The organism is Zunongwangia sp. HRR-M8 (assembly GCF_027594405.1).
In the GTDB taxonomy this organism is placed as follows: domain Bacteria; phylum Bacteroidota; class Bacteroidia; order Flavobacteriales; family Flavobacteriaceae; genus Zunongwangia.
Genome location: NZ_CP115161.1, coordinates 1,441,782 through 1,499,452, shown reverse-complemented (window position 1 = coordinate 1,499,452; position 57,671 = coordinate 1,441,782). Strand labels below are relative to the sequence as shown.

Genomic DNA, 57,671 nt, shown 5'->3' with positions numbered 1-57,671 from the left:
ATATACAACCCTTTTTCTTTAAACACCAAAACTTTTTTTAAGTTTTTTTTAAGCTCCTTTTTCAGTATCCTCTCAATGAACATCCGCCCTCGCAGCCAACCACTCCGGCGCTAAGCGGATGCAAATATACTACCCTTTTTTTCGACCAAAACAAACTTTCAAATCAATTTTTTTATCAATTTGAAAAAGTATTTTATAACTACCTGATTTAAATTATGTTGAGACCTACTAAATTAGAGAAAAAAATATTACTGACAAAATTAATTGATCAAATTATAGAACATTCCATTTATCCGTAAGCTCAAGAAAGTCGAAATCGAGTGCTGAGCTTTGAGGTTCTAAGATATTTCTCTGAAAAGATCTTTGTAAAATGTCTTCAATAATATAATCTTCTTCATTATTAACAGGATCATATTCTTCCTTTAAGGAAATTTCAAAAAGACTGGCTGTCGTATTATACCAAAAAGCTCTCCACCCACTTTTCAGTTCTTTAATCAATTCAAATGTAGTAACACCTGTTTGTCGATGGATTAGTTTCACCAAGATTTGACCTTCAGTATGCGTCATTTTCTTTAGCTCTTCCGCAAATTGATCTTCAATATAATTTTGTACAATTTTTGTATACTTCTTTCGATCCCTTTTCGACTTTATACTTTCTAATCTTTCATTAAGAGCAGTAAGACGCTCTGCCGCTAATTTTGCATAAGGATAAACCTTTCTTGTCTTTCTCCTTAATATAAGGTATCGTCTTCTATCGGCATTATTTTTAAAATGAAGACGTTTTAGAATTAAAACTTCATCTAAATCTATACTCTCACGCATTATAGAATCTCCAGAAATAATCATATACTTTTTATCCTGCTCTTCAGAATTCTGTAATGTATCATCCTGCGCACTAACTTCAACTAAAGCGGTAAAGCAAATAAGAATTAATAAATATGTTTTCACCTGCGAATTATTCAGCATAAATCAAACTAAAAATATCCAAAATCATTCCAAAATTAAACATTATACAATTGTCTTCAATTTTATTCTTATTAAATTCGCTACAAATCACAGATAAATATGAGTAAAGAAAGTATTTTAGATAAAGAATCCATAGATTTCTTAGAAAAGTATTTGAATAATGCGGCACCTACGGGTTACGAGTCTGAAGGACAAAAACTTTGGATGGACTATCTTAAACCTTATGTAGATGAGTTTATTACCGACACTTACGGCACTGCTGTTGGCGTTATAAATCCTGAAGCCGACTTTAAAGTAGTTATAGAAGGACATGCCGATGAAATTTCCTGGTATGTAAATTATATTAGTGATGAGGGCTTTATATATGTAATTAGAAATGGTGGTAGTGATCACCAAATTGCAGCTTCTAAACGGGTAAACATTCATACTAAAAAAGGAATTGTAAAAGGAGTTTTTGGATGGCCGGCAATTCACACCAGAAATAAAGATAAAGAACAATCACCAAAATTATCGAATATCTGCATTGATGTTGGCTGTACCACTAAAGAAGAAGTGGAGCAACTTGGGGTGCACGTTGGATGTGTTATTACTTATCCCGATGAATTTTTTATTCTGAATGAAAACAAATTTGTATGTCGCGCTCTTGATAATAGAATCGGCGGATTTATGGTTGCGCAAGTTGCTAAACTCCTAAAAGAAAACGGCAAAAAATTACCTTTCGGTCTTTATATTACTAATTCGGTACAAGAAGAAATTGGTTTAAGAGGTGCTGAAATGATTACGCAACGAATAAAACCCAACGTAGCTATTGTAACCGATGTTACTCACGATACCACTACACCAATGATTGATAAAAAGTCTAATGGTTTAGCGAAAATTGGAGACGGCCCGGTAATTACTTATGCACCTGCAGTACAAAACAATTTAAGAGAACTCTTGATTGACACTGCGGAAGAAAAAAAGATTCCATTTCAGCGAAATGCCTCTTCCCGATTAACCGGAACCGACACCGATGCTTTTGCTTATAGTAACGGCGGTGTTCCTTCAGCTCTAATAAGTTTACCACTTCGATATATGCATACTACGGTAGAAATGGTACATAGAGAAGATGTTGAAAACGTAATAAAATTAATTTACGAGAGTATTTTAAAAATAAAAGACGGTGAAACTTTTAGTTATTTCGACTAAGGTCTAGTAATAATAGTTTCAGAAATTATTGAAAAGCTCCTTTTTTGGGAGCTTTTTTATTTTCCTTAAGTATGGTTTCACAATTATTTATTAATCGTACATCGCTTGCTCCACTATATTTACAAAAAAAGAAGAATGACACTTTCTGGTGAAGATATTAATGTAATTTTAGAGGAACCTAAGGAGGCAGCCAAATTGGCTAATCTAATATACGTTTCTGAACATCACCTTTCTATTTCCCGAAAAAAAGCTGGTAGAGGATTCTCATATCTAAAGGACGACGCAAAAATAAAAGATAAGCGAACTATAAAAAGGATTAAAGAACTGGTAATCCCTCCTGCATGGACCAGCGTGAGAATCTCAAAATTCGATAATGGACATCTACAAGCCGTAGGAAGAGATGAGAAAAATCGCAAACAGTATATTTATCACCAGATGTGGTCCAAGATAAAAAACGAATCTAAGTTTTTTAAAATGACAGCTTTTGGTAAAAAATTACCTAAAATAAGGAAAAAAGTCAATCAGGATCTTGAGCTTCTTGGGATGTGTAAACAGAAAGTTCTTGCTCTTATCATTAGATTGATGGAAGAAACACACATAAGAATTGGTAACGATTACTATGCACAAAAAAATAAAACGTATGGACTTTCAACTTTTAGAACAAAGCATTTAAAGACATATGATGATGAAGTTAAATTTGAATTTGTAGGTAAAAAAGGCAAAGAACATTCTATAAGTGTAGAAAATCCAAAGCTTATCAATCTAATTAATCAATGCGAAGAAATACCGGGCTGGGAGCTTTTTAAATTTATTGATGAAAATAACGAAAAACATACCATCGATAGCGGAATGATTAACGATTATATTCACGAAGTTACTAGTGATTTATTTTCAGCCAAAGACTTTAGAACCTGGTCGGCTTCAAAAATATTTTTCGAAACTATCCACGAATTGGGATACATTGAGGACGAAAAAGAAAATAAAAAAACAATCCTAACTTCTTATGATGCTGCCGCAAGTGGTTTAGGCAACACCAGAGCCGTTTGTAGAAGCTATTATGTACATCCCAAAATTGTAGAATCTTACGAGGACGGTAGTATTGTGCCCTATTTCAAAAAAATAAAAAACGACGATTCGAAAAATTACACCACCTTATCAGAAACCGAAAAAGTTATGCTAAAGCTTATTGAAGATTATGAAATAAGTGTATAATTAACCCAAAAAGGAGTTTTAATACACTTATTATCATGTTAGATTATTCAGTATAAAATTTCAACATTTTCACGACGTCTTCTTCATTTTTAATTTTATTTCTATCAAAATAAGCGTTCATCTTCTCTTTATCAGAAAGAATTTTCTTAAAATCCTTTTCCCTAAGTCGCACTTCTTCAAGTCTACCTCCATTTTTTTGTAAATAATAAACCATATCAACTTTTAGATGTGCTGGTTTATCCTTATCATAACCTGTTCTTGCAGGTTGTGCTGGAACAACATCCGGTTCTGGTCGAGCTAAAAAGCGAACACCTTGATTGGAAAAATAATCTAACATGTATCCATTAACAGTCTCTCCATTAGAGTCTGTAAATTGATCAATAAATATTTCATAATCCTTCAATTTATATTTAATTTTCTTTAATTTAGGTAACGTATAAATTTCACTATTCTGTTCATCTATTTTCACTTCGACAACATCTTCGACAGCATTATATCGTACAAAAGCTGACATTGATCTTTCACCGTCGTTGATTTGAGCACTCAAGAAAGAATCATCAATGTATGGTGATCCGGTGAAACGTTCCGGAGTCTTTTTTTTGGTGAAAATTTTTAAAGGAGCACTGTTCTGCATACCGTTCATAAAACTCTGAGCCGAGAAAATATTATACGATAATGCAAAAATCAAAAGAAATATATATTCTTTTTTCATAATTAGAAGTTTGATTAATAATACTATAAATCTAACAATTTTTATACCAAAAAAATTCAGCCTTAATAAATAAATTAGAATGAAAAATTCCATTGCACATCGAATTGCTGACTTTTTAAAGGACTTCCCTCCTTTTACATTTTTGAATGCTGAAGAACTCCTGGCGATTTCTGAAGAATCTGAAGTGCTTTACATCGATAAAGGGAATATTGTTTTTCATGAAGACGAAAAAGGACATTCTCAATTTTATATTGTTCACAAAGGAGCTATCCAATTACAGAAATTCAAGAATAATCAATATGAAACCTTAGATACTTGTGACGAAGGTGATATTTTTGGTCTAAGACCTTTATTTGCTGAAGAAAACTATATTATGAATGCGATCGCGGAAGAAGAAAGCATCGTATATGGTATTCCGATAAATATCTTTAAACCGCTTAGCGAATCTAATAAAAAGGTTGGTCATTTTTTAATACAAAGTTTTGCTACAAATACCCGTAACCCCTATGCTAGAGAAGATAAAGGGAAACTATTTTCTGGCAATGATATTATAGAACCAATAAATAGCGGTCCACTTTTCGAATTACAACCAGCACCTGTTATTCGAAAAATCGTTACCACTTCTCCAGAAACTACAATTAGAAGCGCTGCTCAATTAATGAGTAAACGAAAAATTGGTTCGGTTATAGTTACTACCGAAGATGATCTACCAGTGGGCATTCTAACCGATGAAGATTTTAGAGATACCATCGCAACAGGACAAATTTCCATAGATACTAAAGTAGAAAAAATAATGAGCTATCCAGTAATTTGTTACCCTAAAAATGTAACTATTGCCCAGGCTCAGATTACCATGATGAAGCATAATATCAATCATATTTGTATTACAGAGGATGGTACTCCAAATACCCGAGTTATAGGAATATTATCAGAACATGATATTATGGTTTCCCGAGGTAACAGTCCTTCGGTATTAATGAAGGCGATTCAGCGTTCTAGAAGTACAAAAGAATTAAAGAAAATTAGAAATAAAATAAATCTTCTACTTAGCGGTTATATCGAAAATAACATTCCACTAACCCATATTTCAAAATTAATATTCGAGCTTAATGATGCTACGATTAAAAGAGTAATCTCAAGATGTGTAGTAAAACTGCTACAGGAGCCACCGGTAAAATTTGCATGGTTAAGTATGGGAAGCCAGGGTAGAAAAGAACAGTTATTGCAAACCGACCAGGATAATGCAATAATTTTTGCAGATCCACCAAACGATAAATTAGAAGAAACAAGACAATACTTTTTACAACTCGCTACCAAAGTGAACAAACGCTTAATGATTGTAGGTTACGAATATTGTCCTGCAGATATGATGGCAAAGACACCCAGGTGGTGTTTAAGTTTAAGTGAATGGAAAGCCCAGGTCTCTAAATGGATTAAAGAACCGGGACCAGACGAAATTTTACTTTCAAATATCTTTTTTGACTACGATATAACTTATGGAGATGTCTATTTATCCAATCAATTATCAGATTACATTCTTAGTTTAATTGAAGGAAATCGTAAATTCTTAACAGTAATGGGAGCGAATGCTCTTCGTAATCCTTCTCCGCTTGGTTTTTTTAGACAATTTCTTGTAGAGCAGGATGGTGAAAAAAAAGACTTTTTTGACATTAAGAAAAGAGGATTACAACCTTTAACAGAAGCGGCCAGACTATTAATTTTATCCTACAAAATTAAAAATATTAGTAATACCGTAGAGCGGTTTGAACGTTTAGCCCAAATAGAACCTAAAAACAAAGAGCTTTTTGAAGGCTGTGCCTATGCATCCAAAGCCTTATTGAAATTTAGGACAAAACAGGGATTACAAAATCGCGATAGTGGACGTTTTATCGATCTTTCTAAATTAAGCAAAGAAGATAGAATGAAATTAAAACGCACCTTTAAGTCTATTAAAGCAGTTCAGGAATTAATTAAAATTAGATTTGAAACTTCAGTGGTATTGCAATGATAAACTGGTTTAAAAAAGATGAATCTGAGCTCCCTGAATTTTGGCAGAAATATTCAGCTAAATTCAGCAAAGATCAAAAAGAACAGCCTATCAACGATACCACATTTGTGGTTTTAGATACCGAAACTACAGGATTTGATCAAGAAAAAGATCGGATATTAAGCATCGGTTGCGTTAAGGTTGTAAACAATAAATTGTTAGTCTCTAATAGTTTTGAAATATATTTAAAGCAAGAGGCGTTTAATCCAGATACGGTAGAAATTCACGGACTTATAAAGCACGAGCGGTTTGAAACTTTTACTGAAGAAAAAGCGCTACGATTATTTTTAAAATATATCGGTAATGCTGTTCTGGTGGCCCATCATGCAGGCTTTGATATTAATATGATTAACGCCGCAATGAAAAGAAATCATTTGCCGAAATTGAAAAACAGGGTTTTAGATACCGGCGTTTTATATCGAAAAACAAGAATTATTTCCAATTTTATCGATCAGCATAAAAACTATAGCTTAGATGAAATTGCGCTGGCTTACAATATCGACCTAAAAGATCGGCATACTGCAATTGGCGATGCCTTTATTACTGCCATTGCTTTCCTAAAAATTCTGGGTAGACTAAAACGAAAAAAGTTAAAGGAGCTTTTTAAGATCTAAGTCATAAAAAAATGAAGTCCGGATAATTACATCCGGACTTTTATTAACTATTATTTCTTCTGAAAGCTATAAAGATTCAGCAATTATAGCTTCTACAACTTCAGGATTTAATAAAGTTGAAGTATCTCCCAAATCTGATGTATCATTAGAAGCGATTTTACGTAAAATTCGACGCATAATTTTACCACTCCTGGTTTTAGGAAGACCTTCTACGAACTGAATTTTATCTGGCTTCGCAATAGGCCCCACTTTCTCTGATATTTGCTGATTGATCTCTTTTCTTAAATTATCTCTTTTACGGCTTTCACCAGATTCTTTAAGAATTACAAAGGCATAAAGAGCATTTCCTTTAACATCGTGAGGGAAACCAACTACCGCACTTTCAGCAACCGCTGGGTGTTCGTTAATCGCATCTTCTATTGGTGCGGTTCCTAGATTATGACCAGAAACAATAATTACATCATCGGTTCTACCAGTAATTCTATAATATCCTACCTCATCTCTTAAGGCACCATCTCCCGTAAAATATTTTCCTTCAAAAGTTGAAAAGTATGTATCCTTATAACGTTCATGATCGCCCCAAACTGTTCTTGCAATCGAGGGCCACGGGAATTTAACGCATAAGCGTCCATTTACCTGATTTCCTTTTATTTCATTCCCATCATCATCCATTAAACTTGGTTGAATACCCGGCATTGGCAAAGTTGCATATGTGGGTTTTGTTGGCGTTACATAAGGCATTGGCGAAATCATAATTCCACCTGTTTCGGTTTGCCACCAGGTATCTACAATAGGACTTTGATTTTTACCAATATTATCATTAAACCAGTGCCATGCCTCCTCGTTGATTGGCTCGCCAACAGAACCTAAAACTTTTAAAGAAGAGAGATCGTGATTTTCTACAAATTCAATATTGCGTTTTGCCAATGATCTAATTGCTGTTGGTGCCGTATAGAATTGCGTCACCTTGTGTTTCTCTACAATTTTCCAAAAACGACCATAATCTGGATAAGATGGTACACCTTCAAACATAACAGTAGTTGCTCCGTTTGCCAGTGGCCCGTAAACGATATAAGAATGCCCGGTGATCCAGCCAATATCGGCAGTACACCAGTATACATCTCCTTCAGTATAATTAAAAATATTTTTAAAAGTAAACGCGGTATAAACCATATATCCTGCTGTGGTATGCAGCATTCCCTTAGGCTTTCCGGTAGAGCCAGAGGTATATAAAATAAATAAAGGATCTTCAGCATCTACAATTTCAGGTGCGCATTCCTCTGAAGCTTTATCCATTAGAGGTTGTAGCCACTCATCGCGACCATCCTTCATCTTAATCTCCTCGCCAGTGCGCTTTACGACTAGTACAGATTTTACATCTGGGCAATCTTCTAAAGCGTCGTCGACAATATTTTTTAGATTCAAGGTTTTGGAGCCTCTATAAGAACCATCAGATGTAATTAACATTTTACAATCGGCGTCCAGAGTTCTTGTTGCTAAGGCTTTGCTCGAGAATCCCGCAAAAACAACCGAATGAATTGCTCCTATTCTCGCACAGGCTAACACAGCATAAGCCAACTCTGGGATCATTGGTAAATAAATACAAACACGATCTCCTTTTTTAATTCCTTTACTCTTTAAAACGTTTGCGAATTTGTTTACTTGTTTATGAAGATCGTTATAAGTAATATGTTTCGCCTCTTCTTTGCTATCATTAGGTTCCCAAATAATCGCTGTTTTATCTCCTCTGGTTAAAAGGTGACGGTCTATACAATTTTCGGTAATATTAAGTTTAGCATTTTCAAACCACTTAATTTCTGGCTTTTTAAAATCCCAGCTAAGAACATTGTCCCATTTTTTTCTCCAGGTAAAGTGCTCTTCAGCAATTTCGGCCCAAAAGTTTTCTGGTTCACGCACCGATTTTCTATACACCTGAAAATATTCTTCAAGATTTTTAATATGGTAATTACTCATAAATAATAGTTGGTTGTAAGGATTCTTTATTTTATGCCTAAAAATATTGATTTTTTACTGATTTTACATGCAAAACTCTATGTTTTTATAAAAAATTTAATCATAAAAAAAGCGATATGTGAAATATAACATACCGCTTTTTTTACTGATTAAATATCAGCTATTTTAAATAAGCCAGAACATTCTCCTCTACTCTTTTTTCGATATTAGAAACCTCAGCTTTCTCAAATTTTTCTCCTGTGATATTTTCGTAAAGTTCAATATATCGCTCACTCACACTTTCTATATATTCGTCGCTCATTACGGGAACTTCCTGACCTTCTTTTCCCTGAAATCCGTTTTGAATTAACCATTGGCGAACAAATTCCTTTGAAAGTTGCTTCTGTGGCTCTCCTTTTTCCTGAAGTTCTTCATATGTATTGGCATAAAAATATCTTGAAGAATCTGGAGTATGAATTTCATCAATCAAAACGATCTTACCATCTTTTGTTTTTCCGAATTCATATTTGGTATCTACCAAAATTAAGCCTCTTTTTGCTGCAATCTCAGTACCACGCTGAAAAAGCTTTTGGGTATAATCCTCTAAAACCGCATAGTCTTCCGCAGAGACAATTCCGCGTTTTAGAATATCTTCTTTAGAAATATCTTCATCATGATCCCCCATTTCAGCTTTGGTAGCCGGAGTAATAATTGGTTCTGGAAAACGGTCATTCTCTTTCATACCTTCTGGCATGGCTACACCACAAAGCATTCTTTTACCAGCTTTATATTCACGTGCAGCGTGTCCCGATAAATAACCACGAATTACCATTTCAACTTTAAAAGGTTCACATGCTTCACCAACCGCTACATTAGGATCTGGAGTTGCTTGTAACCAGTTTGGAACAATATCCTGAGTATCGTTCATCATTTTTGTAGCTATTTGATTAAGGATTTGCCCTTTAAAAGGAATTCCTTTAGGCATCACTACATCAAACGCTGAAAGACGATCTGAAGCGATCATTACCAGCTTATCGTCTTCAAAAGCATAAACGTCACGTACTTTTCCTTTATATACTGATTTTTGTCCCGGAAAATTGTAATCTGTTTTTGTTAGAGTATTACTCATCTCTTTAAAATCGGTTGATTTATTCTTAATTAATCGTTGTGTTCTATTGTTTTATATGCTGCGATGATCTTTTTCACCAATCGGTGACGAATTACATCTTTATCATCTAGATATACCATCCCTACTCCTTTTACATCTTTTAAAACCAGCAAAGCTTCTTTAAGTCCTGAAACTGTTCTTCTTGGTAAATCGATTTGCCCCGGGTCTCCGGTAATCATAAACTTTGCACTTTTCCCCATACGGGTTAAGAACATTTTCATTTGCGCATGGGTGGTATTTTGCGCTTCATCTAAAATTACAAAAGCATTATCTAAAGTTCGACCACGCATAAAGGCCAAAGGTGCAATTTGTATCACGCCTTTTTCGATGAAAGTTTCTAATTTTTCAGCAGGGATCATATCACGCAAACCGTCATATAATGGTTGCATATAAGGATCTAATTTCTCTTTTAAATCTCCCGGTAAAAAGCCAAGGTTCTCCCCTGCTTCAACCGCGGGACGGGTAAGTATTATTCGTTTTACCTGTTTTTCTTTTAAAGCTTTTACGGCTAAAGCTACACCAGTATATGTTTTTCCGGTACCGGCTGGACCAATAGCAAAAATCAAATCATTTCTCTTACTAAGATCCACTAGCTTGCGTTGGTTGGCGGTTTGTGCTTTAATAAGCCTACCGCTTACCCCATGTACTAAAACTTCCCCGCTTTCACTAGAGGAAGAATAGTCTTCTTTACTTTCACTGGTTAAAACTCTTTCTATGACGTTTTCATCCAACTTATTAAACTTTCCGAAGTGATCTATAAGCATCGTAAATCGCTTATCGAATTCTTCCAGCATTTCTTCATCTCCAAAAACTTTTATTTTACTTCCTCTGGCCACTATTTTGAGCTTGGGAAAGTATTTTTTTAAAAGCTCTATATGTTCATTTTGTTGTCCAAAAAAATCTCTTGGACTAATTTCTGAAAGTTCAATTACAAGTTCGTTCAAAAGCGTTTGGTTTTAGTTAATTTGGTAGCTACATGCTAAATTTCTTTACCATTAAATTTGTGTTCCAATAAATCTGTCTTTATTTTTGCAGACTGATTTTTCGCTATATTTTTGGCGCAATTTTAAGGTAGGAAGCTTAAAATAAAATTATCTTCGCTCCCTATACAAACTTAAGGAAAATTTAGCCTCCAAACCCCAAAAAATATTAACAATCGATTATGGCAATCATCACTTTAACCACCGATTTTGGACAGAAAGATTACTTTGCTGCTGCGGTTAAGGGAGCTATCTATAATGAATTAGATGATGTTAGAATTGTTGATATTTCACATTCTATTTCTCCTTTTCATATTAGTGAAGCGAGTTACATCATTAAAAATGCGTACAAAAGTTTTCCAAAAGGAAGTATTCATATTATAGGGATCGATTCTGAATTAACTCCCGAAAATAAGCATTTGGCTGTTTTGCTGGATGATCATTATTTTCTTTGCGCAAATAATGGAATCTTATCTTTATTAGCTTCAGAAATTAAGCCTGAAAAAATTGTCGAAATTAATATTCACGATAAAATAGAAAGCAATTTCCCGGTATTAGATGTTTTTGTAAAAGTAGCCTGTCACATTGCTAGAGGTGGAACTTTAGACGTTATAGGAAAAAATATTGAGGAGATTAAATATCTAAAGCAAATCGAACCGCTAATTAATTCTGATAAAAATCAGATTATTGGTCATGTTATTTATATTGACAACTACGGAAATGTGATTACCAATATTTCCAGAAAGTTATTTGAGATTATCGGTAAAGGCAGAAAATTTACCATTAGCGCAAGAATGGTCACTTTCAATAAGATTTATGAAACCTATAGTGATTGCATTAATTTCAAAATAGAAAAAGAAAATCGTGGCGAAGAAGACGGCAAGAAACTTGCTGTTTTTAATTCTGCTGGATATATCGAACTTGCGATTTACAAAAGTAATCCACTTACCGTTGGGAGTGCCTCCAGCCTATTTGGATTGCAAAATCGTGATACGGTAACCATAAAATTTGAAGCTTATGTTAGTAAGGATCGTCAAGCTGAGCTTTAAACCCGAAAATATTGAAGAGTTTTTAAGCATCTTTGAGTCTACCAAAACCCAAATTAGAGATTTTAAAGGCTGCCAACATTTAGAACTATATCGTGATAAAGACAATACCAACCAATTTTTTACGTATAGTTATTGGGAAGACGAAAATGCATTAGAAAATTACCGAAATTCAGGATTTTTTAAAGTGGTTTGGAGTAATACAAAAACCTTGTTCAACGCAAAACCAGAAGCCTGGAGTGTAGATAAAATTTGGATTTCAAATCAAAAAGAAGAATAATTGTTAGCTATTTTAAATAAAGAAATACAGTCTTTTTTTGCAACTCCTATAGGATATCTTGTGATTGGGATATTTCTTGTAGTTAGCGGACTGTTTCTCTTTGTATTTACGGGAGAATATAATATTTTGGATAGCGGTTTTGCCAATATTAAACCCTTTTTTAATATGGCCCCGTGGATCTTTATATTTCTGATCCCTGCCATTACCATGAAGAGCTTTTCCGAAGAAAAAAAACTCGGTACTATGGAGCTTTTACTCACCAAACCGCTATCGATTAATAAATTAATATTAGGCAAATATCTAGGTGCTTTACTTTTGGTGATTTTAGCGCTAGTACCTTCAATAATCTATGTGATCACTATTTCAGAATTGGGTAGAATTCCGGGGAATTTTGATTTGGGTGCGACGCTAGGAAGTTACTTCGGTCTCATTTTTCTTGGTGGTTGTTATACCGCAATAGGAATATTTTCTTCAAGCTTAACAAACAACCAGATTGTGGCATTTATATTAGCCGTTTTTCTATGTTTTTTGAGCTTCTTTTTGTTTGAAGGAATTTCTGGATTTCAACTTTTTGAAAATTCAGACTACGGAATTGATTACTTCGGAATAAGCTATCATTATCGCAGTATTAGCCGCGGCGTAGTTGATACCCGCGATCTGATTTACTTTATAAGTTTTATTGCATTATTTCTGAAGCTTACGCACTTCAGAATAAAAAATCTAAGAAATAATTAATCTTGAAGCAGTTTTCTAAATACAAATCGGTTGTTTTATTTATCGCTATTCTAATTGCGATAAACTTTGCTGCTTCACAATTTTTTGAACGTTTAGATCTTACACAGGATAAGCGTTACACACTTTCTGAAGCTTCTGAAGAAATTATAAAAGACATCGAAGAACCTATCATTATCGATGTTTTCTTAAAAGGAGATTTCCCTTCAGAATTTAAAAGACTACAAAGCGAAACACGGCAGATACTTGAAGAATATACTGCCAAAAACCACAATATTCATTTCAACTTTATCGATCCTTTAGCTGAAGGTGGTAACGCGCAACAGGTAGCACAGCAATTTTACAAAATGGGAATGTCTCCCGCTCGTGTTAATGTAATGGAAAATGGGCAAAATAGCGAGACTATTATTTTCCCTTGGGCGATGGCCAATCTTGGTAAGAAATCGGTGAAAATTGGTTTATTGAAAAATCAATTGGGCAGTAGCGACGAAGAACGTGTCACCAACTCGGTACAGCAATTAGAATACGCATTTACTGATGCAATTAGTAAGCTTATTTATCCCAGAGAGAAGAAAATTGCCGTAATGCGCGGCAATGGCGAATTACCCAACGCTAATATTGCCGATTTTGTAAAGACACTGCAGCAATATTATTTTATGGCACCATTTACTTTGGATTCGGCTGCTATAAATCCGCAAAAAACGCTTCAGCAATTAAAGGAATATGACCTTATTATTGAAGCTAAACCAACTGAAGCTTTTACCGAAAACGAAAAGTATATATTAGATCAATACACTATGAATGGCGGAAAGTCGCTATGGCTTACCGAAAGTGTAGCGATGGAAAAAGACAGTCTCTTAAACCCGGCGGGAACCGCTTTTGCTTTACCGCGAGATCTGAACCTTGGAGATTTCTTTTTTAGTTATGGAATAAGAATAAATCCCAGCCTGGTAAACGATATGTATTCGGCACCAATTATATTGGCTACAGGTAGTGGAAATGATACGAGATTTAATCCTTATCCCTGGTTCTATAGCCCGCTTACCTCTTCGCCCAATAATCACCCAATTATCAATAATATAGAAGCGGTGAAATTTGATTTTGCAAACCCTATCGATACCTTAAATAACAGCTTAGAAAAAACTGTATTGCTAAGTAGTTCTCCACGATCTAAGGTAGAAGGTACTCCGCGCGAAATTAGTTTAGACATGGTTGGCGAAGAACCCGATATTACTACTTATAACGGCGGCGAACAAGCTTTGGCGGTTTTACTGGAAGGATCATTTACTTCGGTTTATAATAATCGTTTAAAACCGTTTGAAATTCAGGATAATTTAAACAAAAGCAAACCAATAGAAATGTTGGTAATTTCAGATGGTGACGTGATTAAAAATGAGCTTCAGCAGGGAACTCCGCTAGAACTTGGATTCGAAAAATATACCGGTACCACTTATGGCAATAAAGAATTTTTACTGAATGCCGTAAATTATATGCTAGATGATCGCGGATTAATGGATATTCGAACTAAAAAAGTGAAGATTGCGTTTTTAGATCCTCAGAAAACAGCTAAAGAACGCACAAAATGGCAACTACTAAATATTTTGTTTCCTTTATTGGTTTTAGGGATTTTTGCTTTTGGCTATAATTGGGTACGCAGAAGGAAATATATTAAGAAGAAATAATTACTTCAGAAAAACTCCAATTTCGACATATTAACAATCTTTGCTCTTCGGTTTTCAAAAAAGCGCTGAAAATGAATCGCTTAGTTATTAACAAATTCAATTTAATGTTAATAAAAACTGCATTGGGCAGCTTCGATTTTTCACGGATTAAAATATCTTTGTAGGTGATTCTAATAAATCAATAAAAAGCCAATGAAATTTATTGTATCCAGCAGTTATTTGCTGAAACAGCTTCAGATACTAGGTGGGGTTATTAATAATAACAACACTTTGCCGATATTGGATAATTTCCTTTTTGATTTGAACAATGACGAGTTAACGGTTTCTGCTTCAGATTTAGAGACTACCATGTCTGCTAAATTAAATGTAGAGTCAGATTCCGAGGGAAAAATCGCAGTACCGGCTAAACTTCTTTTAGATACGCTAAAAACATTTCCAGAGCAACCACTTACTTTTGTTGCCGAGGATAATCACACTATCGAACTTAGTTCTAATCACGGTAAATACGCTTTAGCTTATGCAGATGGGGAAGAATTTCCTAATCCTGTAAGTTTAGAAGATCCAAGTAATACGGTGATCGAAGGTGATATTCTTTCTTCAGCTATAAGCAAAACTATTTTTGCTTCTGGTAATGACGATCTTCGCCCGGTGATGAGTGGTGTGTTCTTTCAGTTTTCTACAGAAGGTTTAACTTTTGTAGCTACAGATGCGCACAAATTGGTAAAGTATTCTAGAGAAGATGTAACGGCTTCACAAACGGCAGAATTTATTATGCCTAAGAAACCTTTAAATCTTTTAAAAGGAATTCTTGCAGGTAGCGAAAGTGAAGTTGTTATTGAATACAATGAAAGTAACGCTAAGTTTACATTTGATGATACTACACTAATTTGCCGTTTAATCGATGGTAAATATCCAAATTACGAAGCAGTTATCCCTAAAGAGAACCCTAACAAACTCACGATAGAGCGTAATCAATTTTTAAGTTCTGTAAAAAGGGTTTCTATTTTCTCAAATAAAACAACACACCAGGTACGTTTAAAAATTGCGGGAGCTGAATTAAATATCTCTGCGGAAGATGTTGATTACAGTAATAAGGCTGAAGAACGTTTAACTTGTGGTTACGAGGGCGACGATATGCAAATTGGTTTTAACTCTAGATTTCTTACGGAAATGCTGAATAACTTAAATTCAGATGAAGTACAATTAGAAATGAGTTTACCAAACCGTGCAGGAATTTTAACCCCGGTTGATGGATTAGATCCGGGAGAAAAAATTACCATGCTCGTTATGCCGGTAATGCTTAATAGCTAGTAAAAAATTATATCAGATTATATAAAATTAAAACCCATTCAGTTTCCTGAATGGGTTTTGTTTTTGATTGATGTCTAAAACTGAATTTGATGTTTCAGTCTGATATTATATAATTATTTGATAATTTTTATGGTGAATGGATAAAATGCAGGTTCTCCGTTGGATGCCTTTATCGCATTAATAATAGGAAAAACAAGACCTACAATTCCAACAAGGATCAATAAAAAAATACCAAGCCCAAATAAAAGCATTAACGGAATACTTATTATTGAATAAATAAATAAACTGATCTGGAAATTCATAATATCTTTCCCCTGCTCGTCCATATCCTGAATTTTATCTTTTTGGGTTGCCCATAAAATAAGCGGAACGATAAAACCTCCTATTCCGGTTATAAAATCCAATAGCTGACTCAAATGCATTATCATTAACATTTGCCTGTCTTCTCTCATTGCTGTATACGTTTCCATAATTTTTTGATGATATTTGATGGTTAATAAAAGTCCTTTATAAAAGGACTACACTTAAAAGACGAGTATCGAAAAGGAATGTTACAGATTTTTGCAAAATTCTTGAATACGCTCTTTGTTTATTATCTTTGCACACATGAAATTGAACGATACCATTGTTGCCCTTGCCACACCTTCTGGTGCTGGAGCTATTGCTATTATCAGAGTTTCTGGACCAGAAGCTATTAATATTGTTGCTCCACTATTCAAGGCTAAAAGCCGTAAAAAAATAGAAGACCAGCCTACACATACTTTGCATTTAGGTAATATACTAGATGGGCAACGTAATTTAGATGAAGTTTTAGTTTCAGTTTTTAGAGCGCCAAAATCATATACCGGTGAAGAAACTATCGAGATTAGTTGCCATGGTTCTCCTTACATTCAGCAGGAAATTATTCAGCTATTAGTAAGAAGTGGTTGTCGATCTGCGGAAGCCGGTGAGTTTACACTTCGGGCTTTTCTCAATGCAAAAATGGATTTAAGCCAGGCTGAAGCCGTAGCCGATTTAATATCTTCTGAAAATGCCGCTTCTCACCAAATGGCGATGCAACAAATGCGTGGTGGTTTCTCAAACGAAATTCAGCGTTTGCGAGAAGAATTATTGAATTTCGCTTCGCTTATTGAATTGGAATTAGATTTTGCTGAAGAAGATGTAGAATTTGCCAACCGTGATCAATTTAGAGATTTAGTGGCTCGAATTCAGAAAGTTTTAAAACGTTTAATCGATTCTTTTGCAACCGGAAATGTATTGAAAAACGGAATTCCTGTAGCCATTGTTGGTGAGCCTAATGTTGGAAAATCGACGCTTTTAAATGCCTTGTTAAATGAAGAGCGTGCCATAGTTTCTGAAATTGCAGGAACCACGCGTGATGTTATTGAAGATGAACTGGCAATAAGTGGCGTTGGTTTCCGATTTATTGATACCGCCGGGATCAGAGAAACCAAAGATGTTGTTGAAAGCATCGGAATTAAAAAAACCTTTGAGAAAATAGGCCAAGCTCAGGTGGTAATTTATCTTTTTGATACTTCTCGACTAAGTCAAACAGAGTTTACTGAAGGTAGCGTAACTCAGGATCAGCTTCAGGGTCATGAAACTTCTCTGAATATGATTCAGGTTGAAATCGAAAAAATTAAAAATAAATATCCACAAAAGCCATTAGTGATTATTGCCAATAAAATCGATCAGTTATCTAGTGATCAGATAGAAACTTTAACCTCTAAAATTTCTGATCTTCATTTACTTTCCGCTAAAACCGGTTTGGGTGTTGAAGAGTTAAAAGAAAAACTTCTAAACTATGTAAATACTGGCGCACTCCGCAACAATAACACCATTGTTACCAATAGCCGACATTACAATGCGCTGCTAAAAGCCTTAGAAGAAATTAATAAAGTTGAAGACGGTTTAAACATGGATTTATCTGGAGATTTATTAGCTATCGATATTCGCCAAGCTTTACACCATTTTGGAGAAATTACCGGAGAAATAACTAATGATGACTTACTGGGTAATATTTTTGCTAATTTCTGTATCGGGAAGTAAGCTGGCTAGTAGGTTATATTGAGTAGTGAGAATGGAGTAGGTAGTAGTTAGTCAATGGCTTTGTTTGGTGGGTAGAGGATGTCCCTAGAAGTGAGTAGTTCATATTATTCTTAATGTTGAATGCTCAGGGTTGAATTTTAATATTGAGTTTCAGGCCTTCAATCTCTAGTCTTAAATACTAGTTTCTGATTCTAGTTTTTCAGCTCTTAGCTCTACTGATTTATTAACCAAATATAGCAGCGTAAATAAATAAGCCTAATGCAATAGCAAATACAAAAAAAGCAATAAAATAATCATGAGTCTGATATGGTTTCCCTTTTTGCCAGCTTTTTTTGCCAAATTCCCAATTAAAAAGAACACCAAGTAAACTTTGGATTGTATCTATTAATAAGCCAACTGAAAACCAAAACATAGAAATTAGCTAATTATTAGGTGATATACTTTAGTTAAGTTATGCAATTTCAAAAAGGATAAAAATACAAATTCATTATTTTAGAACCATTTTGCTTTCCGGATGAATTGCAAAATTTCTTCTAAATAGATTATATTATTCTTCTAAAAATTCGTCAAAAGATCAAAAATAAAGTCATAGTCGCTTCTGTTCCTAATAATATTCTTTAATATAAGCATAAGCTCTATCAAAAAGCGCTTGATCTTTATGAAGTTTATATTTGAGTAGCGCTTTTCTAAGGGATTGTTGTACTTCCCGTTCTCCTGAAGTGGTAGTTTGCCAACCCGGGAAGCGTACAATTCGTACGATGGAATCAATATCAGTAACTATACGCTCAACAACTGCTGGGGTTTGATCATTTTTAAGTTCAAGAAACAATTCGGTTAATGCTGCTTTAGGGCTTTTGGTTTGTATTACTTCTTCCAGTTCTTTTTCTGCCTGAACGGTCTCTTTTGCAATCTTACAGAGTTCTTTTACAAACTCAATTGAACTAATCAATCCTTGTTCTGCACGATCTCTAAGTTCTTCAAGGCGTTCGCTTAAAGATTTAAATTTAGGGTATCCTTTGTGCTTTTTAAAACGCTTGACTAGAATACGTTCTAGCTTTTGAGCATTTTTAGGGTCAGGGTTATTAAAGATATCTTCGACAACATCAGCGTCTAATACAAATTCTTCTAAAGGATGCACATCCCCAACGTGAACATTATCGTGAATGAGTTTGGTGGTCTCAGCACCCAGAGAAAACCACAGTAGTTTACCTATATTATCTGATGCTGGCCTCACAGATTCAAACACCTGAGATAACCACTTGTAATCTTTTTGATATTGATCTAAAATGCGGTCTGGAGATAAGGATTCCCAAAGTTTAGAAAGCTGTTTGTAATCCTTAGCAAAGTCGTCTTTCTTTTTATCTGTGTGTATCGCATTCTGAGCAGCTTCTAAGCCTTCAAAACCTTCTAGGCTACGATCTACGCCTTCAAAATGGGCTAATGAATTAGCAACGAGTTCTGGGAGTTTATTCCGAAGTTCAGACAGGTTAGAAATAATTTTTTCAACCATCTTCTGGTCAAATTCCAGTGCTTTAGCAGTGTCATCAAAAACTCCAAAGTAATCTACAATACGGCCAAAGTTTTTGCCGGGATATACTCTATTCGTTCTGCAAATAGCCTGTAAGAGGGTATGATCTTTAATAGATTTATCAAGATACATTGTTTGTAGGATAGGAGCATCAAAACCAGTTAGAAGTTTTGCCGTCACAATGATAAATTTTAAGTGTGAAGACGCATCTTTAAATTCTTCTACAATGCGCTTCTGCTCACTTTTATCTACCCCCCATTTTTGTTTTAATTCTAAAGGATCATTTGCTGAAGTTGAAATCACAACCTTACTTGCAGCGGTATCAAAGTAGTTATCCAACTCTTTTTTGTAGAGTACGCAGGCGTAGCGGTCTGGTGTCACAATCATCGCTTTAAAGCCGTTTGAAGCCACTTTCGTATTAAAATGGGTAGCAATGTCTGCTACGATTTTGGCAATACGCTCTGGTGATTTCAGAAAAGCGGCCATCTTAGCAGATTTTTTGTTTAGGGCATCAGCTTCTTCATCACTTAGCGCGGCACTTTCTTTAAACAATGCAAAGGCCTCATCTATTGATTCTTTATCTACGTGCACATCTACCAGTCGCGGTTCAAAATGAAGCGGACGTGTAGCATCATCACGTAAGGAATCCTGAAAAGTATAACGCGATAAATACCCCTCTTCATCTTCCTCAGCACCAAATGCCCAAAAGGTATTTTTATCCGCTTTATTTACCGGCGTACCCGTTAAACCGAAGAGAAACGCATTGGGTAGAGCAGCACGCATCTGGCGGCCCAAATCACCCTCCTGTGTACGGTGCGCTTCATCTACCAATACAATAATATTTTCTCGGGTATTCATATTGGCCGGAGCATCCCGAAACTTAAAGATCATCGAAATAATAATTTTTCGAGTATCACGCTCCAGTAAACCTTGTAAATCTTTAATACTGTCTGTGGTCTCCACATTAGGAATGTCGGCAGCATTGAAATCACCAGAAATTTGAGTGTCTAAATCGGTACGGTCAACCAGGATTAATACGGTAGGGCTTTTAAGTTCTGGTTCTTTACGTAGTTTTTGGGCAGCAAACATCATGAGTAGAGACTTTCCGCTTCCCTGAAAATGCCAAATCAGCCCTTTTTTAATGCGTCCCTCTTTTACCCGGTTTACAATCTTATTGGCACCTTCATACTGTTGAAAGCGGCATATAATTTTAATACGTTTGTTTTTTTTACCAGAGCTGTATAGCGAGAAGTTTTGCAGAATATCCAGAAGCACTTTTGGATTTAAAAGGCTTGTGAGTTCTTTACCTATTTCATCTAAACCCAATCTTCTAGCCAGAGTACCTTCATCATCCTTCAGTCGCCAGGGGGACCAGAATTCAAGAGGTGTACGTACAGCCCCGTAAAACAACTCTTTACCTTCTGTTGCAAACGAAAGGATGTTGGGTACAAAAAGCTGAGGAACCGCGTTCTCATAAATATCGTGCACCTCGTGAGCCCCGTCTAACCAACTTATGGCTTCCCGAATAGGGGTTTTGGCTTCGCCTATCACCACAGGAATACCATTTATTTGCAATACCACATCGGGAATCTTGGTTTCCCGGTGACGAACCCGGTATTGATTGGTAATGATATACGAGTTATTCGTTAATTCATCAAAGTCAATTAAACGTACCGGGATGTGTCTGTTATTTGTACCAAAAGGCATGGTTTTATCTCCACATAGCCATTTGGTGAATTCTTCATTGGCACGTACTAATCCGGTTTGATTAACCGAAATGAGTATGGCTCGAAGCTTATAAATTACTTCATCTGCAAGATCTGGATTGTTCTTTATTGCAGGATTCAACTTAACAAGTGCAGCTTTTAAATCAGACTCCACAAGTACCTCATTTACCGAACGATTCAGCTCTTGCGAAGACTTATAAACCCAGGTAGGGCCATAGGTAGGAATGGGCTCCTTAAAACTTTGGGTATTGAGATTGGTACCACTAAGTTTATTGATGATATAATATTCTACACTATTGAGTTCGTTAAATGCCATTTTTGTTTAGTTTAAGCTGAGAGAATATTTTTAATATCTACCAGTAATTCATCAAAGCCAGAATCTCCAATTTTATTTAAAACCCATTTATAATCTAAAGAGCCTTTAAATTCTGCAAAGTCCATTTTCAAATCAACATCGTTATTGGTGTTTGAGCTATTTTCTATAGTATCAAAATTCTCACCTATTACACCCAAATGCTTTCCTGGATTTTTAAAATATTTTGTATTGGCTCTTATATAGTTTTCATCCATTTCATTGTTACCTGAGCGTTCTATAATTACAATAGAGAAACTTTTATTTTCTAATTCTTTTACAGCTCTCTTAGCTTGTGATACAGCAATATTTATTGGGTCTGTATTTTGGTGACGACAGGATTTTAATTCTATGTAAAAAGACTTTTTATTTACAGGATTATATACACGAATATCATACGCTCCGCCACCCGCGTGAATAATTTTCTCTCTATCACTAGTTATTTTATAACTTTCTAACGTTTTTATGAATAGAGACTCTACTTTAGAACCAACTTCTAAAAGATTATTAAATTCTTTTTTCTTTCGAGCATCTTCTTTTGCATATTTCATTACATTTTCAGGAATACCTTCTTCAAAAAGACCGATGAATTCATTTAATTGTTCTTTTGTTATCCCTGACTCTTTAATAATAGAAAGCATCTCAATATTTTCGTCATTTTTTAAAATCTCAATAATATTACTGCTGTAACTGCTGTTTTCTATTGTTAATATGAAAAATATTCGATTTGAAATTTCTTTGAAACCGGGAAGATATCTTTGTGCTAATGTTTTCTCTACTGCACACCAATCTATCAATTCAAGAAGAGGGGTACGAAAAACTTCATAGACCTCCTTTCCTTTAATTGATGTAATATGTTGAGAAATAGCACTGCCTACTTCATCAAATTGTAGAGTATTTGGCATTTTCAATTCAATATTCTCTGCAACCAAGTTATCCCAATAGTCCTTCCCTGTACTTGCCTTTTTTTCAAATCGATTTAAAATGTTAATTAAAGATTCATTCAATGGTTGTTCATCTGTTCCAAAATTTAATAAATCTTCATAAGCACAAAGTTTATTTTTTCTATTAGGAACCATATTACCTACTTTTAAAAAACGTTTGTAATCCGATGATTCATCTCCTATTAGAGAAAGGTAATTACTTAACCAAGCAATGGTTCCATAGTCGTCTTTATTGATGTGTTTTGATAAGTTTTCAATATTTTCTTTACTACTAATCTTTTCATTTATTAAGAAGATCGCAATCCTTAGTGTTGCAGAATATTTAAATTTTGAAGATTTTAATGTAGGTAGCAATTCATCTTGTAAAGAAAATAAATCTTTGAGGATGAAAAATATTTTATGTCTAAAAGCTTCTTTGCTCGATTCTAAAGAATCAATTTTTAAAATGTCTACAATATGTTTTAAAGCATCTCTTCGTTTGGGGAATACTTTCACTTTATTACCATACTCCTCTTTTTCCTCATTTAAAATATCGTCAATTTTATTGTTGATTTCAAGAAGCGTTAATTTATCATGAGTACCTGTATCAAATTTAATTTCCCGGTGCAATAAGTCATCGCGCCAATCATCTCCTAAGTTTTTTAAAACATCTATAAAAGGATCTGGAATTGGTTCTGCAATGTCTTCACAATATAATTCATCAAATTTTTTAAAGTTATTGTTCTGATTTGGTACAACTACATATTCACTTAAAAGTTCAATTCCCCTTTGTTTGACAACAAACTGAAATAACTCACTAAGCCAAGTGTAAGTTTTATTGTCATTATCGTATAATAATTTTTCAGACAATGCAGCAATAGAACCATATGAAGCTACTTCAGAAAGTATATCTTCTACTTCAAGAATTTTTATGTCGTGATCATCATCCCATAGTATATGATGCCAGTTCTCTAAATCTTTTTCAAGAGGAATTTTATTTGTAAATAAATCTTTTGAAAATCGATAGAATAAGGTATTGTATAACTTTCTGGTTTCGAGCTTACCATTTTTATTATTTGGAAAGTATATTTGTACTTTTCCATCTTCATTAATTATAGACTTTCGGTCAGCCTTGTCATTACTGACATCAATTATTGCCGAGTTCTTAACAATATTCCTAAGTGGTTTTTCAATTTTATCTTTATACCATTCTTCATCAATCCATTCTACATTTGGAGTGTTGTTCAATTTTGATATAAAAAATAGATTGTCACATTCTGAAGCTATATTTTCTAAAAAATTCTTATATAATTTTATTCCTGACTCAATGTAGGTACGATTATTCAAATCAATATCCTCTATTGAATTTGTGTCTTTTTTTGTAATTGTTTCTGTAGTTAGTGAAACACCGTTTCTTGTTTCATTAGGTGCAAAAGAGTAGGAGTTTAAAATAACAGGGAAATATAACTTATCACTACCTATTAAGGGAAAAGTACAGTATAAAATTGGCATTTCACCATTAAGACTTTCTTTATACAAATTTTTTCCATTTTTCATCTTTAAGGTTCCATCTAGACACCGTTCTATAGGCCAGCATAATGTTGTGGTATCATTTTTAATACTTGCAATATAAAATGTGTTTATCAGTTGTCCATCACTATTAAACTTCTCGGTACTTTGAATATCTATTTGTTTGTACTTACTTGGAAGCCCTTTTTTGTAGACATAATGGTTGGCATTAAAGTTATCTTTTATAGTTACGCTATCAACTTTATCATTTAAAGTCAAAACTACGGGCAATGATTGTTCAATTTCCTTAAATCCAGTACGAACTTTATTTATAGAATCGGTGTCGAATAAGTGATATGTAAATTTTGTATAATCTTCTTCAGAATCAGGTTTTTCTTTGACGCTTTTCATTTTATCATAGGCTTCAAGACTATCCAAAATACCATTTATCCTAATTTCTGCATTTTTTTCAGTCCTTTCAATATAAGCAGTTCGGTCAAGTGTTGTTTTAAGTTTGTACCTTTCCCCACTATTTGTAAGTAATATACCTTCTACATCAATAATTAGTGATAAACTATGTGTGGAAAGAAAACCTGTACCAAATTTACCTACGGTATTTTTATCTTCGCCGCTTTTACCTGACACTGGGCAAATAAGGTTTTCAAAATCGTCAGCATATAGTAGTTCATTTTTTGTTTCCCTAAAAGGAGCTCCATTATGAACAAATTGCAATGTATTAATTTTTGATTCTTCATCTTCGCCCAAAGTCACCGTAATATTCACTTTTCGTAAAGGCTCAGTAGCTATTGAATCTATCGCATTTTGCAGTAGTTCCCAAAACCATCTTTTTGGTCCTGCTGGACTGCGTACTGCTTTATCAACCTTTTGTAAAATCTCCTTTGCAGATGTACGTGCTGCTCGTATGTTTCCTGGTGCTGCCATCCCCTAAAACACCTGATTAATTAAACTTTTTTGTAGGGCTTTGGAACTTGAAATCTTAGTACTCATTTTCTTATATGTAGTTTCGTGTTGGCTTAAGATTCTATTAAATTCCTTTTGCTCTTCAATTGGAGGGACCGGTAATACAAGCTTTTTTAATGATTCTTGATTAATGTTTGTATTTGCACTGACAGTACTTTTTCTAATCAAACTATATCTAAATCTTTCTTCGTAGAAGCAATACTTTTTAAAAGCGTGGGTCAACTCATCATTTTCGGTTCTAAAACGAATAATGAAACCTGAATAAACAGTACTAGGGAAATCTTCTTGGATTAAAGTGGTTAGACCTACACCGCTAGGTTTTACTGAAGAACGAATAAATAAGACATCTCCCTTTGTTAGATTAAATAAACGTAAATCCTCCTCCGTAGAGTTTACTAAATCAAATTCTTGAAAAAAGAGATCTTTATTTCCAAATGCGTCCATAAGATTAACAAAAGGCCTTCCAAAACCAAATTGATCTTTATCCTTATTAATTCCATTTTTGAATTTACCTAATTCATCAAGTTTTTTTAGCTTCCAATTTTTTGGTATTGGACCAAAAGATGTATACTTAGATTTCTGATTTAAGAATGCCCCATATCGGAATGATTTATTTAAATATGTTTTAGACTGATACTCTAAATGCTCTAAAACTTTTTTCTCCCTCTCAATCACGGTATCCATAGCCCAAAGTAATTCAGCCAGTTCTGCTTGCTTGTCAAGTGGGGGGAGGAGAAATTCTTGATGTTTTAAATCTCCCCAATTAATTGTAGGTGAAAGTCCACCTACAGAAATATCTACCATACGATGCATAAACTGGTCTGAGTGTAAAAAGAATGGAAATAGCTCGGGGAGTAGCACCTTGGGTTTTGCTCTAAATACAAAAGCGTGTGCAGAGCAAATGCCTTCGAAATCTACAATAGCTGCTTTACGCTGGTAGGCTCTACGTTTTCCAAAGATGACATCCCCTGGCGAGCATTTTAATTTTCCACCTTTTACATCAGCAGGGACACCTTTTCGGCGAATATGAATATCTTCCGCATCAATGTGCTCTAAACCTACATAAACAGAAACCTCTGCTTCTTCAGGTTTAATAGTTTTAGATACTTTTTGAGCAATATTCTCAAACTTATACGTTTTCCAGTTTGACTTATCTAGATTATTTAAGCCTATGCGACTTTCTTGTTTTCCCATCTAATTAAGCACTTTGAATAAATCATTCATACTTTCTTTTAAAACATCAGATTGGCTCTCCCAATCTGATAGTGCTTGATTTAAAGTCAAGGATGGTTCACTATTGTCCACATTACTTAAATATTGGGCAATATTTAAACTAGCCTTGTTTTCAAGTATTTCTTGGGTTGTAATCAGTTTTGCAAAACCCTCAATATTTTCAAAGGATTTATAAGCTTTGTAAATCTTGCTAATATGTTTTTCTTCTAAGATAGCAATGTTTTTTTCTTGCTTAACTTCTTTTAAAGCATTGATAATCAAAACCTTACCTTGATTTTCCTTACTTTTATTTGTTCTTGTAATTAATAAACAAGCTTCCATTGGAGAATTGTAAAACAAGTTGGGACCAAGGCCTATAACGCATTCAACCAAGTCTTCTTCTATCATTTTGCGTCGCATCTCTGCTTCAGCATCTCTAAAAAGCACACCGTGCGGCCATAGCGATATAGAACGGCCATTTTTAGTATCTAAACTCTTTTGTATGTGCTGCTGAAAGGCGTAATCTGCGCAACCTTGAGGCGGTGTACCCCATAAATTTCTACCGTAAGGGTCATTGACAAAGCTGTTACGATCCCAGGATTTTATAGAATAGGGTGGGTTAGCCAGAATCACATTAAAAGTTTTAAGCGTATCGTATTCTAAAAAAGCCGGTCTTGCTAAGGTATCACCCCGTACAATGCTAAACTCTTCTATACCGTGCATGAACATATTCATACGCGCAATAGCACTGGTGATGAGGTTGATTTCCTGCCCGTATAATTTTAAACTGCGGTATTCTTTGCCTTCATCACGCAAGTGTAAAGCGCAGTTGAGTAGCAAACCTCCTGAGCCACAGGTAGGGTCGTAAACGCTCTCACCCGGTTGCGGGTCCATAATAAGCGTCATCAGTTTTTACTACAGTACGATTGGTGTAAAATTCAGCCGCAGTATGCCCGCTATCGTCTGCAAATTCCTTAATGAGGTACTCGTAAGCATTACCCAATTGATCATCGGGGACATTAGCCAGATTAAGTTTATGTTGTGAGAAATGCTCAATAAGATTAATAAGGGTCTCATCACTTAGTCGGTTTTTATTGGTCCAGCTGGCATCACCAAATATGCCATACAACATATCGGGGTTGGCTTTTTCAATAGCGCGCATCGCATCCTGTATAGCTACGCCTACATTGGTCGTGGTCTCCCGTACAGCCTGCCAGTGTGCTCCTTTAGGTATTTGAAAGCGGTGATTCTCTTCAAAAGCTGCATATTCCAGATCACCATCACTTTCTTTTAAAGCTATCTCAAACTCTTCATCATACACATCACAAATACGCTTAAAGAATAATAGCGGAAATATATACTGTTTGTAATCTCCGGCATCTATGGTTCCTCTTAAGGCCGTTGCAGCTCCCCATAGGTATTTTTCCAGTTCTTTTTGTGTCATTTATTTAGCTTCAATTTGTTCGGTTTCCTTAACGTTAAGAATGCTTTCTAGTAATCTTTTTAGAGTTAGCTTTCGTTCCTCATAAAATTCTACAAAATCATCAAAATCTAAAGATTGATCAGATTTAATATGATTTTGCATTAAGAAGGCTTTTGCGTCAGCTGGATTTGGAAAAGTTTTATTAAGCCATTCGGAAAAAGGAATATTATTCTTTTCGATATTCTGGTTTGCTTGCAGCAATTGTAAATTAGGCAGCTTATTATGCCTCTTGATAAATTCCTCTTTTTGATCCTCATCTTCGATTCCCATTTCCACCAATTTTCTTTTTCCGAAAAATGAACGAGGATGAATATGATCTTGATGATATAAGAAATTATGATTTAAGGAGGAATAAACCAATGACAACGCACAGTAAGTCCTTGCTTTTCCGTAATCCATTTCCAATATATTCTCAATATCATCAGAGTTGAAAGAAATAGACTTTCTTTTACCTTTATAGTAATTAATAATCTCTTGAAGCGGGAATCTACCAGGATTCTCATTCATTAAATTCCGCATTACAGGATAAATAGCATCCGGAGTACCTCCAAAAGTTCCTTTTAAAGAAACTCGTGCTAACCATTCCTTTATTTTCTTTCTATCATCTTCACACGAAGAGTTATGAAGAATAGAATTTTCATATTCATTTGTATAAATGAAATAAGCGATTGGGATAACTGAAGTTGTTGCTAATAGATTATCTCGGTTATATCCAAATTTAGATATTAATTCAACTGCCTTGCGAATACTAGCAGAAGCCTTTTCCCAATTAGCTTCAATGATCGACATGTTTTCCTTGGTGAAATTGTCCACCTTAAACTTAACATCATTAAAATCTGCAAGAACAAGGCATGATTTTAAAACAAAGTCTTTATTAAATGTAAACCCATCTCCTATTGAGTTAATTTCATCTACGAATTCATGAATGACCTCTCTGGCATCTTTCTCTGTCCATTGTGCAGTAGCTATTGAGAGTAATAAATCTGAGTAGCTTAATTTAGTACCACCACTATTAATCCTAATAAATATTTGAAGTACTTTATCTAACTCTTCATCCTCTTCCAGGTAATAACTAATAGTTCCTTTTTGATGTATTACATTAAATAATTTATTCAATGTATCAATTGCGAAATCCCTCTCTTCTTCTGTAAATCTTGAAGAATCCATTAAATTATGTTTTGATAGATACTTCGAGGTTTTGCCCATATCATCAAGAGATAAAATTTCAGATACTTCAAACCAATATCCTCCTTCTAACTCATTAAGTTCCCTTTTAGCTAAGAATCTAAAATCATATTCCATTTCAATATCTTCTGCCTTATGCAGTAAATTCAGATATAACTTTTTAGGAGGAAATCCATTGGGGTTATCCCAACCATAATACGGAAGCTTTTTTGTATAGGTCCCGGTAAGAGCAATATAAAGTGATGTCATTCTTTGTTGCCCGTCAAGGATAGCGACGACATCCTCATCGTCCGCCAGATCAGCTTTAGTATTATGCCTACCAGTTTTCTCATGGTAGTTTTTAAGAAATTCATAGAATTGAAAATCTTTAATTCTAGTCTTCTCAACTTTCCAAAAAAGAAAAGTGCTAATAGGGTAGTCTCGTAATAAGGAATCAAATAACTTTTCTATTTGCTCCGGACTCCATACGAATTCTCTTTGAATGGAAGGAAGAACATATTTTTTCTTACGGATGTTATCCAGTGCTTTTTTTATGGTAATTGGAGTTTCGTATGCCATTATAGGAATTCTTTTAGTATAGATTTAAATTGTTCTTCTGATTTTTGACTTTCTGCCCAGGCTTGTTTTAAATCGGCTAAAGCTTCCTCCACACTCGGTAAATCATCTTCAATAATTTTCTCTACGTAAAGAGGAATATTAAGATTAAAGTCGTTTTCAACCAGGTCTTCCCAGGTAGCAATACTTACATAATTCTCTACTTCTTTATAATCCTGATACCAGTTGAAGATTTGCTCAACATGTGTGGGTTCTAAATAATTCTGAGCACGCCCCACACGCAGCTGTTCTGAGGCATCAATGCATAAAATCTTCTTCTTTTTATCTGGATCTTTGTTTTGCTTGAAGACTAGTACACAGGCAGCGAGTTGGGTTCCGTAAAAAATATTAGGCCCCAGACCTATTACTGCTTCGAGTAAATCATCTTCTATAAGCTTCTTTCTTATTTTTCCTTCAGAGCCTTTTCTAAAGAGTGCGCCGTGAGGTAAAACAACGGTCATACTCCCTGTACTATTCATAGATTTGATCATATGCTGCACCCAAGCCATATCTCCATTACCTTTAGGAGGTACGCCTGCGATATTTCGCCCGTAAGGATCTTCGACCCAGTTTTCGGCACCCCAGTCTTTTAATGAGAATGGTGGGTTTGCAATAACACAATCAAATGTCTTTAGTCCATCTGCTTCAAAAAACGCCGGGTTTTTTAGGGTATCCCCACGCACAATCTGAAAATCCTCCATTCCGTGCAAAAACATATTCATACGTGCAATAGAACTTGAGGTAAGGTTTTTTTCCTGACCGTAAAGCTTTAACGTTCGACTGTCTTCCTCGTTTGCTCTAAGGTGGTCTACACATTCTAAAAGCATACCGCCAGTTCCACAAGCAGGATCATAAATGCTTTGACCTTCGTGAGGATCTAAGATCAAACCAAGTAAATGCACAACCGAGCGTGGAGTATAAAACTCCCCGGCTTTTTTATTAGTTAAATCAGCAAAATGCTTTATGAGGTACTCGTATGCCTGTCCTAAAATATCTACATCTACTAGACTATTGGCCAAAATATATTGTGAGAAATGTTCAATAAGGTCAATGAGAAGTCTGTCACTTAATTTGTTTTTATTGCTCCACTGCGCATCCCCAAAAATACCGGACAGAAATTGTTGATTAGCTTGTTCAATTCCTCTGAGGGCTTTTTCTATAGTTAGCCCAACATTTGTGGTCGTACTGCGCACATCGTCCCAGTGACAGCCATCGGGAATTTCAAAACGGTGAAATTCGGATAAGGCTGCGTATTCAGTATCTCCTTCTGATTCTTCTAACGCATTACGATATTCTTCGTCATAAACATCAGATAAGCGTTTAAAAAATAAAAGTGGAAATATATATACTTTGAAATCAGAAGCATCTACGGGACCTTTAAGAATCCAGGCAGCTTTAGATAGATAATTTTCGAGTTGAGATAGGCTGAGTTTTTCGTTGGACATGAAGAATTTTCATTTCTTCAAATATAAAAGAATTTACGATTATCGAATTAATGAATTCCGTAATGCTAATTAGAATTCCTTTCAACTATAAAATCTATCTAAAGCACTTTTAATAGATATTATCAAAAATACCTGATATCAGGTACTCCTGATTTAAGAGTCTTTAACTATTTTTAACTTCTTAAATATTTAAATATGAGACAGGTATTGATTTGGGTAGTGTTGTTTTTTACAATAAATGTATTTAGTCAGCATACGCTTACTTTTAATACTACAGTAGATTTGGAACCGGATGAAACAGCAATTGAATTGCAATCAAATAAATTGGTGTCATCGTATTCCTTTAATAAATTAGTCTTTGAAGATTTATCGTATTTATTACTTGGCGGTAGTGCCCCGAGTGAGGGACTTGAGGCAACTTTTGATGAAAGCAAATCCAATATAGCATTAAGTGGTATACTTACCTCGAATGATGGGTTTATTCTTTCAGTTAAAGGAGATTTATCTGCAACAGATGAGGGTATTTATTTTATTGATGAACAAAACGGTAGTAAAAAAGCGAAGATTGCATTGAATTTCTACCGGCCATTTTGGGGAAGACGCTCCTATGATTCACCAAAAACAAGTGTGGTATCACAAAGAGCATTTTATAAAATCGAAAAGGCTAAGCAGTACAAAATAGCAGCGCTGTTAAAAGATTACTATTATACAACCTATTTATTGGAAGATGCTGGGATACCCGTAGAATCTTTAGTTAATGATAAATTCAAGCAGTTTTATAAAGATCTTGTAAAAAACCATAAGTACTCATTAGATACTAATCAAATCAATCGTGAAGTAATCCTTCTTGATACAAGCTATATTGTAGCTAAAAAACTAAAGGAAGGACCTAAAAACAACGCCTTCAAAGTAGCTATTAGTGCTAAAGACTCTACGATATATGTACCTGAAGCTATCTATGAAGGTGTAACGTATGACCTAGATAAAGTTATAGCTCTTTATGATAAAACAGTTTCTGCGATGGATTCTATTTCTGAGAAATTAGTATTAGAAGAGCATAAAATTGCACAACCGTATTGGAACAGTAAGAAGTTTTGGTATTTCGGCGGATCCCCGTATTATGCTCGAGAAACTGTAAAAAATATATATATTCCTAATGAAGATAAGAGCTTTGATGAGCAATTTTCAGATACACCGGGTGACTTATTTGGGATAGAATTACAATTTGGTTTTTTCTACCAGTCGAAGAAGAATGGTTATTGGCCGCCCAGAATGTTTTTTGCAAGGACTACTGTAAATTTGGGACAAGGTTCTAACGTAGGAGAATTTGAAAGTAGAACCTATAATTTTCCATCAAAACCTTTAGATACGATTAGTTCGGGTATTGTCTCTACACCACTTTCTAAAGAAGGGAATTACAATCCGAAGGGTAATTTATACAATTACGGTTTTTTAACGGAATTAGGTATAGATGCATACTATTTCCCATTTGAGCGTTATGGTATTTTTGGTCAAGTTGGATATAGTAATCTTAACTTTGATCCCGGTAAAGGAGAAGATGCTGAAGTGTATAATCTAAGGCTGGGCATACTTATGAATTTAAAAGCAAAAGAAAAGAATTTTGCCACATTACAATTATTTGCAGATCGGTCTGATTTAAGCAAATCACCTAATAGTAAAGATGAAAATTTGTTATTTGGTTTTAAAGTGGGAGTCCCATTCAACTTTAAGCAAAAACTATAAGTTTACACTTTAATTTATAAACATAAATAGCTTTAGAGTTCATTAAGTCTTTTATGTAGTACTATTTATTAAATACTGAAGTTATTTTAAGCGTGAGATTAATTGTAGTTCAATTATATTGCTATACTTAATAAAAACTAAAAAAATCCAATGTTCTCCTCACCCCCCATCATCAACAAGTTATACGCATTCAAGTATGTCCTCCTTAACGAACACATACCCGCTCAGGACTTTGACCCAAATATAGATCTCATTTACGGACAAGGCATCCGACTTAAAAAACAAAGCGGGGTCGATTTATGTGCCAGCCCTTTCAACTTTGAGGTAACCAAATTAGGAGAATTATTGTCTATCTCTGCTCCCCGAGGTAAAGGGCGCTTGGTGACAACGCTATTTAGTGTGGCTTAGTCTAAAATTGGACTATGTAGATTTTCAATTTAGGAAATCTTAAGGCTTTTAAAAGCATTTGAACAGACATTAAACTTTTTTTAAATAAACAATTTTAAGAATAGAAATGATAACATCAATCCTTATAATTCAGCAATACATAATTTTTTCCTCCATATTCGATTAATTAAAGTGACACAAAAATTTTATTATTATACAACGCATTTTATAGCTTTACTAGACGATTTAGATTGGAATTAAAAAGGAAAATTCTAGCATCTAAATTTTTAGCAAATTGAAATGTATTATTATTACTTATTAAATCAATTTTCGCCTAATATGTTATGCACGGTTACATTAACTTTAGATACATCTGTATTAGGAATACTTACTAGAATTTCTAGACTTTTTATTGATAGGATACAACAAGATTTTGCGCTTATGAAAATCATTAATTGATAATGCTTTAGATGTAATCGCTAGGCGCAAGATATTTTGCGTTGAATTTATTATTTTTAAAGTGTAATCATCATTATCCTAACCAATAATTTTAACATCGTCAAAAAGGTCGTCTGTATTTGCTGAGTTAATATTATCTGCCATCATGATATCAAGTACTTCATCTCCATGAAGTATATTACCAAAATTGAGCTAATATCAATCTAAAGTAACTATCATATCGTAGTTGGCGTATAATACCAAGTCTACCACTTAAAAATGTTAAACCAATATTATGTATAATATTTACCTTCACAGACATATCCACCGTCTTCAATATTAACGGCTTTTTGGTTCAAATCAAAGCGAAATCATTGGAGAAATTATCTTTACCTTTACCAAACGTCCAAAATGCTAATTTCTGTGTTAGTTTCTGTATCCAATTGTACCTCAATTTATGGTAAACACCATAAACACTCATAAATAAATTTCTGTATCGGGAAGTAAAAAGTACTTAATATCGCGCATTGAGAAGTAAGATTTTTTAAAACTGTTAGCCATATGTGACTTCGCTTATTTTTATTTTCGCTGCGCTAAAATAAAAATAAGCGAAGTGGATATATTCTTCATGTTGGATGCAAAAATTTTGGTTCATAGTGAACTTTAGGCAATCAGTCTTTAGCTTTTGATCCATTCAAAATTCAACATTTTTAATTCTGACTCTCAAATTCATCAAGCGTTAAACCTTTTCTAAACCTTATTCCAAAACCTGTTATTCTTTCTATATTAGTTAGGTTGAAGAAAAGGATCGAACCTAAAAAAGACCTCCTTTATTCCGCAGAATTTAATAATAAGTACTTGGAGTTTCAGGTGTGATTCTATAGAAAAAATTATAGATTATTAATTAATATCCTATCTAAAGCTTCTGAAAACACGACGAAGAAATAAATATAATGTTATGAAAGCTCTACAAATTACGAAATATGGAGATATCAAAGACAGCCTTAAAATTGCTGAATTAAAGAGACCAGAGATTTCAGGTTCTGAAATACTGATTGCAGTCAAAGCTGCTGCTACCAATCCAATCGATTATAAAATTGTCCAAGGTCACCTAAAAGATATGCTTCAACTTAATTTGCCTGCCTCTATAGGATATGATGTTAGCGGCGAGGTTGTTGAAGTGGGAAATGAAGTTAAAGATTTTAAAATAGGAGATGAAATTTTCGGTAGAGTTCCACAAGAATATATGGGAACCGTTGCCGAATTCGTTGCTGTAGATAGCAAAGTAGTTGCTCACAAACCCGAAAATGTGACATTTGAAAAAGCCGCTTCTCTCCCTTTAGCCGGACTCACCGCTATACAGGCTTTAGAAAAAGTGAATATTAAAAAAGATGATCGAGTTTTAATACATGCCGGTTCTGGCGGAGTGGGCAGCTTTGCCATTCAATACGCAAAATCTAAAGGTGCCATCGTTTACACCACGACTAGCGACACCAACCTTGATTGGGTAAAAGCTCTTGGTGCAGACCGTGTAATCGATTATAAAAATGAAGATTACAAAGAGGTTGCCAATAATCTGGATATCGTTTTTGATACACTGGGAGATGACTATACTTTAGAAGCTTTCGAGATTATTAAAGAAGGCGGTAGAGTTACGACCATAGTTGGTCCTCCAGATGCTGAATCTGCTAAACAAATGGGAATGGAGAATTACGAGCTACCCGAAAAACTAGCTAAGCTTATCGAAGAAAAATCAGCTAAATACAATCATACTTGGATGCAACCAAATGCCGATCAGCTAAAGGAGATTAAAGCAATGGTTGAAGATCGAACGATAAGACCTACAATTGATCTTGTTTATCCTTTTGAAGACGCCATAAAAGCATATGAACATTTGGCTAGCGGGAGAGCCAAGGGAAAAGTAATAATAAGCCTTGCAGAAACTTTTGAGAATCAATAAATAGTTCTCATTATTAATTAAAAGAGTTGAATGGTTATTCAACTCTTTTTTTTTGCTCATTTTAATAATCTTCAAACTTAGAAGACTTATAAATATTTAGTCATACGAATAAATAAAGGCTCTTTAATAAATTTAATATCTCTTCAATCTCTATTTCATCAGGAATAAACCAAACTTTTAAAACCTATAAATTTTGAAGAAACTCATACCATTTGTTGTCTTTTTCATATATTTTTTAAGCGCTTATAATGCACAAACCAAAAATTGTCGGCTGATAAAATAACCAAAATGAATGAGTCTTCTTAATTGGCGGTAAATAAATTGCTAGTACAAAATTCGGGAATTTTGGATTGTTACGACAAGGAGAAATAACTTATAATGCTGTTTTACTTCTTATTCTGAAAATCGTTTAATCCCGAAAATAATCAAAACTAAAAAAAGGAATAATTTCTATAAAATTATTCCTTTATACAGCAATTTTATTTTTAATCAGCTTGATGCTTGCGCTAATTTTTCAGTTTGATTTCTTCTTTCTTTCTCTCTGTTTAACAGATTAAGCTCTCTACTTGTTTGCCCTTTTACAGAGCTATTTTCTTCGGCTCTTCTTAAAAGATAAGGTACTACATCCTTTACAGGGCCAAAAGGTACTAATTTGGCTGTATTGTATTTTCTACTTGCTAGATTATAACTAATTTGATCACTCATCCCGTATAATTGACTAAACCATACACGCTGATCGTCTTTAGCAATACCTTTATCTTCCATAATCTGTAAAGCCAAATAGTTACTAATTTCGTTATGTGTTCCTATAAAGACTGAAATATCTTCTAAATTATCAAGACAATAGCCCATTACACTATTAAAATTCACATCTGTAGCTTCCTTCGACTCACATATTGGAGAGACTTTGCCCCTTTTACGGGCACGCTTGTTTTCTTTTTCCATGTATGCACCTCTGACGATCTTAGCTCCAATTTTGAAACCTTCCTTTTTTGCTTTATTATGCAGTTCTTTTAAATATTCTAAACGATCCCAACGATAGCATTGTAATGTGTTAAATATTAGGGCTTCCTCACGGTTATATTTCATCATCATTTCTTCCATTAAAAGATCAGCCGCCTCTTGCATCCAAGACTCCTCTGCATCTGCATAAAGCCTTACATTAAGTTCATTAGCTTTTTCGCATAAACCCTCTACGCGGCCTTTTACGCGTTCCCACTCCTCTTTTTCTTTATCGTTTAAGCTAACATGAGAACTCACTTTATGCCATATTTTAAAACGTCCTAGAGCAGTCGGTTTGAATATTGCAAAAGGAATTTCACTTTCCTCCTTGGCAAACTCGATAAGTTCAAGCTTTACATGATAAGCAGAGTCAAATTCTTCTTCAGATTTCTTACCTTCAACAGAATAGTCCAAAATACTAGACAAATTCACCTCCTCCATTTCACGAATAATGGGTTTACAATCATCAATGCTTACTCCACCACAAAACTGATCAAAAATTGTGTTTTTAATTAAAGGTTTGATTGGCAATTTAGCTTTCAGTGAAAATTTGGTAAGCGCAATTCCTGGTTTCATTAGCGCCGGAATTCCCATCGCATTGAAAAGCAAAATTGCTCTATTCAGTTCCATATCCGATTTTAGCCTAAAAGCGGTCTCAGTATCGTTAAAAATCTTCTCTTTTATCATATCATAAAAATACTATAGGATTCAATAAAAAGAATCAAGATTAATAAACCTTAACGCACAGATCTAAAAATTTAAGTAATATTATCCAAAAAATGAGTTTTTGTGGCATAATTATTTAACATCTAAAAGCATTATTTAGAAAAGCATTAAGGTATATAGTTCTGAATTTCTCGATTACTTTTGAAACTGAATATTTCCACATAAGAAATCTAAGAATGTTTATTTTGAACTAAATAAAATCCGTTCTTATCTCTCCTATATTCCGCTGAAGAAAAGCATATAACCACTCATCATATTTTAAACAGATAAACTTAGATGTTCAAGTAGTTTTACATGAAGCTAATCAATAATAACAATCATGAAAAAAACGAACAAAGACACAGGAGTAATCTTAGGTATTTTTATGTTCTTCTTATCAATCACTGCTTTTTCACAGGATATCATCGGTTCTTGGAAAGGCAGTTTAGAAGCACAAGGTCAAGAAATACCATTAATATTTAATATTCAAAAAAAAGACGGAATATTATCCTCTACTATGGATAGTCCTCAACAAGGCGCATTTGATATTTCAATGGATTCTACATTTTTTGAAGAAAATAAACTTAGCATAGTTTTCTCTCAAGGAGGTATTAAATATGAAGGAATTCTAGATAAGGAAAAACTTACAGGTACCTTTTATCAAGGCGGAATGGAACTTCCTCTTAATCTAACAAAAACTATAAAAAAGAAACCTGGAAATACAGCCCTACCATCATCGAAGGAAACTTTTGAGAAAATAGCAACTTTCGATGATAAATCTTATAAATATTCAGTTGAAGATTATTTTAGAGATCCGGCGACTAGTGATTTTAAATTTTCTCCCAAGGGCACTTATGTTTCCTATAGAGAGAAAGATGAAAAAGGCAAAAATCATGTTTACGTGAAACATACCAAAACAGGCAAGATCACTCGTGCTATCGAAGAACAAGATGAGTTAATAAGATATTATGGCTGGGCTAACGATAGCAGATTGCTATATGTTAAAGACAATGGCGGTAATGAAAACTTTCAACTTTTTGCCGCAAACCTTGATGGTAGTAACAACAAAGCTTTAACACCATTTGACGAAGTTTCAGTTCAAATTTTAGACTTTTTAAAAGATCAACCAGATCTAATAATTGTATCATTAAACAAAGAATCTAAACAAGTATTCGAACCCTATAAATTAAATATTGTATCTGGCGATCTAGAAAAACTATTCGAAAACAAAGACACCTCCTCCCCTATTTTAGATTATAGATTTGACAAAGATGGAAACTTAAGAGGATATACAAAACAGCAAAATGGTGTAGATCGTGCCTTATATTATAGAACTGAAAAAGATAAACCTTTTAATCAAGTGCTAACCACTAATTGGAAAGAAACTTTTAGAGTGATTGCATTTAATTACAATACTCCATACAAGCACGATGCTTATGTATTGTCCAATCTAGAGAGTAATACTAACGAATTGGTTCTTTACGATTTAGCGAAAAATGAAATTATTGAAAAAGTTTACAGTAATCCTACATTTGATGTAGGCGGATTTGCGCGTTCTCGAAAAAGAAATTTCGAGATAGACTATTATTATTACATAGGAGAAAAAACCCGCATCATCCCCGTAAGCGATTATTATAAAAAATTACATCGAAAATTTGAAGAACAATTTGGGGATAAAGTATTTAGTATTGTTGATCATACCGATAACGAAGAAAAGTATTTAATACTATTGGAAACCGATAGAATTTATGGCACTTATTATACTTACGATGTTAAAGAGGATACTTTTACAAAGATCTTAGACATGATGCCGCAATTGCATGAAGAAGATATGGCAGAAATGCGTCCTATAAACTTTATATCCAGAGATGGATTAAAAATCTACGGTTACATAACGATCCCAAATAATATTGAGGGAAAAAAGGTCCCGCTTATTCTAAATCCTCATGGAGGTCCTTATGGGCTTAGAGATTATTGGGGTTTTAATTCAAAAACTCAACTATTTGCGAGCAGAGGTTATGCCACATTACAAGTTAATTTTAGAGGCTCTGGTGGATACGGCAAAGATTTTTTTCTAAAAGGAAATAAACAAATAGGAAGAAAAATGCTTAACGACCTTGAAGATGCTGTGGCATACGCAAAAACGCTTGATTTTATTGATGATGAAAAAATAGCAATTTTCGGAGCTAGTTACGGCGGTCTGGCTACGTTAGGAAGTCTCGTAAAAACTCCAGATCTATATACCTGCGGAGTTGATTATGTAGGTGTAAGTAACCTATTTACGTTTAAGGATTCTTTTCCTGAATACTGGAAACCTTTTATGGCTCAGTTTAATGAACAATGGTATAATTCTGAAAACGAAAGCGAACAAAAAATCATGGAAAAAGTCTCTCCTGCTCTTCATGTAGACAAAATAACGAAACCATTATTTGTTATTCAAGGTGCGAATGATGCCAGAGTAAATATCAATGAATCAGATCAAATAGTACAAAATATGAGAGCTAGAGGTATTGATGTTCCTTATATGGTAAAATACAATGAAGGTCATGGATTTTATCATGAAGAAAACAAAGTAGAACTATATAAGACCATAATAGGATTTTTTGCAAAACATCTTAAATAGTTTCATCAAAAAGAGCCTATTATATTTATTCATCATATTAGGCTCTTTTACTCTCCATTCTCATGTTCCGTACAGCATATAGAATTTACCATTCCCCATATTTTAAATTATTATTTAGTATTAGTAATTTATCTTTATAAAACAATCAAAAAACAAACAGTTATGCTCGCATTAATCATTGCAGCCACCGATTTCATTATTCAAACACTATTAAATTAAAACAAAATCATCATGAAAAAATCATCAAAAACTCCGGTAGAAAAATTCAATAAACTATTACAGGGATCAGAATTAGCAAAAATTTCCGCTCTTCTCTTAATTATTATTTCTACCAAATTGATATATCAAATGAGGGAACATATCGAATATTTGATTCCGATGGCATTAGGAGTTATGCTACTCATTGGCTACACCATCAATAATTTATGGCTGAAAAACTATAGCATTGATAAGGAAAACATTGGATTTCAGCTTAAAAGGTATAAACTATATCTTGCGAAAAGGGAAAAATATGAAGCAAGCATTATGTTTATTTGGATTCTTACCGTGGTACCTTCTCAATTAAATGGAAAAAATATAAATCTCTTTGTTTTACTTATATTCATGGCTCTAACCTTTATTTTTATCGTAATTGGCAATTTCCTGTTTAAGAAAACAAAAATTGAAGTGAAAGAACTAGAATCAGAGATAAATCAGTTAGAGAACGCAGCAATAACACCTATTGGAAATTAATGAACCTCAATTCAAAAACAATATCGTACTGGATAATCCAAATAGTCATCTGGTCCTTGTTATCGAGTATAATGGCCTTAGGCTATTGGGCCGGCGGTAATGAGCTTAATTTGAAGATCTGGCAGATTATCATGGATTTTTTTGTAGTGATGTTGTTATCTATCTTCTTTACCCATCAATTAAAAAGAATCATAAACAAATTTATTCCATTTGACGCGCTTAAGCTCAAGCAATTATTTATAATTATAGGTTTTTTGTTAGCTGCTACCGCTTTATTTTATTCCGCTTATATGATATATAATAAGTTTACATATACTTATATCTATAATAGGATTGACGTTCTAGAACATCCCTCGCAGAGTCTAAAGAACAATTTGATTTTTACACTGAACTATTTTATTTATTTCGCGATGTGGACAGTATTCTACGTAGCTGTAAAAGGACTAATGGAACTAAACAAAAGCAGAGAAACCAGACTAAAACTTGAATCTAATCTTAAAGAGTCGCAATTAAACACACTCAAAGGACAGATTAATCCACATTTTATGTTTAATAGTTTAAATAATATTCGTGGCTTAATTTTGGAAGATGTTCCAAGGGCCAGAAATATGCTCACAAGCCTTTCTGAAACTTTACGCTATTCTTTGACGAAAAGTACTTTAAATTCTATTGCACTAGAGGATGAGCTCGATATGGTTAGAAACTTTATTGAAATTTCTAAAATTCAGTTAGAAGATCGTCTCCAATTTGAAGAAAAAATAGATAAAAGATCTTTAAACATATTAATCCCTCCCATGATTATACAGATGCTTATCGAGAATGCCATAAAACATGGAATATCCAGTTTGAAAGAAGGAGGGTTAATAGTGCTCTCCACATCCCTAAGTGATCACCAGTTAAAAATCGAGGTAACTAATACAGGAACACTAAAAACCAGCAAGGATAGTACAGAATTAGGCTTGAAAAACATAAAGCAGCGATTAGCACTACTTTATGGTGAAAAAGCAGACTTCAAATTAGAAGAGATAGAAAATAAAGTGATGGCCTCAATTAATATTCCAACAGCATGAAAACTTTAAAAGCAGTTATTGTTGAAGATTCTCGTTTAGCTAGAAATGAGTTAAAAGAACTTCTAGCTTCACATAAAGAAATAGAACTTATAGGTGAAGCAGCAAATGTAGATGATGGTTTTAAGTTAATAACAGAATACAATCCAGATCTTCTTTTTTTAGATATCAATATGCCCGAGAAGGATGGTTTTGAGTTGTTAGAAATGTTGGATGAAGTCCCTTTAACTATTTTCACAACCGCTTTTGATGAATATGCGATCAAATCTTTTGAATATAATGCCTTTGACTATTTATTAAAACCCATTAATCAAAAACGCTTTTCGCAGTCTATAGAAAAAGTTCTCGAAAAAGGTTCTAATAACGAAACTTCAGATCCAAAAAATGAGAATGCTTTAAGTCTTGATAAGCAAATCTTTATAAAGGATGGAGAAAAATGCTGGTTAGTAAAAATTCAGGATATTTTTATGTTTGAAATCGTAGGAAACTACACTCGTGTATTTTTTGAAAACAACAAACCCCTTATCTATAAATCTCTAGGTCGAATCGAAGAAAAATTACCAAACGACATCTTTTTTAGAGCAAATAGACAGCAATTAATCAATATAAATCACGTTAAAAAAGTGGTATCCTGGTTTAACGGAAAACTAAAAATCGAAATGAATTCAGGAGAGGAAGTTGAAATTTCCAGAAGACAATCTTACTTATTCAAAGAACAACTGAGTTTTTAAATGAAATTAGTTAGATAAATAATTTATGTTGTGAATCATAATACATAGAAAGTTAAAGCAAGAATGATCCTTTTACAGTGGATTTGTGCATTTGGAATGATCTTTTGGGTAATGATTACTTTATATATTCAGAACCAATCATGTATAAAGAATCAATCTTAAATGCCACAAAACAAACATCATCAAAAAAATGTTTTCAGTGACTTTTATAAGTTTATCGTCGGGATGTAGCCTTGCCAATCGGGAGGTTTCGAAAGTCGTTTTCAAAAGGTCACCGAATCGGAATCACTTTATTCAATCTTAACTGACTTTATTTAGTAAAATTTACGCTTTACTAAATTATTAGCACATAGCAATTTTATTGATTTATTTTGACTGACCTTTCTGAATAAATTTTGAACTGGGGCATAGCTTCTCCCGGTTCAAGCTTATACGTTATTATTTGTTGGTAATTACTCGGTTCTCCATTTTCAAACACTGGAAATTTTCTTACTAGTTTACCCTTTTCTATTTCATAAGTATCATATCCACTATAGTATCCTTTATACAAATAAAAATCGGTCGCCTCAAAGTTAATGGTACTCATTGATTTTTTCTGATTTGTTGTAAATGCTAAGATGGTTGATTTTTGAGAATTAAAATCTTTCAGTACAATCAAGAGCTCAGGCGAATCATCATCATTCAGATCTAAAGCTCTAACAGAGACAATGTCTTTATCTATTTGCTGGGTATATGTAGAATTATCTTTAGATAAACCTGCAGGTTTAACCGATAAAATTTTCAGGCTATCATCTTGTTGCATGGTGATTTCAAAGTTAATCCCATCACTATGTAGGTATTTTGAATATAACCTTGTATCCACCTGAGAAGTATCTAGAGTCTCAAGGATCTTTCGATACTTACCTTCAATACTAGCTCCACCCGAACAAAAGTAAGCTAACTCTTGTGGTGATGAAGAATAAATAGATAAGTCTTGTTTAGTAAATTTAAAACGTACAGGGATTGTCGTTTCAACAGATTGATAGACGGTATCATTTAATTTTCTTGCAATGCAATGCAAAGTACAGGTAGGTCGTTTAAGATCTGCTCTAGAACGTATAGAAATTTTTATTAAGGTATCGTCTAATGAAACTACTTCAACACCTACCCAATCATAACCTTCATTTCGATCTTCATATCGATTACTTACATAAGATCCATCTGGAATTATACTATTGCTTTTCTGGTAAATTCGATCTTTTTGCTCTTCATTAGTATCCTTACATCTTATCAATAGGATGAAAGACAATACCATTATAATTATGCGAAAATACATTGGTTAAATTTTAATATTTATCGGCAATTCTCTTTAAATTTTCAGGAGGATCTAGACGATATCCTATAAAAAATAGCCCATACCAAGAGTCATTTTGTATACTTATATCATTAGCATTCTTATAATTTAAAGATTTATAAGATACTCTTGCACCCATTAAAAATGTATCTGTATTGAAACCTAGTTGAAGTCCGCCTCCGTATTCCTGAGTAAAATATGTATTTTTATCTTCTTCGTTGAGATTATCGCCACGTTGTTTATAATTTTCTATACGGGTACCTAATCCCCCATAAGCGTATGGTGATAGATTAAATTTTTCTGCAAGAACCCAGTTATAGTAATAATTTAGATCTAAACTAAAATCAAAATCTTTTTCTTTTCCTTTAAAGTCTTCAAAATCATTTGAAAATTCAGTATAGCTATAGTTTAATCGAGGTACAAAACTACCAGCATTATAGCGCTGCCACTCTCTTTGATATACCAAATTTTCTATAGAGAAATCTGGATTCAGAATATATGCAGTAGATCCGCCATAGTATGTTCTTTTTAAATCGGGAAAAAGTAAGTAGGGATTATCTTCTGGTAGATTCGAAGCAAAGTCATCAGAATTTACCACATAAAATCCTTTCATTCGCTGGTAGGTCAGTTGCTGCACAAATTGTCCCGGGAATAGAGAAATGCCAAAATCTGAATAGCTGCTTTCTCCTTTTTCATCATCTCCGTGGTTGCCAGGTAAAAAATCAGGCGTAAAAGAATAAGAAAAACTAAAAATTTTATAGTCTAATAGTACTGTTAGTCTAAGATCATTATTAAGAGCCAGATTTAAATCTGTTTCATCATCACTATTTGTTATATAGTAATTTTCTAGATGCGAATCTACATTAAGTTTGATCTGCATTTTTTCTGCGTAAGAGATAACAGCGGTAGAATCCTTTTGTTGGGCTAGACTGATATTAAAAACCATCACCAAAAATACGAAAAGGAAAGAATGGGTAGAATTATAATACATGATAGAAAATAGAAATTATAAAGGTTAGAATGAAAAAAGTTAAGATTAATATCAATATGCTTTTAAAGATTATAATGATTGGTTTTAGTTTGAAAAACTGAATATTGCACCATAGAATTAGTAAAACATCTACGATTAGTTGGACAGCTGTAATAGATTGATACACACCCGGCTTTTCGGGAATAACGTATAACACCCCTAGCAAAGCGGTATGAAATATTAATCGCTGGCTGGCAGCATACGTATTCAGTACAAAATGCTCTGAAAAATTATAAGCTGTCTTTCTAAATACTAACCATGAGCTGAATGTAAATACATGCAATGTAGCAAGCGTATAATAGACATAATTACCATCTAAAGTTTCTACAAGTTTCAAGTATTTTTCATCCCCATTAAACTTGTTTGTTGCTTGATAAAAGACATCAATCTCCAGATAATGGTAAAGAAAACTATAAATTGTGGATAACAGTATAAGCAGCGAGACCGGCATAAAATATCGAACTCTCTTACCTACAATATAATCTTTAATAGCATAACCCGGCCGAGTAAAAAGTTCCTTAGCAGTAAAGAAAAAACCTGAATCGATATTGAAAAGGCCTAACTGTAAATCATTAAAAATAAATCCGCGATGAATCCTTTTTACAGTAGCTTTCTGCCCACATCTATTACAAAAGTTTCCCTGAAAATGCTGATGGCAATTTTTACAAATTATCATAAATTTGAAGCCCTGAAATTAGTAGCTATATTTTACTTGTTTTTACTACCCCAGGGACATCTTTTAATTAAATAATTTAAAGTTCCATCGTAAGTGTCTAATGAACTTCCAAATGCATTTCTACTTACTGAATAAAGATTACTCCCAGAGTCAGAAAAAATATTTAATTCTATAGACGTATCGTAATTTGATGTTGTTGAGGAACTGTTTGAAGTAAACTCTTTTCCTGAACTTTTATCTTCTTTTTTGGCTTTGTCCTTTTCAGTTTTATCTTTATAGGTGGTGCTAGAACTTCCATAGGAACGGGTGCCCTCAAAACTAATATTGGCCGTTCCATAAACCACAAATTCTACTCCTAATATTTCAGCAACCTTTTGTGGCATCAAAGTTTTTATACTATTTGGATCTAAATTATTTTTTAAGAGAATAGCATTAGTCGTCATAGGATCCTGTACCATAAGTTGCCTTGTGTTCTTTTTAAAGGAATTAATTGCAGCATGTTGGATTTGGCCAGACATTGCTTCGCTCATTAAGCCCTGATCGTTCGAAACCATCGTAAATGGAAGCACAGCTAATTTATTTTTGCGGTCAGCAGCACTTGTAGTGCCAATATTAGAGGTTGGAGAGGCTACTTGTGAAATTATCTGAGTTCTTCCACTGCCAAAAACAATTTTTTGGACATCGGCTTTTTTTAATTCGTAAGTTAGATCTTCGCCACTATATACAAACTCAATAGAGTTCTCTTGAATAGCGGTTACTTTCCCTTCTTTAGTCTCGCCATTTAACATATAAACAGTATCACTTTTTTCTTGAGCGTAAAGAATAGAAGTGGTAGCAGTGATCATAAATAAAATCACTGTTAGAAAAGGCTTTAGTGTCTTCATACCTGATATAGAATTGGTTAAACATCCTAAATATAGCTAAATAATTAATTCGTCTAACCATTTAAAAAGCAATTTTCATTAAAATTTAGGGTGTTCAGATAATATTGAAATAATTCAATTTTCGTTTAAATGGTATTTTTCTTCACCATATTATCCACAGCATTGCAATTTAAAAGGCGCGTCGAAATGATCTTTAACACACATGCCAAAAGCAAATGAAAACATGACTTAATTGATTACTGATATTTGCTTTTGACCTAAATTCGCTTCAGTAGCATTTTGGTAAAATTGACCAATCTACATTTTATAGCTATAAGCTTACATTGCAGTTTACAGCCTTACCTTTTTGATAATTAGAAAACAGGATTTAGTATCAGAAAGGTAATGTGATAGCGCTAAAAAAGTCAATGAAAGCAACGTAAAATGTATTTCACTTAACCTTAAGTAGTGCTTCAATAAAACTAAAAAAAGGAAATGCTATGGATAAAAAAGTAAATGGAATTAATAACGCTTTCCATTAAACCTCTCTTTTTTTTAATGCGACCATAGGAACAATAAAGATTGTGTCCACAGACACATATCTTGAATTTCATTTTTTATGGTATTAAAAAATTATTAATTTTAGTAAATATGAATATACAGTATTGATCAGAAATATCTTAAATTTATTTAATGAATAAAATATCAAGTCAAACAAAAGTTACCGCAGTAATTTCCTTAATATTTCTTGCAGTTGGAGTTTTCTTGTTAAAAGAACAAAATAATAGCTTTATCACAATTATGATTGTGAGTATTATTGTGTTAGCTGGATTAAGTAATCAAGTTTTAAAAGACCTAAAATTATATACAAAATCATCTTAGATCAAAATTAATAATTATTGAAGTTGAATATCCGTGATGAATTTTAGCCAATTCAATTAATCGTTTTTCTCCTTCAGCACGAAGAACTTTAAAAGTTTAAACGGAAAATAGGAAGCATAATATCCGTCCTATATTGCTGACTTGTTGACTTGCAGGCTTTCTTCGCTAAAGTCTAGCAAACCGCTGCGCTTCTCGTTCCAGAGACTACGATAATCCTTGATTTAAGGCTGAGTTCAATACGTTCTCAATTGACGGTAATTCGTGCATAAAGGGGAGCAGTACCATTTTTGGCTTTCGATGATTTTGGAATAAAACGAATTCCAAAACTTAAGGCATTTTTCATAGTGTTTCGTTTTCAAATTAAACAAAAGGCGTGAAAACGAAAGTCAAATCAATATGAACAACAAGATAACCAAAAAAAGGTCACCGAATCGGACTCATTTTTAATGATTGCAAATGATATGAAAAACCGTCCAAAAACAGAAAAACCTTGAAAATCAATAGATTAACAAGGTTTTTTATACCATTTTAATATGGTCTTGGTCGGGGTGGCAGGATTCGAACCTGCGGCCTCCTGCTCCCAAAGCAGGCGCGATAACCGGGCTACGCTACACCCCGAGTTGCAATGATTACTCGATTGCGGCTGCAAATATACTAATTCTTTTTGCTCTGCAATGGAAATATGAGATTTTTTCCGAATAAGTTTATTTTATAGATTTTAATACCTTAAATTACAAATAATCTATAGAACATAATTCATGAAAAAATCACTGTTAACCATAGGAATAGCTACAATGTTATTTGCGTGTGCCGAGGATGCAAAAAATAAAGATAAGGCAGAAAACGAAAATATAACCGATGCCCCTCAGCAGGAACAATCAAAAGTTCCAGATCCAATACCGGCTGAAACTAACGAAAATTACACTACCGAGATGGTTGTTGATGGCATTCAAATTCCATGGGGAATAGATTTTCTACCAGATGGCAGTATGCTCATCTCCGATAAATCTGGAGAAATGATTCATTTTAAAGATGGGAAAACACAAAAACTTTCCAATGTTCCTGAAGTGTATATTAGAGGACAAGGCGGACTTCTAGATGTAGCAGTTCATCCAGATTATAAAAATAATGGATGGATCTATTTTACTTATGCTTCTCCAGAAGGAGAAGGTGAAGGAGGAAATACAGCACTGGGGCGTGCCAAAATTGAAGGTACTAAACTTTCAGATGTTGAAGTTTTATATAAAGCGGCACCAAATACAACCAGAGGACAGCATTTTGGATCTAGAATAACTTTCGATAAAGACGGCTATCTTTATTTTTCAGCAGGAGAACGTGGTGCACGTGATGTAAATCCGCAAGACATCACTCGAGATAATGGTAAGATATACCGGCTGAATGACGACGGAAGCATTCCTAGAGACAATCCGTTTGTCGGAAAAGAAAATGCCAAAGAAGCCATTTATTCTTATGGACATCGTAATCCACAGGGAATGCTATTAAATCCAGAGACTGGAGAAATTTGGGTGCATGAACATGGTCCACAAGGTGGCGATGAAATCAATATAGTAAAAGCAGGAGCAAATTACGGTTGGCCAATTGTAACCTATGGAGAAAACTATGATGGCACACCTATTACAGAAGAACGCACTAAACCAGAATTTGAAGATCCAATCTTCTACTGGTTGCCGTCTATCGCTCCAAGCGGATTTGAATATGTAACTTCAGACAAATACCCAGAGTTGAAAGGTAATCTGCTAGCTGGATCACTTAAATTTCAGTATTTAGAACTATTGGTTTTAGACGGAAAGAAAATTACTAAACGTGAAAAATTAGTTGAAAATGTAGGAAGACTAAGAGATGTGGTTGAAGGTCCCGATGGAATTATTTATCTTGGCGTCGAAGGAAAAGGTATTTTAAAATTAATTAAGAAAACAGAATAAAATAACACAAACAAGAAAGAATGAAAAAGTTATTGAGTATTGCTATTATTCTGGGTGCCATGGCCTGCAAATCAGATAAAAAGCAGGATGCTAAAGAAGAAGAGGAATCTTATACTATCCCGGCAGATAATGCTTCTGCAAAAAAAACACCGTTAGACGAAAGTATTGCGAGAGGAAAAAAAGTATATTCACAACTTTGCGTCACCTGCCATCTCCCTACCGGTAAAGGAATTCCGGGAACTTATCCTCCACTTGACGGTTCTAACTGGTTAACAGAAAAACGTACTGAAAGTATTCGTGGTGTAAAATATGGTATGCAGGGACCAATCACCGTTAATGGGAAAGAATATGATAATGTAATGACGCCAATGGGCTTAAATAATCAAGAAGTTGCAGATGCTCTTAACTATGCAATGAACTCCTGGAGCAACAATATCAACGATATGGTAACCGAAGAAGAAGTTGCCGCAGTAGAAAAAACAGAATAACATTTATTTTTTGGGGCAAATAATTAAATTTGCCCCAAATTTTTATAAATGCTTATAATTGGAATTGCCGGAGGCACTGGTAGCGGAAAGACTACCGTTGTAAATCAAATAATCGACGAATTAAAAAACGAAGAAGTAGATGTAATATCTCAGGATTCCTATTACATGGATACCAGCCATCTTAGCTTCGAAGAACGTAAAAAGATTAACTTCGACCATCCAAAATCTATAGATTTCGATCTATTGGTTTCTCACCTTAAAGAGCTTAAATCCGGTAATAATGTAATGCAACCGGTATATTCTTTCAAAGAACATAACAGAACAGGAGAGTTTATCGAAGTTCACCCTCGTAAAGTAGTGATCGTAGAAGGTATTCTTATCCTTGCCCATGCTGATATTCGAGATATGTTCGATATAAAAATCTATGTACATGCAGATAGTGACGAGCGTTTAATTAGACGTCTTAAACGCGATATTGCAGATCGTGGGCGTGATTTAGAAGAAGTGCTTTGGCGATACCAAACAACGCTTAAACCAATGCATAACCAGTTTATAGAACCCACAAAAGAATTTGCAGATCTTATAATCCCAACCAATCGTTACAATACAGTAGCTGTTGATATTGTGCAAACAATTATCAAAGATCGCTTATCTTAATTTTGTATATTTAAATCGATGAAATTAAAAGAACTTCGTAATAAAAAATGGTTTAAAATACTTAGCAATAAGTATATCCTTTTAGGACTTATTTTCGCCATTTGGATGTTCTTTTTAGATAGTAATTCCTGGTTTGTTCATCACGAATTAGATCAGGAAATTAACGAGCTTAGAGAAAACAAGGAGTATTATCAAAAAGAAATTTCACGGGATAAAGCTATAATTGGCACATTGGGAGATTCGATAGAATTAGAAAAATTTGCCCGCCAAAAATATTACATGAAACGCCCAAACGAAGACATTTATATTATCGAGTACGATACTATAGATTGATATTGAGCATTTTCCACTTGTTTTCTAAAAACCACATCTCTTATGGAGCAATCATTATTTCAGGATTTTGATGAAGTTTCTGCAAAGCAATGGAAACAAAAAATTCAGTTTGAGCTACAAGGTTCAGATTATCAAAGCCTAGTTTATCATTCTTTAGATGGCATCGATGTTAAACCATTTTACCATCAGGATGATAAGATTAAAGGTTTACAAATAAATTCAACCCAAGATTGGTCTATTTGTGATCAGATCTACGTAGTTTCAGAAGAAAAAAGCAATCACCGCGCACATCAATTATTAAAAAAAGGTGCAGAAAGCTTATGGTTTATAATCGCTTCGGAAGAAATCAATTTTGACAAATTATTTAAAAATTTCAATTTTGAATGTATTCCTGTTTACTTGAAATTCAACTTTCTTTCACCAGATTATCTACAACGTTTAAGTGAATTCTTCAAAGAAAAAAAAGCTAAAATTTATCTTCAGATAGATATTATTGGGAATTTGGCGCGATCGGGAAACTGGTTTCACAACCTGAAAACAGATCATGAGATTTTAAATAAAATACTTCAGAATTCATCGAATTTCGAGTCAGTTATTTCCGTAGACACTACACTTTATCAAAACGCAGGGGCAACAATTCCGCAGCAATTGGCTTATGCGCTGGCACATGCAAACGAATACTTAAATCACATCAATCAAGCTCATTTTATTTCCGCAGAAATAAAGAAAAAAATTAAACTTCAATTTTTAGTCTCAAGTGGTCCTAATTACTTTTTCGAGATTGCTAAGATTAGAACGTTACGATGGCTTTTTGCAAGTTTGGCTGAGTCTTATGGTTTCAATAAGGAAATTTTTATTCTCGCACAGCCTACAAAACGTAACAAAACATTATACGATTATAACGTAAACCTACTACGTACAAATACCGAAAGTATGAGTGCGATTCTTGGCGGCGCAGATGCAATTTTTAATTTGCCTTACGATGCAGTTTATCATAAAAACAACGAATTTGGGAATAGAATTGCCCGAAATCAGCTTTTAATAATGAAGCACGAAGCGCACTTAAATAAAGTAAAAAATGCTGCGGAAGGCGCCTATTATATAGAGAATCTAACCGAACAATTTGCTGAAAAAGCATTGGCTATTTTTAAGGATATTGAAAATGGAGGCGGATTTTTAAAACAACTGAAGGAAAGTATTATTCAGAAGAAAATAAATGAATCTGCGGAAAAAGAACAGGCGAAATTCAATGCTGGGGAACTTATTTTAATTGGAACCAACAAATATCAAAATGCGGCAGATAAAATGCAGGATGAGATTCAGTTGTATCCTTTTTTAAAGAAAAATCCGAGAAAAACATTAATCGAACCGATTTTAGAGCGGCGATTAAGTGAAAAATTGGAAGAGCAACGATTAGCGACCGAAAAAACTGTAAACGCATAATTATGGGAAGAAAAGACCTTAAAAATTTACAGTTGATCGATAAAAATATAAGTTCAAAATCTACAATTTCGAGCTATAAAACTCCGGAAGAAATCAATATCAAATCTTCGTATTCTAAAGAAGATATTGAAAATTTTGAACATCTAAATTTTGTGGCCGGCACAGCTCCATTTTTACGCGGGCCATATAGCACCATGTACGTTCAACGACCCTGGACAATTAGGCAATATGCAGGATTTTCTACCGCAGAAGAAAGTAATGCTTTTTACCGTAGAAATTTAGCTGCCGGGCAAAAAGGCCTTTCAGTAGCTTTCGATCTGGCCACCCATCGCGGTTACGATAGTGATCACGAGCGTGTGATTGGCGATGTGGGAAAAGCCGGCGTAGCGATCGATTCAGTTGAAGATATGAAAATTCTTTTCGATCAAATTCCGCTAGATAAAATGTCGGTTTCCATGACGATGAACGGCGCTGTATTACCAATTTTAGCTTTTTACATTGTTGCTGCAGAAGAGCAAGGCGTAAAACCAGCGCAACTTTCAGGAACCATTCAAAATGATATTTTAAAGGAATTTATGGTGAGAAACACCTACATCTACCCTCCTACTCCGTCGATGAAGATTATCGCTGATATATTTGAGTACACTTCGCAACACATGCCTAAATTCAATAGTATAAGTATTTCGGGCTATCACATGCAGGAAGCTGGTGCGACCAGTGATATCGAATTGGCGTATACGCTAGCTGATGGACTTGAATATATTCGAAAAGGCTTAGAAGCCGGGATGGATATCGATAGTTTTGCACCTCGACTTTCTTTCTTTTGGGCAATTGGGATGAACCATTTTATGGAGATCGCCAAAATGCGCGCAGCCCGTATGCTTTGGGCAAAATTGGTAAAACAATTCAACCCGAAAAATCCAAAAAGTTTATCACTAAGAACACATTCACAAACCAGCGGTTGGAGTTTAACCGAGCAAGATCCTTTTAATAATGTTACGCGAACTTCCATAGAAGCGGCTGCGGCAGCTTTTGGAGGTACGCAAAGTTTACACACCAATGCTTTAGATGAAGCGATTGCTTTACCTACAGATTTTTCAGCAAGAATTGCCAGAAACACACAGTTGCATTTACAGCAGGAAACATCGATCACTAAAACGGTAGATCCATGGGCGGGAAGTTATTATGTTGAAAGTTTAACGAACGATATTACTGAAAAAGCATGGAAGCTTATTGAAGAAGTTGAAGATCTTGGCGGAATGACCAAAGCTATCGAAGCTGGAATCCCGAAAATTAGAATTGAAGAAGCCGCAGCAAGAAAACAAGCCCGAATTGATAATGAGACCGATATAATCGTTGGTACTAACAAGTATCGTTTAAAGAAGGAAGATCCAATAACAACGCTTGAAGTTGATAATCAAACTGTACAAAAACAGCAAATAGCACGCTTAGAACATCTTAAAGCTAACCGAAACCCAACTGAAGTCACAAATACACTTAATAAGCTTACAAAAGCAGCTAAATCTGGAAAAGAAAATTTGTTGGCTTTAGCCATTGATGCTGCAAGAAAAAGAGCAACGTTGGGAGAAATAAGCGATGCGTTAGAAGAAGCTTTTGGACGATATAAAGCTAAAATTCAATCTTTTGGCGGCGTTTATTCTAAAGAAATGAAAGACAACAAAACTTTTTTAAAAGCCAGAGAACTTGCTGATCAATTTGCTGAGCAGGATGGCCGCCGACCACGAATTATGATCGCAAAAATGGGACAAGATGGCCACGATCGTGGCGCAAAAGTAGTGGCTACCGCTTATGCAGATGTAGGTTTTGATGTAGATATTGGCCCGCTTTTTCAAACCCCGAAGGAGGCTGCAAAACAAGCGGTTGAAAATGATGTACATATTCTAGGAGTTTCTTCTTTAGCCGCAGGACATAAAACTTTGGTGCCGCAAGTTTTAGAAGAACTCAAAAAATTAGGCAGAGAAGATATTATGGTTATTGTTGGCGGTGTGATCCCATCACAGGATTATCAATACTTATTTGATGCTGGTGCCGTGGCTGTTTTTGGCCCCGGAACTAAAATTAGTGATGCCGCAGTACAATTATTAAATATTCTGATTGATGATAATTAGCCTAATTAATTTTTAGTTAAAGATTTATATTTCAGTAAATTATTATCTGATATTCGCCAAAGATTTTAAGCTGGTAATTAGGCTGATTTATGAAAACATTTTCCTGTTCTGCGTGCGATAATCTCGTTTTTTTTGAAAACGATACCTGCGAATTTTGTGGCAATAATTTGGGCTATTGGTCTGCTGAAGAAACTATGCTTTCGGTAGAACAAGAATTTACCTACAACGGCAAAAAGCTTCGATACTGTAGAAATCACAAATTTGAAGCCTGCAATTGGCTAATTGATGATTCGGCAGAAGATTCTTTATGCGAATCTTGCCAGCTTAACGATGTTATACCTAATCTCGATAATCCAAAAAGATTATTGGAATGGCAAAAAGTAGAGTTTGCAAAACACCGCTTAATCTACAGCTTAAAAAGATTAGGACTACCTTTCTCTTTCGATCTTGATAATGGTGAAAAATTACAACTTCAGTTTAAAATTTTAGCACCCGATATAGAAGCTAAAAATGGTAGAAAATTGCTTACAGGACATCTAAGCGGACTTATAACTTTAAACGTAGACGAAGCAAATGATGCAAAGCGTGAAGCTATGCGTATGCAAATGGGTGAAAAAATGCGAACCCTTTTAGGACATTTTAGACACGAAATTGGGCATTTCTACTGGGAAGCGATTGTTCTTAATGATCCTAAAATACTTACTGAATTTCGTGAAATTTTTGGTGATGATCAAAAAGATTATGGCGAAGCTCTGGATACCTATTACGCCAATGGGCCTAAAACTAACTGGAAGCAATTTCATATCACCAAATATGCCTCTGCCCATGCGTGGGAAGATTGGGCTGAAACCTGGGCTCATTATTTTCATATTATGGATACCTTAGAAACTGCCTATTATTATGGCCTTGAGATCCAAAACCCAGTAGTTTCGAGTACTCCAGAGATGAGCATTCGGCTTGATCCTTACTCACAAAAGGATTTTGATAAGATTATAGATTATTACATCTCTCTTACGCTAGCTTTAAATTCCCTAAATCGCGGAATGGGACTTTCAGATATATATCCGTTTATTTTGAGCAAAAACGTCATTAAAAAATTAAAGTTTATCCACAACCTTATTAGAAATTTTAAGGCTTAGATAAACTTTTAAATTTTAAACCATTCAGCAATTAAAAATCTTCCTTAAAAGTATCTATTCTGAAGTTACCAAATAATACGCTTGCACCACTATCACTTCGCAATGGACTACTTATAAAGAAATGCCTAAATTTTTGTCCTCTAAAAAGATCTGTATCGGCAATTTTTGTGTCATCTAAATATATCTTTACGCGATCGCCATCTACAGCAATAGCAACATGCATTTTTTGGTTGGCATAAACTCCTAAATCAAAGCCACCGGTCCTATATAAATCACGTACTTTGCTAGAAACTACAAAATCTTTGCTATTCATATATTCAAGCCCGGCGTGCCAAATATTGCTATTAGAAATCCATCTGGATAAACTATTATCTTTAGTAAACCCGAAGAATAATGAGGAAAGATCGTTTACTTTATCGGCTGCAATAATTAAATCGAACTCTACTGTAAAGCGATCTGGATAAGCTATATTTTGTTTTAATTTATAACTGGTACGCTCACTCATATTTAGCCATTTCCCTGGGAATCTGCTTATTTTTACGATAGAACCAGATCCTGTAGACTTCCATTGATCTGGCATTGAACCGTTAGCCATGCGATCGAAATTGGTCGCATAAACCAAAGAATCTCCGGCAATAAACGCACCATTATCTTCTATTTGGATTCGATTAGAATTCGAAGAATCAGTCTTTCTTTCATCTTTAGAATTCTTATTCAATTGTTTATCTACCGCTTTTTCGGCTTCATCTTCAATTTTATTTTTTATTTTGTCGAAAATTTGTGCTTCAGAAGAAGGTGCACTCAACAACATTAAAGCAGTAGCTAATAAAAAGTGATAGACAGATTTCATATAAATTAGATTAGGTCTTTTAGATTTACAAATTTAATGGCTATGCGATCGTATTATAAGATTTAGATGCTTTTTTTAGTAATAACCTAAGTTGGTTTAGTATTTAGACGAGCTGCATTAGAATTTGCTGAAATATTCCAGTAAATCTCCCCTTTTTGCGACAGAAACAGGTATTTCTTCTTCGGAAGTAAGCACAAGCATGTTTGTTTTTTTTTGAAATCTGCTGATAAAATCTGTATTGATTAAATGCGATTGATGCACTCTAATAAAACCTGAAATGGATAATTGATCTTCAATTTTCTTTAAAGATTGCGATACTAAAATGGAATCTCCAGACGAGCAATAAATAGTTGTATAGTTGTTGTGCGCTTGTGCACGAATAATATTTGAAATATCGACCACAAAAATATCTTCCTGCGTTTTCAAAACAATTTTACGCTTTTGCGGCTCATGCTGATTGTGCAATAAGGTTTCTAATTTTAGCTTATAAGATTCTTCCTGCCAACTCTCTAAAACCTTATTTATACTCGAGATTAATTGGCTAGGTGTGAATGGCTTCAAAATAAAATCTAAGGCACTGAACTGAAAAGCTGCTACCGCATATTTAGCAAACGCAGTAATAAAAACTACTTTAAATTGGTGCGTGTTTTTATTATAAATCTCTTTTAGAAAATCTATAGAATTACCGTCGGGTAAATTTACATCGAGTAATAAAATTTTAGGTTTAACTTCTTCAAATATTTCAGCTGCAAATTTTAAGTTTTCAGCCTTTAAAATCTCCAATTCTGGAAAATTATCGTTCAAAATTTTCTCCATCATCAATGCAGAGGCGACTTCATCTTCAACTATAAGTGTTTTCATTTAGTATATTTTAAGCAAGTCGATAAGGCATTTCTATAATAATTCGTGTTCCACGATTCTCATTACTTTCTTCAACTTCTTCTATTTGTAGCTTTATTTTTCGAGAGTGTGTTTTATTATATTCCTCTACTCGTTCATTTAAAATTGCACTTCCCATAGAAGCATGCAAACGTTGCGAATTTATTTTTTTTGATTGCTGAATACCTTTTCCATTATCTTTAATTTCAGCAATAACTTTTTTGCTTGCTAAGTCTTCTTCAAAGCTTATATAAATTTCTCCGTTTTCATGATCTTTAATGCCATGCAACACCGCATTCTCTACAAAAGGCTGGAGTAACATCACCGGGATCTGTAATTCAGAACTGTCGGTTTCAATATTTAGTTTTATAAAATATTTGAATGTTTTTGAAGCTGCACTTTGTTGTAAATACAAATACTTTTTCAGCATTTCTACTTCCTCAGACAATGCAATAAATTCACTACTGGAAGTTTCTAATACCAATCGAATTAATCGACTAAAATTAGCTAAATATTCCATCGAATTTTCCTTTTCGTTATTGAAAATATAAAATTGAATTTGTTGCAAAGCGTTAAATAAAAAGTGTGGATTTAACTGTACCTGTAATAGTTGCTGCTTTAATTTTGATTTTGCCAACTTCTGCTTAACCTTTTGGTTTTTTAAGTACAAGAGAATAATAACAAGTAATAAAACCAACAAAATAACCCCGCCAATTATTAACTGCTGAAATTCACGCTTTTTGTGTGTGTTTTCAGTTT

The 57,671-nt window shown here is 34.1% G+C and carries 46 protein-coding genes and 1 tRNA gene (1 of these 47 only partly in view); 24 read left to right on the top strand and 23 right to left on the bottom strand.

Features of this window, described 5'->3' with window-relative positions; all coding sequences use genetic code 11:
- Positions 1-273 precede the first annotated feature (273 nt).
- The gene (locus PBT89_RS06280; RefSeq protein ID WP_443089612.1) at positions 274-966 is read right to left on the bottom strand and encodes a DUF4294 domain-containing protein; all 693 of its coding nucleotides are present in this window, start codon (positions 964-966) and stop codon (positions 274-276) included.
- Between the two features lie 99 nt (positions 967-1,065).
- Here PBT89_RS06280 and PBT89_RS06275 point away from each other — a divergent pair, with 99 nt between their 5' ends.
- Together PBT89_RS06275 and PBT89_RS06270 are read left to right on the top strand one after the other, a co-directional pair.
- Positions 1,066-2,154 (top strand): M42 family metallopeptidase, encoded by a 1,089-nt coding sequence (locus PBT89_RS06275; protein ID WP_270063895.1) that lies wholly within the window; start codon positions 1,066-1,068, stop codon positions 2,152-2,154.
- A gap of 135 nt (positions 2,155-2,289) precedes the next feature.
- Positions 2,290-3,366, top strand: a complete 1,077-nt coding sequence (locus tag PBT89_RS06270; protein ID WP_270063894.1) for a DNA topoisomerase IB — start codon at positions 2,290-2,292, stop codon at positions 3,364-3,366.
- A 43-nt stretch (positions 3,367-3,409) separates the two neighbouring features.
- Here PBT89_RS06270 and PBT89_RS06265 read toward each other — a convergent pair whose 3' ends face one another.
- The gene (locus PBT89_RS06265) at positions 3,410-4,078 is read right to left on the bottom strand and encodes a hypothetical protein (protein ID WP_270063893.1); all 669 of its coding nucleotides are present in this window, start codon (positions 4,076-4,078) and stop codon (positions 3,410-3,412) included.
- Between the two features lie 79 nt (positions 4,079-4,157).
- Between PBT89_RS06265 and PBT89_RS06260 the strand changes: the two genes are divergently transcribed.
- Complete coding sequence (locus PBT89_RS06260) at positions 4,158-6,086, top strand: DUF294 nucleotidyltransferase-like domain-containing protein (protein ID WP_270063892.1); 1,929 nt, start codon at positions 4,158-4,160, stop codon at positions 6,084-6,086.
- Positions 6,083-6,739 (top strand): 3'-5' exonuclease, encoded by a 657-nt coding sequence (locus tag PBT89_RS06255; protein ID WP_270063891.1) that lies wholly within the window; start codon positions 6,083-6,085, stop codon positions 6,737-6,739. Before PBT89_RS06260 ends, PBT89_RS06255 begins: the two co-directional genes overlap by 4 nt.
- A 66-nt stretch (positions 6,740-6,805) precedes the next feature.
- On the opposite strand, the gene acs is transcribed toward PBT89_RS06255, so the two are convergent.
- The 3 genes from acs to PBT89_RS06240 all read right to left on the bottom strand — a co-directional run bounded on the left by acs (position 6,806) and on the right by PBT89_RS06240 (position 10,804).
- A complete protein-coding gene (acs, locus tag PBT89_RS06250) occupies positions 6,806-8,713 on the bottom strand; it encodes an acetate--CoA ligase (protein ID WP_270063890.1) in 1,908 nt (635 codons plus the stop codon).
- A 160-nt stretch (positions 8,714-8,873) separates the two neighbouring features.
- Positions 8,874-9,821: a phosphoribosylaminoimidazolesuccinocarboxamide synthase gene (locus PBT89_RS06245; protein WP_270063889.1), complete on the bottom strand. Its 948-nt coding sequence runs from the start codon at positions 9,819-9,821 to the stop codon at positions 8,874-8,876.
- Positions 9,822-9,850: 29 nt separating this feature from the next.
- Positions 9,851-10,804 (bottom strand): PhoH family protein, encoded by a 954-nt coding sequence (locus PBT89_RS06240; protein ID WP_270063888.1) that lies wholly within the window; start codon positions 10,802-10,804, stop codon positions 9,851-9,853.
- Positions 10,805-11,022: 218 nt separating this feature from the next.
- On the opposite strand from PBT89_RS06240, the gene PBT89_RS06235 reads away from it, so the two are divergent.
- From PBT89_RS06235 to dnaN, 5 genes are all read left to right on the top strand, one after another.
- On the top strand, positions 11,023-11,889 hold the full coding sequence (locus PBT89_RS06235; protein WP_270063887.1) for an SAM hydrolase/SAM-dependent halogenase family protein: 867 nt from the start codon (positions 11,023-11,025) through the stop codon (positions 11,887-11,889).
- Positions 11,858-12,166, top strand: a complete 309-nt coding sequence (locus PBT89_RS06230; RefSeq protein WP_270063886.1) for a putative quinol monooxygenase — start codon at positions 11,858-11,860, stop codon at positions 12,164-12,166. Before PBT89_RS06235 ends, PBT89_RS06230 begins: the two co-directional genes overlap by 32 nt.
- Positions 12,167-12,901 (top strand): gliding motility-associated ABC transporter permease subunit GldF, encoded by a 735-nt coding sequence (gene gldF, locus PBT89_RS06225; RefSeq protein ID WP_270063885.1) that lies wholly within the window; start codon positions 12,167-12,169, stop codon positions 12,899-12,901.
- A gap of 2 nt (positions 12,902-12,903) precedes the next feature.
- Positions 12,904-14,580 carry a gliding motility-associated ABC transporter substrate-binding protein GldG gene (gldG, locus tag PBT89_RS06220; RefSeq protein WP_270063884.1) on the top strand — a complete coding sequence of 559 codons (1,677 nt, stop codon included), beginning with the start codon at positions 12,904-12,906 and terminating at the stop codon, positions 14,578-14,580.
- 192 nt (positions 14,581-14,772) lie between these two features.
- Positions 14,773-15,891 (top strand): DNA polymerase III subunit beta, encoded by a 1,119-nt coding sequence (gene dnaN, locus PBT89_RS06215; protein ID WP_270058582.1) that lies wholly within the window; start codon positions 14,773-14,775, stop codon positions 15,889-15,891.
- Positions 15,892-16,004: 113 nt separating this feature from the next.
- Here dnaN and PBT89_RS06210 read toward each other — a convergent pair whose 3' ends face one another.
- The gene (locus PBT89_RS06210; protein WP_270063883.1) at positions 16,005-16,361 is read right to left on the bottom strand and encodes a DUF4870 domain-containing protein; all 357 of its coding nucleotides are present in this window, start codon (positions 16,359-16,361) and stop codon (positions 16,005-16,007) included.
- A gap of 136 nt (positions 16,362-16,497) precedes the next feature.
- On the opposite strand from PBT89_RS06210, the gene mnmE reads away from it, so the two are divergent.
- Complete coding sequence (mnmE, locus tag PBT89_RS06205) at positions 16,498-17,940, top strand: tRNA uridine-5-carboxymethylaminomethyl(34) synthesis GTPase MnmE (RefSeq protein WP_270063882.1); 1,443 nt, start codon at positions 16,498-16,500, stop codon at positions 17,938-17,940.
- Positions 17,941-18,163: 223 nt separating this feature from the next.
- On the opposite strand, the gene PBT89_RS06200 is transcribed toward mnmE, so the two are convergent.
- The 8 genes from PBT89_RS06200 to PBT89_RS06165 all read right to left on the bottom strand — a co-directional run bounded on the left by PBT89_RS06200 (position 18,164) and on the right by PBT89_RS06165 (position 30,879).
- The gene (locus PBT89_RS06200; protein WP_270063881.1) at positions 18,164-18,352 is read right to left on the bottom strand and encodes a hypothetical protein; all 189 of its coding nucleotides are present in this window, start codon (positions 18,350-18,352) and stop codon (positions 18,164-18,166) included.
- A 192-nt stretch (positions 18,353-18,544) separates the two neighbouring features.
- Positions 18,545-21,511, bottom strand: coding sequence for a type I restriction endonuclease subunit R (locus PBT89_RS06195; protein WP_270063880.1), 2,967 nt, complete (start codon positions 21,509-21,511; stop codon positions 18,545-18,547).
- Between the two features lie 11 nt (positions 21,512-21,522).
- Complete coding sequence (locus PBT89_RS06190; RefSeq protein WP_270063879.1) at positions 21,523-24,921, bottom strand: sacsin N-terminal ATP-binding-like domain-containing protein; 3,399 nt, start codon at positions 24,919-24,921, stop codon at positions 21,523-21,525.
- 3 nt (positions 24,922-24,924) lie between these two features.
- Positions 24,925-26,154: a restriction endonuclease subunit S gene (locus PBT89_RS06185; RefSeq protein WP_270063878.1), complete on the bottom strand. Its 1,230-nt coding sequence runs from the start codon at positions 26,152-26,154 to the stop codon at positions 24,925-24,927.
- A complete protein-coding gene (locus tag PBT89_RS06180) occupies positions 26,155-27,078 on the bottom strand; it encodes an N-6 DNA methylase (RefSeq protein ID WP_270063877.1) in 924 nt (307 codons plus the stop codon).
- Positions 27,047-27,616 carry a type I restriction-modification system subunit M N-terminal domain-containing protein gene (locus tag PBT89_RS06175; RefSeq protein WP_270063876.1) on the bottom strand — a complete coding sequence of 190 codons (570 nt, stop codon included), beginning with the start codon at positions 27,614-27,616 and terminating at the stop codon, positions 27,047-27,049. The genes PBT89_RS06180 and PBT89_RS06175 overlap by 32 nt, the downstream gene beginning before the upstream one ends.
- A complete protein-coding gene (locus PBT89_RS06170) occupies positions 27,617-29,398 on the bottom strand; it encodes a DUF262 domain-containing protein (RefSeq protein ID WP_270063875.1) in 1,782 nt (593 codons plus the stop codon). It lies immediately after the preceding gene.
- Positions 29,398-30,879 carry a type I restriction-modification system subunit M gene (locus PBT89_RS06165; RefSeq protein WP_270063874.1) on the bottom strand — a complete coding sequence of 494 codons (1,482 nt, stop codon included), beginning with the start codon at positions 30,877-30,879 and terminating at the stop codon, positions 29,398-29,400. Before PBT89_RS06165 ends, PBT89_RS06170 begins: the two co-directional genes overlap by 1 nt.
- 195 nt (positions 30,880-31,074) lie before the next feature.
- On the opposite strand from PBT89_RS06165, the gene PBT89_RS06160 reads away from it, so the two are divergent.
- Both PBT89_RS06160 and PBT89_RS06155 read left to right on the top strand, forming a co-directional pair.
- Positions 31,075-32,622 carry a hypothetical protein gene (locus tag PBT89_RS06160; RefSeq protein WP_270063873.1) on the top strand — a complete coding sequence of 516 codons (1,548 nt, stop codon included), beginning with the start codon at positions 31,075-31,077 and terminating at the stop codon, positions 32,620-32,622.
- 1,783 nt (positions 32,623-34,405) lie between these two features.
- Positions 34,406-35,407, top strand: a complete 1,002-nt coding sequence (locus PBT89_RS06155; protein ID WP_270063872.1) for an NADP-dependent oxidoreductase — start codon at positions 34,406-34,408, stop codon at positions 35,405-35,407.
- 489 nt (positions 35,408-35,896) lie between these two features.
- On the opposite strand, the gene PBT89_RS06150 is transcribed toward PBT89_RS06155, so the two are convergent.
- Entirely contained in the window at positions 35,897-37,096 is a 1,200-nt protein-coding gene (locus PBT89_RS06150; RefSeq protein ID WP_270063871.1) for a proline dehydrogenase family protein, read from the bottom strand.
- Positions 37,097-37,454: 358 nt separating this feature from the next.
- Between PBT89_RS06150 and PBT89_RS06145 the strand changes: the two genes are divergently transcribed.
- The 4 genes from PBT89_RS06145 (at position 37,455) to PBT89_RS06130 (ending at position 42,267) form a co-directional block, all read left to right on the top strand.
- A complete protein-coding gene (locus PBT89_RS06145; protein ID WP_270063870.1) occupies positions 37,455-39,737 on the top strand; it encodes a S9 family peptidase in 2,283 nt (760 codons plus the stop codon).
- A gap of 231 nt (positions 39,738-39,968) precedes the next feature.
- Positions 39,969-40,469 (top strand): hypothetical protein, encoded by a 501-nt coding sequence (locus PBT89_RS06140; RefSeq protein WP_270063869.1) that lies wholly within the window; start codon positions 39,969-39,971, stop codon positions 40,467-40,469.
- A gap of 71 nt (positions 40,470-40,540) precedes the next feature.
- Positions 40,541-41,539 carry a sensor histidine kinase gene (locus tag PBT89_RS06135; protein ID WP_270063868.1) on the top strand — a complete coding sequence of 333 codons (999 nt, stop codon included), beginning with the start codon at positions 40,541-40,543 and terminating at the stop codon, positions 41,537-41,539.
- Complete coding sequence (locus PBT89_RS06130; protein WP_270063867.1) at positions 41,536-42,267, top strand: LytR/AlgR family response regulator transcription factor; 732 nt, start codon at positions 41,536-41,538, stop codon at positions 42,265-42,267. Before PBT89_RS06135 ends, PBT89_RS06130 begins: the two co-directional genes overlap by 4 nt.
- Positions 42,268-42,625: 358 nt before the next feature.
- Here the strand turns inward: PBT89_RS06130 and PBT89_RS06125 are convergent, their stop codons facing one another.
- From PBT89_RS06125 to PBT89_RS06110, 4 genes are read right to left on the bottom strand one after another with little or no spacing between them, the layout of a single operon-like run.
- Entirely contained in the window at positions 42,626-43,582 is a 957-nt protein-coding gene (locus PBT89_RS06125) for a hypothetical protein (RefSeq protein ID WP_270063866.1), read from the bottom strand.
- Positions 43,583-43,592: 10 nt separating this feature from the next.
- On the bottom strand, positions 43,593-44,591 hold the full coding sequence (locus PBT89_RS06120) for a DUF4421 family protein (protein ID WP_270063865.1): 999 nt from the start codon (positions 44,589-44,591) through the stop codon (positions 43,593-43,595).
- Positions 44,581-45,306, bottom strand: coding sequence for a DUF3667 domain-containing protein (locus tag PBT89_RS06115; protein WP_270063864.1), 726 nt, complete (start codon positions 45,304-45,306; stop codon positions 44,581-44,583). Before PBT89_RS06115 ends, PBT89_RS06120 begins: the two co-directional genes overlap by 11 nt.
- A 32-nt stretch (positions 45,307-45,338) precedes the next feature.
- Complete coding sequence (locus PBT89_RS06110) at positions 45,339-46,190, bottom strand: hypothetical protein (RefSeq protein ID WP_270063863.1); 852 nt, start codon at positions 46,188-46,190, stop codon at positions 45,339-45,341.
- 672 nt (positions 46,191-46,862) lie between these two features.
- On the opposite strand from PBT89_RS06110, the gene PBT89_RS06105 reads away from it, so the two are divergent.
- Complete coding sequence (locus PBT89_RS06105) at positions 46,863-47,051, top strand: hypothetical protein (protein WP_270063862.1); 189 nt, start codon at positions 46,863-46,865, stop codon at positions 47,049-47,051.
- A 540-nt stretch (positions 47,052-47,591) separates the two neighbouring features.
- Here the strand turns inward: PBT89_RS06105 and PBT89_RS06100 are convergent.
- Positions 47,592-47,669: transfer RNA gene (locus PBT89_RS06100), tRNA-Pro, on the bottom strand.
- 140 nt (positions 47,670-47,809) lie between these two features.
- Here PBT89_RS06100 and PBT89_RS06095 point away from each other — a divergent pair.
- The 7 genes from PBT89_RS06095 to PBT89_RS06065 all read left to right on the top strand — a co-directional run bounded on the left by PBT89_RS06095 (position 47,810) and on the right by PBT89_RS06065 (position 55,183).
- Complete coding sequence (locus PBT89_RS06095) at positions 47,810-48,994, top strand: PQQ-dependent sugar dehydrogenase (protein WP_270063861.1); 1,185 nt, start codon at positions 47,810-47,812, stop codon at positions 48,992-48,994.
- A gap of 20 nt (positions 48,995-49,014) precedes the next feature.
- A complete protein-coding gene (locus PBT89_RS06090) occupies positions 49,015-49,482 on the top strand; it encodes a c-type cytochrome (RefSeq protein ID WP_270058605.1) in 468 nt (155 codons plus the stop codon).
- 48 nt (positions 49,483-49,530) lie between these two features.
- A complete protein-coding gene (gene udk / locus PBT89_RS06085; RefSeq protein ID WP_270058606.1) occupies positions 49,531-50,139 on the top strand; it encodes a uridine kinase in 609 nt (202 codons plus the stop codon).
- Positions 50,140-50,157: 18 nt separating this feature from the next.
- Complete coding sequence (locus PBT89_RS06080) at positions 50,158-50,472, top strand: FtsB family cell division protein (protein WP_270058607.1); 315 nt, start codon at positions 50,158-50,160, stop codon at positions 50,470-50,472.
- 42 nt (positions 50,473-50,514) lie between these two features.
- The gene (locus tag PBT89_RS06075) at positions 50,515-51,915 is read left to right on the top strand and encodes a methylmalonyl-CoA mutase subunit beta (protein ID WP_270063860.1); all 1,401 of its coding nucleotides are present in this window, start codon (positions 50,515-50,517) and stop codon (positions 51,913-51,915) included.
- A gap of 2 nt (positions 51,916-51,917) precedes the next feature.
- Positions 51,918-54,044, top strand: coding sequence for a methylmalonyl-CoA mutase (gene scpA / locus PBT89_RS06070; protein WP_270063859.1), 2,127 nt, complete (start codon positions 51,918-51,920; stop codon positions 54,042-54,044).
- Positions 54,045-54,133: 89 nt separating this feature from the next.
- Positions 54,134-55,183 (top strand): zinc-binding metallopeptidase family protein, encoded by a 1,050-nt coding sequence (locus PBT89_RS06065; RefSeq protein WP_270063858.1) that lies wholly within the window; start codon positions 54,134-54,136, stop codon positions 55,181-55,183.
- 31 nt (positions 55,184-55,214) lie between these two features.
- On the opposite strand, the gene PBT89_RS06060 is transcribed toward PBT89_RS06065, so the two are convergent.
- The 3 genes from PBT89_RS06060 to PBT89_RS06050 form a co-directional block, all read right to left on the bottom strand.
- A complete protein-coding gene (locus PBT89_RS06060) occupies positions 55,215-56,033 on the bottom strand; it encodes a hypothetical protein (RefSeq protein ID WP_270063857.1) in 819 nt (272 codons plus the stop codon).
- 117 nt (positions 56,034-56,150) lie between these two features.
- Positions 56,151-56,894, bottom strand: coding sequence for a LytR/AlgR family response regulator transcription factor (locus tag PBT89_RS06055; protein ID WP_270063856.1), 744 nt, complete (start codon positions 56,892-56,894; stop codon positions 56,151-56,153).
- Positions 56,895-56,904: 10 nt separating this feature from the next.
- Positions 56,905-57,671 carry the 3' end of a tetratricopeptide repeat-containing sensor histidine kinase gene (locus PBT89_RS06050; RefSeq protein ID WP_270063855.1) on the bottom strand. 958 nt of this gene lie beyond the right edge of the window, so 767 of the gene's 1,725 nt are visible here — the last part of the coding sequence; the start codon falls outside the window, past its right edge — the gene reads right to left on this strand; its stop codon occupies positions 56,905-56,907.

Excerpts from the sequence above, each read along its gene's own strand:
- PBT89_RS06120 (WP_270063865.1), bottom strand. The coding sequence starts at position 44,591 with ATGTATTATAATTCTACCCATTCTTTCCTTTTCGTATTTTTGGTGATG.
- PBT89_RS06145 (WP_270063870.1), top strand. The coding sequence starts at position 37,455 with ATGAAAAAAACGAACAAAGACACAGGAGTAATCTTAGGTATTTTTATG.
- PBT89_RS06265 (WP_270063893.1), bottom strand. The coding sequence starts at position 4,078 with ATGAAAAAAGAATATATATTTCTTTTGATTTTTGCATTATCGTATAAT.
- PBT89_RS06245 (WP_270063889.1), bottom strand. The coding sequence starts at position 9,821 with ATGAGTAATACTCTAACAAAAACAGATTACAATTTTCCGGGACAAAAA.
- PBT89_RS06170 (WP_270063875.1), bottom strand. The coding sequence starts at position 29,398 with ATGGCATACGAAACTCCAATTACCATAAAAAAAGCACTGGATAACATC.
- PBT89_RS06065 (WP_270063858.1), top strand. The coding sequence starts at position 54,134 with ATGAAAACATTTTCCTGTTCTGCGTGCGATAATCTCGTTTTTTTTGAA.
- PBT89_RS06255 (WP_270063891.1), top strand. The coding sequence starts at position 6,083 with ATGATAAACTGGTTTAAAAAAGATGAATCTGAGCTCCCTGAATTTTGG.
- PBT89_RS06280 (WP_443089612.1), bottom strand. The coding sequence starts at position 966 with ATGCTGAATAATTCGCAGGTGAAAACATATTTATTAATTCTTATTTGC.
- acs (WP_270063890.1), bottom strand. The coding sequence starts at position 8,713 with ATGAGTAATTACCATATTAAAAATCTTGAAGAATATTTTCAGGTGTAT.
- PBT89_RS06055 (WP_270063856.1), bottom strand. The coding sequence starts at position 56,894 with ATGAAAACACTTATAGTTGAAGATGAAGTCGCCTCTGCATTGATGATG.
- PBT89_RS06130 (WP_270063867.1), top strand. The coding sequence starts at position 41,536 with ATGAAAACTTTAAAAGCAGTTATTGTTGAAGATTCTCGTTTAGCTAGA.
- PBT89_RS06155 (WP_270063872.1), top strand. The coding sequence starts at position 34,406 with ATGAAAGCTCTACAAATTACGAAATATGGAGATATCAAAGACAGCCTT.
- PBT89_RS06195 (WP_270063880.1), bottom strand. The coding sequence starts at position 21,511 with ATGGCATTTAACGAACTCAATAGTGTAGAATATTATATCATCAATAAA.
- mnmE (WP_270063882.1), top strand. The coding sequence starts at position 16,498 with ATGAAATTGAACGATACCATTGTTGCCCTTGCCACACCTTCTGGTGCT.
- scpA (WP_270063859.1), top strand. The coding sequence starts at position 51,918 with ATGGGAAGAAAAGACCTTAAAAATTTACAGTTGATCGATAAAAATATA.
- dnaN (WP_270058582.1), top strand. The coding sequence starts at position 14,773 with ATGAAATTTATTGTATCCAGCAGTTATTTGCTGAAACAGCTTCAGATA.
- PBT89_RS06175 (WP_270063876.1), bottom strand. The coding sequence starts at position 27,616 with ATGACACAAAAAGAACTGGAAAAATACCTATGGGGAGCTGCAACGGCC.
- PBT89_RS06270 (WP_270063894.1), top strand. The coding sequence starts at position 2,290 with ATGACACTTTCTGGTGAAGATATTAATGTAATTTTAGAGGAACCTAAG.
- PBT89_RS06060 (WP_270063857.1), bottom strand. The coding sequence starts at position 56,033 with ATGAAATCTGTCTATCACTTTTTATTAGCTACTGCTTTAATGTTGTTG.
- udk (WP_270058606.1), top strand. The coding sequence starts at position 49,531 with ATGCTTATAATTGGAATTGCCGGAGGCACTGGTAGCGGAAAGACTACC.
- PBT89_RS06095 (WP_270063861.1), top strand. The coding sequence starts at position 47,810 with ATGAAAAAATCACTGTTAACCATAGGAATAGCTACAATGTTATTTGCG.
- PBT89_RS06125 (WP_270063866.1), bottom strand. The coding sequence starts at position 43,582 with ATGTATTTTCGCATAATTATAATGGTATTGTCTTTCATCCTATTGATA.
- PBT89_RS06185 (WP_270063878.1), bottom strand. The coding sequence starts at position 26,154 with ATGGGAAAACAAGAAAGTCGCATAGGCTTAAATAATCTAGATAAGTCA.
- PBT89_RS06110 (WP_270063863.1), bottom strand. The coding sequence starts at position 46,190 with ATGAAGACACTAAAGCCTTTTCTAACAGTGATTTTATTTATGATCACT.
- PBT89_RS06080 (WP_270058607.1), top strand. The coding sequence starts at position 50,158 with ATGAAATTAAAAGAACTTCGTAATAAAAAATGGTTTAAAATACTTAGC.
- PBT89_RS06090 (WP_270058605.1), top strand. The coding sequence starts at position 49,015 with ATGAAAAAGTTATTGAGTATTGCTATTATTCTGGGTGCCATGGCCTGC.
- PBT89_RS06150 (WP_270063871.1), bottom strand. The coding sequence starts at position 37,096 with ATGATAAAAGAGAAGATTTTTAACGATACTGAGACCGCTTTTAGGCTA.
- PBT89_RS06140 (WP_270063869.1), top strand. The coding sequence starts at position 39,969 with ATGAAAAAATCATCAAAAACTCCGGTAGAAAAATTCAATAAACTATTA.
- PBT89_RS06260 (WP_270063892.1), top strand. The coding sequence starts at position 4,158 with ATGAAAAATTCCATTGCACATCGAATTGCTGACTTTTTAAAGGACTTC.
- PBT89_RS06135 (WP_270063868.1), top strand. The coding sequence starts at position 40,541 with ATGGCCTTAGGCTATTGGGCCGGCGGTAATGAGCTTAATTTGAAGATC.
- PBT89_RS06115 (WP_270063864.1), bottom strand. The coding sequence starts at position 45,306 with ATGATAATTTGTAAAAATTGCCATCAGCATTTTCAGGGAAACTTTTGT.
- PBT89_RS06230 (WP_270063886.1), top strand. The coding sequence starts at position 11,858 with ATGTTAGTAAGGATCGTCAAGCTGAGCTTTAAACCCGAAAATATTGAA.
- PBT89_RS06165 (WP_270063874.1), bottom strand. The coding sequence starts at position 30,879 with ATGTCCAACGAAAAACTCAGCCTATCTCAACTCGAAAATTATCTATCT.
- PBT89_RS06235 (WP_270063887.1), top strand. The coding sequence starts at position 11,023 with ATGGCAATCATCACTTTAACCACCGATTTTGGACAGAAAGATTACTTT.
- PBT89_RS06210 (WP_270063883.1), bottom strand. The coding sequence starts at position 16,361 with ATGGAAACGTATACAGCAATGAGAGAAGACAGGCAAATGTTAATGATA.
- PBT89_RS06200 (WP_270063881.1), bottom strand. The coding sequence starts at position 18,352 with ATGTTTTGGTTTTCAGTTGGCTTATTAATAGATACAATCCAAAGTTTA.
- PBT89_RS06190 (WP_270063879.1), bottom strand. The coding sequence starts at position 24,921 with ATGGCAGCACCAGGAAACATACGAGCAGCACGTACATCTGCAAAGGAG.
- PBT89_RS06180 (WP_270063877.1), bottom strand. The coding sequence starts at position 27,078 with ATGACGCTTATTATGGACCCGCAACCGGGTGAGAGCGTTTACGACCCT.
- PBT89_RS06105 (WP_270063862.1), top strand. The coding sequence starts at position 46,863 with ATGAATAAAATATCAAGTCAAACAAAAGTTACCGCAGTAATTTCCTTA.
- PBT89_RS06075 (WP_270063860.1), top strand. The coding sequence starts at position 50,515 with ATGGAGCAATCATTATTTCAGGATTTTGATGAAGTTTCTGCAAAGCAA.
- PBT89_RS06275 (WP_270063895.1), top strand. The coding sequence starts at position 1,066 with ATGAGTAAAGAAAGTATTTTAGATAAAGAATCCATAGATTTCTTAGAA.
- PBT89_RS06160 (WP_270063873.1), top strand. The coding sequence starts at position 31,075 with ATGAGACAGGTATTGATTTGGGTAGTGTTGTTTTTTACAATAAATGTA.